This is a genomic window from Pseudoalteromonas sp. Z9A5, from assembly GCF_011378875.1.
Lineage (GTDB): Bacteria > Pseudomonadota > Gammaproteobacteria > Enterobacterales > Alteromonadaceae > Pseudoalteromonas.
Window position 1 is genome coordinate 1 of the sequence record NZ_WTLC01000042.1, and the last position, 41105, is coordinate 41105.

The 41105-nt window shown below is 37.4% G+C and carries 36 protein-coding genes; 18 read left to right on the plus strand and 18 right to left on the minus strand.

Going from position 1 to position 41105, the window contains the following annotated elements; genetic code table 11:
- Positions 1 to 132 precede the first annotated feature (132 nt).
- Together GQR56_RS17605 and GQR56_RS17610 are read left to right on the plus strand one after the other, a co-directional pair.
- A complete protein-coding gene (locus GQR56_RS17605) occupies positions 133 to 435 on the plus strand; it encodes a DUF1496 domain-containing protein (protein WP_024611776.1) in 303 nt (100 codons plus the stop codon).
- A 54-nt stretch (positions 436 to 489) separates the two neighbouring features.
- On the plus strand, positions 490 to 798 hold the full coding sequence (locus GQR56_RS17610) for a VF530 family protein (protein WP_166113915.1): 309 nt from the start codon (positions 490 to 492) through the stop codon (positions 796 to 798).
- A gap of 66 nt (positions 799 to 864) precedes the next feature.
- On the opposite strand, the gene GQR56_RS17615 is transcribed toward GQR56_RS17610, so the two are convergent.
- Positions 865 to 2484 carry a diacylglycerol kinase family protein gene (locus GQR56_RS17615; protein ID WP_166113918.1) on the minus strand — a complete coding sequence of 540 codons (1620 nt, stop codon included), beginning with the start codon at positions 2482 to 2484 and terminating at the stop codon, positions 865 to 867.
- A gap of 362 nt (positions 2485 to 2846) precedes the next feature.
- Between GQR56_RS17615 and GQR56_RS17620 the strand changes: the two genes are divergently transcribed.
- From GQR56_RS17620 to GQR56_RS17645, 6 genes are all read left to right on the plus strand, one after another.
- A complete protein-coding gene (locus GQR56_RS17620) occupies positions 2847 to 3371 on the plus strand; it encodes a sigma-70 family RNA polymerase sigma factor (protein WP_024611773.1) in 525 nt (174 codons plus the stop codon).
- Entirely contained in the window at positions 3368 to 4051 is a 684-nt protein-coding gene (locus GQR56_RS17625) for an anti-sigma factor (RefSeq protein ID WP_024611772.1), read from the plus strand. Before GQR56_RS17620 ends, GQR56_RS17625 begins: the two co-directional genes overlap by 4 nt.
- Positions 4052 to 4181: 130 nt before the next feature.
- A complete protein-coding gene (locus GQR56_RS17630; RefSeq protein WP_166113921.1) occupies positions 4182 to 5774 on the plus strand; it encodes a DUF4331 domain-containing protein in 1593 nt (530 codons plus the stop codon).
- Between the two features lie 11 nt (positions 5775 to 5785).
- Entirely contained in the window at positions 5786 to 6289 is a 504-nt protein-coding gene (locus GQR56_RS17635) for an Ig-like domain-containing protein (RefSeq protein WP_024611770.1), read from the plus strand.
- A 52-nt stretch (positions 6290 to 6341) separates the two neighbouring features.
- The gene (locus tag GQR56_RS17640; protein WP_166113924.1) at positions 6342 to 7376 is read left to right on the plus strand and encodes a tetratricopeptide repeat protein; all 1035 of its coding nucleotides are present in this window, start codon (positions 6342 to 6344) and stop codon (positions 7374 to 7376) included.
- Positions 7373 to 8473 (plus strand): HupE/UreJ family protein, encoded by a 1101-nt coding sequence (locus GQR56_RS17645; RefSeq protein WP_166113927.1) that lies wholly within the window; start codon positions 7373 to 7375, stop codon positions 8471 to 8473. Before GQR56_RS17640 ends, GQR56_RS17645 begins: the two co-directional genes overlap by 4 nt.
- Positions 8474 to 8535: 62 nt before the next feature.
- Here the strand turns inward: GQR56_RS17645 and GQR56_RS17650 are convergent, their stop codons facing one another.
- The 7 genes from GQR56_RS17650 to GQR56_RS17680 all read right to left on the minus strand — a co-directional run bounded on the left by GQR56_RS17650 (position 8536) and on the right by GQR56_RS17680 (position 18700).
- A complete protein-coding gene (locus tag GQR56_RS17650) occupies positions 8536 to 9150 on the minus strand; it encodes a TetR/AcrR family transcriptional regulator (RefSeq protein WP_024611767.1) in 615 nt (204 codons plus the stop codon).
- Between the two features lie 158 nt (positions 9151 to 9308).
- Positions 9309 to 10724, minus strand: coding sequence for an efflux transporter outer membrane subunit (locus GQR56_RS17655; RefSeq protein WP_166113930.1), 1416 nt, complete (start codon positions 10722 to 10724; stop codon positions 9309 to 9311).
- Complete coding sequence (locus GQR56_RS17660; protein WP_166113933.1) at positions 10721 to 13855, minus strand: efflux RND transporter permease subunit; 3135 nt, start codon at positions 13853 to 13855, stop codon at positions 10721 to 10723. The genes GQR56_RS17655 and GQR56_RS17660 overlap by 4 nt, the downstream gene beginning before the upstream one ends.
- Positions 13856 to 13867: 12 nt before the next feature.
- A complete protein-coding gene (locus GQR56_RS17665) occupies positions 13868 to 15037 on the minus strand; it encodes an efflux RND transporter periplasmic adaptor subunit (RefSeq protein ID WP_024611765.1) in 1170 nt (389 codons plus the stop codon).
- Positions 15038 to 15310: 273 nt separating this feature from the next.
- Positions 15311 to 16618, minus strand: coding sequence for a hemolysin family protein (locus GQR56_RS17670; protein WP_166113936.1), 1308 nt, complete (start codon positions 16616 to 16618; stop codon positions 15311 to 15313).
- A gap of 145 nt (positions 16619 to 16763) precedes the next feature.
- The gene (locus GQR56_RS17675) at positions 16764 to 17453 is read right to left on the minus strand and encodes a transporter substrate-binding domain-containing protein (protein ID WP_166113939.1); all 690 of its coding nucleotides are present in this window, start codon (positions 17451 to 17453) and stop codon (positions 16764 to 16766) included.
- Between the two features lie 137 nt (positions 17454 to 17590).
- Entirely contained in the window at positions 17591 to 18700 is a 1110-nt protein-coding gene (locus tag GQR56_RS17680) for an arginase family protein (protein ID WP_166113942.1), read from the minus strand.
- A 454-nt stretch (positions 18701 to 19154) separates the two neighbouring features.
- Between GQR56_RS17680 and udp the strand changes: the two genes are divergently transcribed.
- A complete protein-coding gene (udp, locus tag GQR56_RS17685; protein ID WP_007582384.1) occupies positions 19155 to 19910 on the plus strand; it encodes a uridine phosphorylase in 756 nt (251 codons plus the stop codon).
- Between the two features lie 186 nt (positions 19911 to 20096).
- Here the strand turns inward: udp and cdd are convergent, their stop codons facing one another.
- Together cdd and ppc are read right to left on the minus strand one after the other, a co-directional pair.
- Positions 20097 to 21023, minus strand: a complete 927-nt coding sequence (gene cdd / locus GQR56_RS17690; RefSeq protein WP_166113945.1) for a cytidine deaminase — start codon at positions 21021 to 21023, stop codon at positions 20097 to 20099.
- A 134-nt stretch (positions 21024 to 21157) separates the two neighbouring features.
- Positions 21158 to 23803 carry a phosphoenolpyruvate carboxylase gene (ppc, locus tag GQR56_RS17695; protein WP_166113948.1) on the minus strand — a complete coding sequence of 882 codons (2646 nt, stop codon included), beginning with the start codon at positions 23801 to 23803 and terminating at the stop codon, positions 21158 to 21160.
- Between the two features lie 120 nt (positions 23804 to 23923).
- On the opposite strand from ppc, the gene GQR56_RS17700 reads away from it, so the two are divergent.
- From GQR56_RS17700 to GQR56_RS17740, 9 genes are all read left to right on the plus strand, one after another.
- The gene (locus GQR56_RS17700; protein ID WP_024611539.1) at positions 23924 to 24322 is read left to right on the plus strand and encodes a DUF393 domain-containing protein; all 399 of its coding nucleotides are present in this window, start codon (positions 23924 to 23926) and stop codon (positions 24320 to 24322) included.
- Entirely contained in the window at positions 24319 to 25053 is a 735-nt protein-coding gene (locus GQR56_RS17705; RefSeq protein WP_024611540.1) for an SDR family oxidoreductase, read from the plus strand. Before GQR56_RS17700 ends, GQR56_RS17705 begins: the two co-directional genes overlap by 4 nt.
- Positions 25054 to 25062: 9 nt before the next feature.
- The gene (locus GQR56_RS17710; protein WP_166113951.1) at positions 25063 to 25671 is read left to right on the plus strand and encodes a flavin reductase; all 609 of its coding nucleotides are present in this window, start codon (positions 25063 to 25065) and stop codon (positions 25669 to 25671) included.
- Between the two features lie 103 nt (positions 25672 to 25774).
- Positions 25775 to 26995 carry a Xaa-Pro peptidase family protein gene (locus GQR56_RS17715; RefSeq protein ID WP_024611542.1) on the plus strand — a complete coding sequence of 407 codons (1221 nt, stop codon included), beginning with the start codon at positions 25775 to 25777 and terminating at the stop codon, positions 26993 to 26995.
- 285 nt (positions 26996 to 27280) lie between these two features.
- A complete protein-coding gene (locus GQR56_RS17720) occupies positions 27281 to 27940 on the plus strand; it encodes a DsbA family oxidoreductase (protein WP_024610360.1) in 660 nt (219 codons plus the stop codon).
- Between the two features lie 686 nt (positions 27941 to 28626).
- Entirely contained in the window at positions 28627 to 29277 is a 651-nt protein-coding gene (locus GQR56_RS17725) for a hypothetical protein (protein WP_166113954.1), read from the plus strand.
- Positions 29278 to 29619: 342 nt separating this feature from the next.
- Positions 29620 to 30264 (plus strand): DUF1629 domain-containing protein, encoded by a 645-nt coding sequence (locus GQR56_RS17730; protein WP_024610362.1) that lies wholly within the window; start codon positions 29620 to 29622, stop codon positions 30262 to 30264.
- Between the two features lie 35 nt (positions 30265 to 30299).
- On the plus strand, positions 30300 to 30944 hold the full coding sequence (locus tag GQR56_RS17735; protein WP_166113957.1) for a DUF1629 domain-containing protein: 645 nt from the start codon (positions 30300 to 30302) through the stop codon (positions 30942 to 30944).
- 34 nt (positions 30945 to 30978) lie between these two features.
- A complete protein-coding gene (locus tag GQR56_RS17740) occupies positions 30979 to 31623 on the plus strand; it encodes a DUF1629 domain-containing protein (RefSeq protein WP_166113960.1) in 645 nt (214 codons plus the stop codon).
- A 1377-nt stretch (positions 31624 to 33000) separates the two neighbouring features.
- On the opposite strand, the gene GQR56_RS17745 is transcribed toward GQR56_RS17740, so the two are convergent.
- The 8 genes from GQR56_RS17745 to GQR56_RS17780 all read right to left on the minus strand — a co-directional run bounded on the left by GQR56_RS17745 (position 33001) and on the right by GQR56_RS17780 (position 40887).
- Positions 33001 to 34098 carry a reverse transcriptase family protein gene (locus tag GQR56_RS17745; RefSeq protein ID WP_166113963.1) on the minus strand — a complete coding sequence of 366 codons (1098 nt, stop codon included), beginning with the start codon at positions 34096 to 34098 and terminating at the stop codon, positions 33001 to 33003.
- Between the two features lie 324 nt (positions 34099 to 34422).
- Positions 34423 to 36483: a retron Eco8 family effector endonuclease gene (locus GQR56_RS17750; protein ID WP_166113966.1), complete on the minus strand. Its 2061-nt coding sequence runs from the start codon at positions 36481 to 36483 to the stop codon at positions 34423 to 34425.
- A 200-nt stretch (positions 36484 to 36683) separates the two neighbouring features.
- The gene (locus tag GQR56_RS17755; RefSeq protein WP_008171402.1) at positions 36684 to 36962 is read right to left on the minus strand and encodes a peptidylprolyl isomerase; all 279 of its coding nucleotides are present in this window, start codon (positions 36960 to 36962) and stop codon (positions 36684 to 36686) included.
- Between the two features lie 102 nt (positions 36963 to 37064).
- On the minus strand, positions 37065 to 37487 hold the full coding sequence (locus GQR56_RS17760; protein WP_166113969.1) for a DCC1-like thiol-disulfide oxidoreductase family protein: 423 nt from the start codon (positions 37485 to 37487) through the stop codon (positions 37065 to 37067).
- A gap of 24 nt (positions 37488 to 37511) precedes the next feature.
- Positions 37512 to 38057 carry a response regulator gene (locus GQR56_RS17765; protein WP_166113972.1) on the minus strand — a complete coding sequence of 182 codons (546 nt, stop codon included), beginning with the start codon at positions 38055 to 38057 and terminating at the stop codon, positions 37512 to 37514.
- On the minus strand, positions 38054 to 39295 hold the full coding sequence (locus GQR56_RS17770) for a HAMP domain-containing histidine kinase (RefSeq protein ID WP_197112291.1): 1242 nt from the start codon (positions 39293 to 39295) through the stop codon (positions 38054 to 38056). The genes GQR56_RS17765 and GQR56_RS17770 overlap by 4 nt, the downstream gene beginning before the upstream one ends.
- Positions 39296 to 39356: 61 nt before the next feature.
- A complete protein-coding gene (locus GQR56_RS17775) occupies positions 39357 to 39761 on the minus strand; it encodes a DUF4440 domain-containing protein (protein WP_166113974.1) in 405 nt (134 codons plus the stop codon).
- Positions 39762 to 40035: 274 nt separating this feature from the next.
- Positions 40036 to 40887: an immunity 49 family protein gene (locus tag GQR56_RS17780; RefSeq protein ID WP_166113977.1), complete on the minus strand. Its 852-nt coding sequence runs from the start codon at positions 40885 to 40887 to the stop codon at positions 40036 to 40038.
- Between the last annotated feature and the right edge of the window lie 218 nt (positions 40888 to 41105).

The following is a 41105-nucleotide window of genomic DNA, read 5'->3' on the forward strand; positions in this document are numbered from 1 at the left end:
TTTGACTTAGCCCACTAGGTTACAAATCTCGCGCCGCGATTAAATAGCCCCTAGTTTGAACAAATTTTAATCCGCAAAGATCAACAGACCCTAGTGTATTATTTTTAAAATCGCGAAAATTTAAGGTGAGAAATGCGCAATTTATATATTCTATGTTTTTGTTTTAGTTGCTTAACATTCACAATGCTTAGCCATGCAGGTTCTAATAAAACGCTTTCGGTGGTGGATGCAGAGCAATTTATTAGTCTCGATTCTAGTTGCTGGTACGATAATAAACGCTACACCGAGGGAGCTTTAATACAAGTACACTCTTTTACATTACTTTGTGGTGCAAAAAACCCACAACAAAATAACAGTCAGTTAATCTGGCTTAAAATAGATAAACAAGGCAATGCTATTTACCCGTCGCAGCCTAAAAAAATCACAGTGAATTAGCCTCTATGCGTGAAATAAGCTACAATGCGCATAGTTTAAATAAGCAGTGCAGCTATGAATAATCAACCTAAAAACCCTTTACATGGGGTAACGTTAGAACAAATACTTGTTGAGTTAGAACAGCGACTTGGCTGGAGAACACTCGGTGAGCAAGTGAAAATAAAATGCTTTACTGATGCGCCAAGCATTAAGTCGAGTTTAAAATTTTTACGCAAAACACCATGGGCACGCGATAAAGTAGAAGCTCTCTACATTCATACTATAAATAACAAACCTATTCGCAGACCAAGAAGTGCGCCTAGAGAAACGTCAAATCAAGCACCTGATACAACAGGATTTGTTTGGCCTTCTATTAAAAAATAATTTATAAAGTGATGTATAACCGTGTTATACATCACTTTATACTTTAGCCCCCTCTTACATACCTTTTTATACCTCTTTGCAAATTACATTTAGTGATGCCGGCTCTATGGTAATAACTAACTTGTCAGCTGTTTTAACTTCCCCATCAACTACATACTTAATTGTATTTTCGCCCGTAATTTCGACTTTTTTAGCATTGGTATGATGAGAATTAATTGCTAAATGTGTTTGTGTAATACTGCTAAACATCAGCTCTGCAATACTTAATACCGTTGTAGAGTTTTCGTCATTAGGGGTTAGCCAGCTTATATCAAGTAAACCATCACTGTGGTCGGGTTGCCCACCGCCTTGTGCTAACAATGTAGTAAAAGGTGCGGCATTGGCTACAATAAAGCTATTTGTGCAGATTTCTCGTGGTTCATTATTATCGAGTTTAACGTTAAGTATTTGCGATTTTTGTTCGCTAAATGATTGTAAAAAACCATTGATATAAGCAAGCTGACCTAATTTATTTTTAGACTCTCGGTCTGCTTTTTCTATCATTGATTGCTCAAAACCAATACCCGTTAGTAACAACATAAGTTCATTATTACAGTAAGCGGTGTCTATAAGGCTGGTTTGCCCATCAATAATTAAATCACATGCTTGTTCCACAGGAATAAATTTAGAGCTAATTCCCATTAATACATGAGCAAGTGCATTAGCAGTCCCTAAGGGGATAATACCTAGCTTACAAGATGTATTAACTAATACACTAGCCACTTCTGCAACGGTGCCATCACCACCACAAGCAATAACAATGTCTGGGTTGTGCTTCATAGCTTGCTCAGCTAAAGCCGTACCATTAACTTGTGTTGATGTAGTTAAAACCGTTAAATCATAATAAGCTGATAAACGAGCAATAATTATGTGCTCTTTATCTTGCCATATTTTTGTACCCGATACTGGGTTGGCAATTAAAAATGCTTTGTTTTTAATTATTAACTCACCTTTTTTATGACGCTTAGCAAGGTGACGTAATTGGCGCTTATTCAAATTAGCTGTTTGGCGAGTTTCTTTTATTTGAGCGAGTACTTCATGTACATCTGCATTTTTATTTTGGCTTAGTAAGTAAGCAGCCATAACAAAAACAGAACGCCCTCGGCCTAAAGCACAGTGTATAACAACACGACGGTCTTTTTTAATATGATGGTGTATCCAGTTAATAGCCTGATTTAGCTGTGAGTGCGAAGGTATACTGTGATCAAGCACAGGGATATTTAAATACTTTATATTTTCTTGCGTAGAACTCCACTCTAACCCATCAAATTCGCAAGTTACATCTAAAATTGCCGTAATACCGTTACTTTTTAATGTATCTATATCTGAAGGAAATAACCGACAAGCTAAAAACAAGTGCTTATTAATTTGTTGAATGGGCGGCACTTTGTCATGTTTACGTGCCCACGCATTATATATTTGCACGCCAAACAAAAATGGTACGAATGCCCAACGTATATAAAAAGGAATTACACCGTTTTCACGCTTTCTAAATATTTTGGCTATATTAAAAATATAAGCAGCACTAACAAGCGTAAGTGATAGAGCGGTCCAGTAAAAAACAATCGAAAAATAAACTGAGTTTACTTCCCAGCCTGTCAATATAAGTAACAACGCTAGTATTAAATAACTAATTGCAGCCCACATACTGTCTCCTTTAATGGTGTATTACCGTTATTATTTTTGCTTATTTAAACGGTTGAATTTTTAACGTTGCAAATAACGCGCCATATAAAAGTTTAAGGCGCAACACGCTAAAAACATAAGCTATTAATTTAAAAGACTATTTCATAACTAAAAATTCACTTAATAACACTGAATTAAAGTTATGTGCTTTTTACATTGTAATAAGTCAAATATTCCCATTACTATATATTTACAAAAATGATCTTTATTTACTTGTTGTAACGTATAGTTTAGTTGATTCAAATATCTGCTTCACATTATTTTGCATCCAAACTTCACCTTTATACGTTTACTTAATGACAACAAGAAAAAACAGGAACCTTATGGATAATGATGAATTACTACCACTTTTGTGCGCAACAGCACAAGGAGACAAGCATGCTTTTTCAAATCTTTACCAACAAACGAACGGTAAATTGTTCGCTATAACATTAAATATGCTAACAAACAGAGCTCATGCAGAAGAAGTATTACAGGATGCTTTTATAAAAATTTGGCATAATGCCTCAGAATATAATTCATCTAAAGGTACGGTTATTAGTTGGATGATTAGTATTGTTAGATACAGAAGCCTTGATGCACTTCGCTACAATAAAGTACGAAAAGAGCAATCAATGGGTGATGACGATTATAACGAGCAAGCTATTGATGTAACTTACGATGAAGAAACTAAGCTCGTAGAATGTATCGAGCAATTAGATTCACAACAAAAACAAGCTATTCACTTAGCGTATTACAAAGGACTAAGTCATAGCGAATTAGTTGATCATATTGATACGCCCCTGGGCACAGTTAAAAGCTGGATCAGGCGCGGGCTTATGCAGCTACAAAGGTGCTTAACATTATGAATTATAACAAACCTGAACTATTAGATGCGCTTGCTGGCCAATATGTGCTTGGTACACTAAGAGGGCTAGCCCGAAAACGCTTTCAACGCTTGCTACTTACTTCTCATCAAGCGCGCGAAGCGATTTCGATGTGGGAACAAAATTTAAATAATTTAGCGAGCTCTATTACTGCGCAAACACCTAGCGATGATGTATGGCAACAAATTATACAGCGCATTGAAAACCAGCCGCAGCAAAGTAAAAAAGTAATACACACCAAACCATCACTTTGGAGAACATGGTCTTTTGTAGCAACGGCTGCGTGTATTGTTTTAGCCTTTTTAGTAATACAACCGGCTACTAAAATTGAAAATACGCAACAAATTGCGTTAGTTCAAAATCAAGATAAACAATCACTTTGGTTTATAGATGTAAATGAACAAGCACTTTCAATAAAAGCAAGCAGCCAGCTAGTTGCTCAAACAAATAAAGACTATGAGCTTTGGATGATACTTAAAGGTCAAGATACTCCTATTTCTCTTGGTTTATTGCCCAAACAAGGCGGTAAAATATTACTAAAAGATAAACGCTTTAATGCCAGTAATATTACTCTGCTAGCGGTAAGCTTAGAGCCTATTGGCGGCTCGCCTAATGGTTTACCTACCGAAGTGTTGTATACAACTGAGTTAATCCTTTTATAACTTTTTATTGGCTACTTTTAAAAGTAGCCAATTTTTAACAAAATATAAAATAATTTAACTTTTTTGCATCCAATTTAAAACCTGCCCCGTTATTACTCATGACTTCAATCAAAAACTAAAGGACAAAGTCATGAAAGCTTTAACTCCATCAATACTTGCAGTAGTAATATGCAGTACATTTGCTAGTGCACCAAGCGAGGCGTCAAGCCACAGAGAAGCACCAAATATTAGTCGCTTCCCGACTTTAGACTCTACAGATTTTTATATTTTTAATAGTTATGAACAAGGTCGTGACGATTTCGTTACATTAATTGCTAACTACATCCCATTACAAGATGCATACGGTGGTCCAAATTATTTTGCAATGGACCCAGACGCAACATACAACATTCACATTGATAACGACGGCGATGCAGTTGAAGACATTACATTTGCGTTTAACTTTGAAAGCATGCTGCCAAACGATAATCAAGGCGTACAATTAACAGTAGGTCCTGAGGGTAACCAACGTACGGTATCTGTTCCACTTAAAAATGTAGGCGGTGTGTCAGCAGGTAATGACAGTGCGGCTAACTTTAGTGAATCTTACACTGTAAGTATGATTAACGGTCCTCAAAAAACAGGAAACAGCGTTCAGCTTAACAATACAACAACAAGCTCTACCACGTTCAAAAAACCACTGGATTATATTGGTAACAAAACATTTACATCAATGGAAAATTACCAAACGTACGCTGATCAATTTATGTATCAAGTTTCAATTCCTAACTGTGACTCAATGGCAAGAGTATTTGTTGGACAACGTAAAGACCCATTCGTAGTAAATTTAGGCAAAACATTTGATTTGGTAAATTATGTACCAGTTGAAGGCGATAGTGCTCCAGGTGCTGGCGATGGCGGTGGCTTTCCAGGTGGTATTACACAATCTGCTGACAACGATGATTTAGCTGATAAAAACATAACCTCTATCGCTATCGAAATTCCTAAAAGTTGTGTTGTAGGTGAAGGAAATGGTGTAATTGGTTCGTGGACAACAGCGAGCTTACCACAAGCACGCATTTTAAATCCTAATGCTAAATTTGCTAACAACGCTGTTAACGGCGGCGCATTAACACAAGTTTCTCGTTTAGGTAATCCACTTGTAAACGAACTTGTAATTGGTATTAAAGACAAAGATACATTTTCTACAGCTCATCCAAAAGATGACGCACAATTTTTAGATTATGTTTCTCATCCTGCTTTACCTGAACTATTAAATATTTTATTTAAAGATGCTGTTAACACAACACTTGGCGCTAATTTAGAAACACTTGCACCAACAAACTTCCCACGCACAGATTTAATTACCGCATTTTTAACAGGCTTTGCAGGCGTTAACCAACAAGCTACGGTAACACCTTCAGAAATGTTGCGATTAAACACTGCTATTGCAGCCACAGCGCAAGCTGATCAATCAACATTTGGTGTAGCCGGAAACGACTTAGCTGGCTTTCCAAACGGTCGTCGCCCTGGTGATGACGTAGTTGATATTGCGCTACGCGTTGTAATGGGACGTTTATGTCATCCTATTCCTGTAGGTGGAGAAGATACTGATTTAGGTCTTTGTACACCAGAGGATGCTAATGTAGGGACTGTACCATTTACCGATGGTGCACCTGTAAATGCATCTATGATGGATGCTAGCTTCCCATATCTTGCAACACCACTTGCGGGTTCTAAATAAGGATCACGATAATGCGTAATTTAAAAGCTTCACATGCGTGTTTACTTGTTAGTTTTTTAGTAATAAGTGGATGTAGTGATGATGATAAAAAATCATCACCCGCTGTAAATTCAGCACCAACAACAAGTAATGTCGCACTTACAACGCAAACTGAGGTTGCTATTAATGACATGCTAGTAGCTGATGACGTAGATGGCGATGCACTAACCTATAGCTTAACGTCAAACTCTACGCTTGGCAGCACTGTTGTAAATGCAGACGGTAGTTATACTTATACGCCAAATAAAGAAGCAACTGGCGCTGATAGTTTTGTATTTAGCGTATCAGATGGCGTTAATGAACAAGTAAGCGCTAGCGTTAATATTACAATTGAAGCATTGCAAGTAGACTTTGCTCAATTTGCAACAGATGCATTTAATCAAGGTCCTAATGCAGAGCCTCTTTCAGTAAATGGTCGTGTTTTTACAAACGCAGATACTGATGTTGATGACTTGCTTTCTACAAATAATAACTAATCAGTAAATATTAAGCTGACAGGCCATGGATGGCTTTTTTAAGGATATTAAAATGCACCTACCCAGCATTAAATCAGTTAAATTAACAACCGCACTTATTGCGACTTTATTTTCATGTAATGCTTTTACAAAGCCTTATATTCCGAGTGACGATAGCGTTGTAGCATCTAGTAGCTCTGTAATTACAGCTAAACTCTCCCTTGATGAAATAAATTCGTTCGTGGTTAACAGCCAATATGTAGGACAAACGGAGCGCTTACAAGGCATGCTTAAAACACGTTTAGCTACATTGTATAAGCAAAACCCAACACCTCAAGTTGGCTATTTATATGCACGCGTATTACAAAAAGAACACCTATTTAACGAAGCTATAAACGTAGCCAATCAAGTATTAGCAATTGAGCCTAATCACAGCAATAGCCACTTACTACTTGCAAACATTTACATGACTAAAGGTCGGTTTATTGAAGCAAAACAACAATGCGTGGCATTAATCGGATTAGTAAGTATAACAACTACGAGTACATGTGTATTAGATGTACAAAGTCAGCACGATGACCTTTTACAAAGCTATCAATCTTTAAAAAAGATAACTCAAAATAAAGATATAAGCCTAGCAACTACACACGTGCTGAGTGAAATGAGCTACCGCTTAAATAACTATGATGATGCACAAGCATATCTTCAAAATATAGATTTAAGCAAAGCCCCTGTTAGCCTTATTGTTTTATGGGCAGATATTCAGCTTGAACTAAATAACACACAAAGCATTTTAAATACCTTAGGTGACTTACTCACCGATAATAATAATTTAGAAGATGCTATTTTACTGAGACTTGCCATTGCAGAAAAAAAACTAAATAATTCTGATAAAAAATGGCAAACTATGATGAAAAGCCGTGTTGATTTACGTGAGTTACGCCAAGATACTTTTCATGCCAGCGATTTAGCAAAATATTACATTGCAGTGCAGCCTAATGGTCAAAAAGCATTATATTGGGCAAATATTAATTGGCAACAAGCAAAAATGAGCGCAGACGAGCAATTAATTATTCAAGCTAAAGCGATGCAACGAGACACTCTATGAGAACTTTTTTCTTATTAATTATTACCTCAATACTTTTTTTTTACTCAGCAAGTAGTTTTTCTCATCAGTTAAGTACCAGTTATATAACGCTTAACAACGACACTAATAAAAATCAATACATCGGTGATTGGCAAGTTAACATTGCCGATTTAGAACAAATAGTCCCGCTCGATCTAGATCAAAACGGACAAATATCGTGGGCAGAAATTAAAGCAAAACGCAGCTCAATCAACCAATTTATTAGCGCTAGTTTAACGCTATCACAAACTGAGCAGGTATGTGCTTTATCGAGTGAAGCAACGTACCAATTAGATAATCACTTTAATCAGCCCTATTTAGTGATCCCACTTTTATTTAATTGCGATAGCAATAATTCAGTCACGCTTAATTACAGTGCTTTTTTTAAAACCGATGCAAATCACAAAGCAATTGTGAATATAAACAATGTATCGCGTGTATTTAATATTAACGATGCAAAGCAAACGTTTAGTGTTACTCAGTCAAGCTATTTAAGCACCTTTAGTCAGTATGTGTATCAAGGCGTTATACATATTTTAATTGGTGTTGATCATATTTTATTTTTAATTGCCCTGTTGCTGCCATGCGTACTTACTCGTACACAAAAGCAGTGGCAAGGTATTACATCAAAAAAACAAATAATTAAGCACACGGCTTGGATAGTTACCGCATTTACGCTTGCGCATTCTATTACGCTCACCGCGACGGCATTAAACCTTGTGTCACCAAATAGTCGCTGGGTAGAACTCGGTATTGCAATATCTGTACTTTTTGCCGCGCTAAATAATGTATGGCCCGTAGTACTTCGTCTGGGTTGGCTCACGTTCGCATTTGGTTTATTACATGGAATGGGATTTGCCAGTGTATTAGGCGAGCTTGGGTTATCTAGCGATTATCAATTACTAAGTATTCTTGCATTTAACTTAGGGGTTGAGTTTGGTCAGCTTAGTATTTTACTTGTTGCCTTGCCGCTATTGATTTGGGTAAGAAATTACGATTGGTATAAAAAATGGTTAATGCCAATAGGCTCAATTGCAATTGCACTTATTGCTTTGCAGTGGTCTATAGAGCGATTTTAAAACCTGTGCTCATTAAAGTAAAACTAGCCAAGTTTATTGGCTAGTTTTTAGATTTACTTTTATTAGCGCTCAAATGGCATAAGTAAGGTTTTCATTGCTGGGCGAAGCGCTATTAATACAGTTTCTTCTGTAAGCTCTGGGTAAAGTACCTTTCTAAGTAATAACCCTGCCATTACAGAAAAAATAACATTAATACGACTATCTAACTCCGCTTCATCAATGTCTTTAATAACACTGCTTTCACTAATAAGAAGCTGGCGCATTCTGTTACGTGCTTGCGTATCGGCATCTCGCAATAAAGACGCTACTTTAAAGTTTCTGCCTGCTTCAGCCATCATGTCTAAATCAACAACGCATGCACCTGTGTCCATGTGTCTTTTAACGCCAATATTTAAACCATCTAATAAAACCGTCAAAATATCGCCTGGTTGATCTTCAAACTCTTGAAATATAGAAAACATCTCTTCCATGTCTTTTTCTATAATACTTTCAATAATTGCTTCTTTGCTTTCGAAGTAATTATAAATATGCCCAGCGCTCATGCCTGCTGTTCTTGATATTTCAGCCATACCTGCACCATGGTAACCTTTACGGCGAAAGCAATCAGCTGCAGCGCAAAGAACTTGCTCTCTTCGCGCCTGTGCAAGTGCTGGGTCTGTGTGTCTTTTGGTTTTCATACGAAACTCCATTACCAAACCAATCGGTTCGACAAAAGGTGTTTTAATGGTAAGTCATATACAAATATAAGTGTATTCAACGCGCTAACTTACACCAGCTATTTAGACCTACTACTGTATTAAATGGCTATACATATAATTAAGTACAGCCATTTATATTACTTAGCTTGGCTAGTTTTAACGTTTTGATCCCAGCCACCACCAACTACTTTGTACAGGCTAATTTTACTAGCGAGTAAAGCTTGTTGACCAACAATGTTCTGTTGCTGGGCGCTGTACCACGTTCTTTGAGCATCAAGTACTTGTAGGTAACTATCGGCACCGTTATCGTATCGTGCTTGCGATAAATCAAATGTTGATTGTCGGCTTTTTAGTAGCATATCAAGTGCATCTAATTGCTCTTGATACCCTTGCCTATCAGCTAATGCATCAGATACTTCACGAAAAGCTTGCTGAATTTTTTGCTGATACGTAACCAATGCAATTTCTTGATCTGCTTGTGCTACATCTAAACGAGCTTGGTTTCGACCCATATTAAAAATAGGTAAACTCACCGATGGCACAAAGCTCCACGTACCAGAGCCTGCATCAAATAAATCACTTAAATCACTAGACGCTGTACCGGCATTAGCCGTTAGACTAATACTTGGATAAAAAGCAGCACGCGCAATACCAATATTGGCATTTGCAGCTAATAACAAGTGCTCAGCAGCTTTAATATCTGGTCGCTGAGTTAATAAGTCAGATGGCAAACCTACTGGTATAGCGGGTAAACTTAAAAGTGAATCCAATGATTTACTTGGCAATAAATCACTCGCCACTGGCTTACCTACTAACAAATCAAGCGCATTTTTGTCGCGCTGTAACAGGCGTTTATAGGTTGCAATATCAACTTTTGCAGTAGCCACTGTGCTTCTAAGTTGCTCAAGCGTAATTTTTGAAGCTGCACCTAAATCAAAACTTTTTTGAGTAAGCGACAGCGACTCTTGTTGAGACGTTAACGTATCTTGAGCTAATTTTAATAACTGCTGATCGGCAGCGTAATTTAGCCACGCATTAGCAAGTTCTGCTACTAGCGATACCTGCGTGCTGTATTGGCTAAGCTCAGTAGAGTATAAGTTTTGCAGAGCTTGCTTTGATTGGTTGCGTACTTTTCCCCAAATATCCAACTCGTACGACGTAATACCTACCGTAGCACTGTATTGAGAGCTAATAGCTGCATCGCCAGTACCCGACAAATCAGCCGGTAAACGCTGGCGCGTACCCGAACCATTAAAGTCTAATGACGGATACAATGCAGAGTCTTCAATTTGATATAAACCACGTACACGTTGCACATTAAGCACAGCAATTTGCATATCTTTATTGTACTCTAAGCTTTGCGTTATAAGTGATTGTAGTTTTTTATCACTAAAAAACTGCTGCCACTTTAAAGCCGCTTCTTGTGCTTGCCCAGCACCCGATGCATATGCATCAGGTACTGGTAAAGTGATATCTTTTTGCTCAGGTGCAAGTTGACAGCCACTTAATACAACAAGTGCTATAGCACTTAAAGTAAATGTTTTCACACTCATTCTGCACTCTCCTTAATAGGTTCTTTAGACTTACCAGGGAATACACGACGAACTAATACAAAAAACAACGGTACAAATACAACAACTAATATTGATGATGCGAGTGTGCCGCCAATAATAGAAATACCTAACGCATTTTGCGCACCAGAACCCGCACTTGAGGCTATAGCAAGTGGTATAACACCACAAATAAAGGCCATCGAAGTCATGAGTATTGGACGTAAACGTAAGCGAACTGCTTCAACTGCTGCATCTACTAATCCGAGCCCATCATCCATTTTATGAATCGCAAACTCTACAATCAGTATCGCATTTTTAGAGGCAAGACCAATGGTGGTTAATAAGCCTACTTGTAAGTAAATATCGTTAGATAATCCACCTGTTAACGCAGCCATAATTGCCCCAAATATACCCAGTGGCACAATCATCATTACCGCAAACGGTACCGACCAACTTTCATAAAGCGCGGCTAAACATAAAAATACAAACAACAGCGATAAGCCATATAGTAAAGGTGCTTGACCGCTACTTGAGCGCTCTTGGAATGAAATACCGGTCCACTCAGACGAAATACCATTAGGTAATTGTTTAACTAAACGCTCCATTTCATCCATTGCTTGACCTGTACTGTAACCCGGCGCTGCGCTACCTTGAATTTCCATTGCTGAAAAACCATTGTAACGCTCTAAACGTGGCGAACCATACGTCCAGTAGGCACTAGCAAACGCTGAAAACGGCACCATATCGCCATTATCATTGCGCACATACCACTTATTTAGATCCTCAGGCACCATGCGCGATTGTGCATCACCTTGCATATACACTTTTTTAACTCGACCACGGTCAATAAAGTCATTCACATAACTACTACCCCATGCTGTCGAAAGTGTACTGTTAATATCGTTTTGCGACACGCCAAGCGCTTCGGCTTTTGCCAAATCTGTATCAAGTTGTAGTTCTGGCATATCTTCTTGTCCATTTGGACGTACGCCCGCTAAAATTGGACTTTGGCTTGCTAAACCTAACAACTGATTTCGCGCAGCTAAAAGTGCATCATGCCCTAGGCCTACACGGTCTTGTAAAAAGATATTAAAACCATTAGCAGTACCCAGTTCAACAATTGCAGGTGGCGGAAAGGCAAAAACAAATGCTTCTTTTATAGTTGAGAAGTACCCCATTGCTTTACCTGCAACACCTTGTACCGATAAATCATCGCGTTGACGCTGATCCCAATGTTTAAGGTTAACAAAACCAATTGCAGAGTTTTGACCTGAACCTGCAAAACTAAATCCTGTTACAGTAAAGATACCGTTAACAGCCTCAGATTGCTCATTTAGGTAATGGTTCTCCATTTTTTTAACAACTTCTAGCGTTTGCTGTGTTGTAGAACCCGCTGGTAATGAAACTTGGTTAAATAAAATACCTTGGTCTTCGTCTGGTAAAAATGCCGTTGGTAAATGCGAAAATACATACACCATGCCACCCACTATCACCGCGTAAATAAGTAAATAACGCTTAGAGTGGTTGATCATTCGGCTAACAAAGCCTTGCGCACCGCTATTAGTTTTATCAAACCCACGGTTAAAACCAGTGAAAAACTTGCCAATAAATGACGTGTTATCATGAACATGGCTTGGTTTTAAAAGCGTTGCACACAATGCAGGTGTTAAAATAAGTGCCACCAATACCGACAAGCCCATTGCCGATACAAGCGTAATAGAAAACTGACGATAAATAATACCGGTAGAACCACTAAAAAATGCCATTGGGATAAATACCGCAGAAAGCACCATGGCAATACCTACCAGCGCGCCTTTAATTTCATCCATAGATTTTCGTGTTGCTTCAAGCGCCGAGAGCTTTTCCTCGGTCATTAAGCGCTCAACATTTTCTACAACAACGATTGCGTCATCTACTAATAAGCCTATGGCAAGCACCATCGCAAACATCGTTAGCGTATTTATTGAATAACCAAAGGTGTATAAAATACCAAACGTACCTAGTAAAACCACTGGCACTGCTATTGTCGGTATAAGCGTTGCCCTAAAGTTTTGTAGGAACAAATACATAACTACAAAAACAAGTACAACAGCTTCAATTAATGTATGAATAACTTTTTCGATAGATAACGATACAAACGGCGTTGTGTCGTAAGGTATAACAGCATCTAACCCCTCTGGAAAAAACGGTTTTAGCTCTTCAATTGCTTTTTTAACTCCAGCGGCAGTATCAAGTGCGTTAGCACCACTGGCTAATTTAATACCTAATCCTGATGCCGGTTGTCCATCGTAACGAGCAACAACGCGGTAGCTTTCACCGCCAAGCTCTACTCTAGCAACGTCCTCTAGACGTACAAAAGAGCCATCTGAATTGGTTTTAACTAATATTTGTTCAAATTGCTCTGGCGTTTGTAATCGACTTTGCGCAGTTACTGTTGCATTAAGTTGCTGACCATCAATGGCAGGCATACCGCCAAGTTGACCGGCAGATACTTGTGCATTTTGCGCACTAATTGATGCACTAATATCTGCAGGTGTAAGCTTATAATTTTGTAACTTTGCAGGGTCTAACCAAATACGCATCGCGTACTGAGAACCAAACAACTGCACTTCACCTACGCCTTCAACACGCGAGACAATATCTTGCACGTTTGATGAAACATAATCACCAATATCAATGTTATTCATGCTGCCATCTTTAGACACAAAAGCATAAACCATTAAAAAGTTACGTGCAGACTTTGCAACTACAACGCCTTGCCTTTGAACGGCTTCTGGTAATAGTGGAGTCGCTGTCGCTAGTTTATTTTGCACTTGAACTTGTGCAATATCAGGGTCAGTTTCAGCGCTAAACGAAAGTGTAAGCGTAGCAGAACCACTCGACTCAGAAGTAGATGACATATAAAGCAAGCCATCAAGTCCTTTCATTTTTTGCTCAATAACTTGCGTAACCGTATCCTCTAGTGTACGTGCAGATGCACCAGGGTACGTTGCAGTAATACTCACTGCAGGTGGTGCAATTGAAGGATACTGCGAAATAGGTAAACTCCTAATCGCCAAAATACCTGCAAGCATCACTACAATAGCGAGTACCCAAGCAAATATCGGTCTATCGATAAAAAATCGTGACATTAAAACTCTCCGTTATTGCGCTTGATCGGCTTTAGCAGACGATTGAATTTCAGATGGATTAACTGGTGCACCAGGGCGGATTTTTTGTAAACCTTCAACTATTAACTTATCGCCATCCATTAAGCCATCAGTAACAAGCCAATCAGAACCAATCGTTCTGTCTACTTTTAATACGCGGCTTTCTACTGTGTTGTCTTTGCTCACAACCATTGCTGTTGGTTCGCCTTTTGAATTACGGCTAACACCACGTTGCGGAGCTAAAATAGCACCCGCCTTAACACCTTCCACAATAGAAGCTCGGGCGTACATGCCTGGCAGTAATAATTTTTCTGGGTTTGAAAATTTAGCACGTAGTGTTACTGAGCCAGTACTTGGGTCAACAGTCACTTCAGAAAACTGCAATGTGCCTTTGTGAGGATAAATTGACCCATCTTCCATAGTGAGTTCAACATCAGTTTGACTCGCAGAATCAACCGTTAAATCGCCAGATGCAAGTGATTTTTTAAGCTTTGTAAGTTCGTTACTTGATTGTGTTAAATCGATATAAATTGGATCAAGCTGAGTAACGGTAGCAAGCGCTGTTGATTGGTTTGCGCTAACTAAAGCACCAACAGTTACGCTTGATTTACTAATTTGCCCACTGATTGGCGAAGACACATGGCTGTAATCAAGATTAATTTGCGCTGTTTGTAACTGCGCCTTAGCTGTTAACAATTCAGCTTTTGCTTGTTTGTATGCAGCATCAGCCTCGTCAAAATCTTGCTGACTTACCGCTTTTATTTTTAAAAGCTCGCTAAAACGAGATGCCTTGGCTTTACTACTTGAAATACTTGCCTGAGCCCGTGCAACACTTGCTTCACTTGCTGCTAAGTCTGCTTCAAATGTCGCAGGGTCTATTTGATACAGAGCCTGGCCTTGTTTAACCTCTTTACCTTCTACAAATAAACGAGATTGCACAATACCACTTACTTGTGGGCGAATTTCAGCAATTTGAAATGCACTGATACGACCAGGAAGTTCTTTTTTGAGAGTAAGCGCTTGGCTTTTTAATGTAATAACCCCTACTGGAACGGCTTTTGGTGCAGAAGCTTGCGACTGTTCAGCTGCCTGGTCGCAACCAGTTAAAGCAACAGAACCGACGAGGGCTGATAATACAAATAAAGCGATGCGGGAACGCTGCATGTCAAATACCTTTTAATTTAGAGTGAACGATCATTCTAAAGTAAAAGTGTTCAATAATGAATCTTAATACGACGAAATTTATAGAAACTTACACTCTAAAAAAACAATGTAAGTATTAGGTAGTGCACCATGTTAACCTGATGAAAATTAAATAATCTAGCTTATTAATAAAATAGCAGTAATGATTATTTACTAATTAAAAAACAAAAAGCCAAGCATAGCTTGGCCTTTAAATGTACCTATAGATAAATACTCTCACTTTAAAAGTGCAATTTACTCAGTTACAGGTGGTGACGTTATTGTAGGAGCTACTCGGGAAACAAGTAACTGCTCCACCCTAATTCCTTCTACATCAACAACCTCAAACTTAAACCCTGCATACGTAAAATGTTCGGCACGTTTAGGAATACGTTTCATGGTATAAATTAAAAAACCAGCAACCGTTTCGTAATGCATTTGCTGTGGAAACTCTTCTATATCTAATACTTTAGCTAAATCAGTAATAGGTGTTAAACCATCCACCAGCCAAGAGTCCATGTCGCGCTCAATTATTAGCTCATCACCTTGATGGGTAATTAAATCCCCCATAAAGCCTTTCATTAAATCTTTAACCGTAACAATACCGACCGATAAAGCATATTCATTAACCACAACGGCAAATGGTTTTGCTGCACTTTTAAATGCATTTAACGCCTCAGATAAGCTCAGTGTTTCTGGAAGGTAAAAAACATCCTTATCAATAAGCTCATCATTTATATTTGCTACATCACCTTTAAGCACTTGCCTTAAAATATCTTTAGATTCTACTGAGCCATGTAATTTATCTAAGTTTCCTGATACCACTAAAAAGTGATTATGAGGATGGTCAATAATTTTAGTCGCAATATCATGGCTGCTTTCGTTTAAATCAAAATACACAATTTGGTCGCGAGGCGTCATTACACTCGATAAAAATCGGGCTTCTAGGTCAAACACATTACCAATGAGTTCGTATTCTTGTTTTTGTAAGCTGCCATATGCAGCACCTGCGTCCATCATTGCTACAATATCTTCCGTTGTTACATTGTCTTCTCGCTCAGCCGGTACTTTAAATAAACGCAGTACAAAGTTTGTTACGCCGTTAAAAAACATAACCAGCGGCGTTAATGCAAAGGTAACCCAGCGCATTATTGTCACCACTCTAACTGCTACCGCTTCAGGCATGATCATCGCTAAGCGTTTTGGCATTAAATCGGCAAACAATATAAATAAAGAAGTAATAGTAAAAAACGAGAATAAAAAGCTAATTTTTTCTAAATGCGCGCCTTGATAAAAAAGTACTAATATACTTTCAACATAAGGAGATAGTGCCTGCTCGCCTACAATACCGCCCAGTATAGCAATTGCATTGAGTGCTATTTGAATCATGGCAAAAAAAGCACCCGGATTCTCTTGCAGTTTTAATACCGCAGCCGCTTTTATATTGCCTTCATCTGCCATTACTCGCAGCTTTATTTTTCGTGACGCTGCAATTGCTATTTCCGACATAGCAAACAACGCACTGATCAAGATCAATAAGCTAATCCCGATTAAATCACCCATTTAACGCTCCAAAAAAGTTAGTGCTTTTGAAACAAAAGCAGCTGATTATAATCGCTTTTTTAAACGCAGCAATTTAAATTTACAATATATATTTTAACCACTAAATTTCAATTAGTTAAGCTTGTAAAACTATAAATTTCACTCTTTAAATTTTACTAAAGGCGGCTTTTAATTGAGTTACTAAGGAAGGATCCATATTAATATTGCACGCAAAGTACAAAGGAGATTGTGCGGTGTTTAAGCTCAGTACGGGTTCAAGTAACTTTAACTTTGGTTCAGTTTTAGCTCTATGAGCAAATTGCTTTTTACTTAATACTATAAAATCTAAAATATCGTGCCTTGTACTCACTAATTTATCTATTTTATCTAAGTTGTCGATTAGTAATAAATGCTGGGACTCACTAAACCCTCGCTCAACTAAATAGTGATGGCTAAAGTTTTCTCTAAGTACGGCTGTTTTATAGCGTTTAGCATCGTTTAAAGTATTTAGTTTTATACTGCGAGATTTTAGGGCATAAATAGCAGAGTCAAAAGGTTCGAGTTCAGCTATCCAGGTAAACTTTTTTTCTCTGTTTGGCAGTCTAACCATAGAAAAAATACAGGTGTACTTGTCACGTAGTACAGCATTATAAGACACGGTCCAATTATGAACTAAAATAGTGTAATCAATACCTGAGCCATCAAGTGCTTTATTTACTTTGTCGATTGAGCTACCGACTAGTTGATTATCTTTATTTATATACTGTAAATCAGGGAAAACTTCAGTCACCAATGTTATTTCTGTTGCACTAACACTAATATTTAAGATGCATAAAAAAAATAATAAAACCTTCATTCAACGAAACCTTTAAATGCTTATACTAGGTATACGCTAAATATAGCTTAGAGCAGGTTAACTGCCAGTTCTTGCAATATAAATCTAGCCATATACGTAGATAGGACTAGATTACTTAATTAGCTAAATTAAGATTATTACTTGTTCATTGCATTAATCAAAAAGGCTGAAATTTTTGCCCCTTCTCTAAGTGTTGTTTCAGAGCTTGACTGACCAACTAAAGAGCTGTCGGTAAATGGCGCTATTTCCATCATATCCGCACCCGTAATCGGGAACTCATCTGCAATGGCTGATAAAATATCAAGCGCATGCTGTGGTGTTAAACCGTTATGCTCTGGCGTACCGGTGGCAGATGCAAACTCTGCATCAAGCGCATCAATATCAAAGCTTACGTATACTTCATCTACGTTATCAGCCTTTAATTGCGCAATAGCATCGGCAGCAACCGCTGCTGCGCCACGCTCAATAATATCAGCAGCCCAATGTTGCTTAACGCCAAAGGTACTTTCCCAGTGCGCTTTAGGCTTACCACTTGAGCGTATACCAAATTGAATTAAATGATGTGGTGCCGGTAAAAATTCTAAAATATGTGTACACCAAGAGCCAAAACATAAATCAATGCCCAAGCGCTCAACAAGTAAATCGGTATGGGCATCAAAGTGAATAATAGCGGTGCGTTTGCCCTGCTCACGTTTTGCTTTTAAGTACGCTTTAGTAAGTGGGTAACTTATTGAGTGATCGCCACCAATGCCAAATATCCCTTTATCTTTAAATGTTGCGTAAAAACTGTCGCATACATCCTCAGTGATTGATAACGGACTTACGTAATAGTCGTTATCTTCGCTCCCGTATAGGGCTTTTTGGCAATTAGAAATGGTTGCATCATTTAGGTATTTATCATGAAGTAAATGCGGAATTACACGTACATCACCTAAATCAAACGAATGGCACTGCGGTTGCTGATCAATTAATGCTGAGCGCACAAACAATGGCCCCCAATTTGCGCCGCGTAAAATACCACCGCCACAATCAGAGCTAATACCTAGCATTACCGCTTTATGTGGCGAATTTGGTAATTCATTTAAAGACTCTCGCCATAAGTTATCAACGTTTTCAGTTTGCCCATAAAGTTTATTACGCAGTGCGGCTTTGCGCTCTTTTGCAGTGTTTACTGTGTATACGCCATCACCTGGTGCGCACAAACAGTGCTCAACTTTGTTTTTAAATGCTTCAAATTGTGTGCTCATAATAAACCCTTTCGTTTTTTATTCTGTACGTAGCTAATTAATTTTGATTAGTTATGCAAAATTACTAAAAATGCCTAAACTTCAAATAAAATTTACTTTGCTAAATAAATCAGTGCCTAAAGTAAATAAACACTTTAGCTCTGAAGCAACCAAGTTCGATGTAAGTGGTTGAATTTAATTGAAATTAATAGCATTAGGCAATCAACTATTTAATTGTAGTTACGCGCTTGAGTGATACTTATTATGTCTACTTGAACAAGTCAACAGTGCGTTTGTGCTGGGTATATAAGTACTTGGTTGAATATTCATAGTTGATGAATAAATCAAATTGGCACATAACATTATTAAGTCTTAATTGGAGGAGTTAAGGTAAAACGGACAATCGTCCTGTACTTAGTAAACGTTTCTAGCAATGATGCTAGATTGACACAATTTATTATAATAAGGCTTAGCTATGGAAAAGGTATTTCACTTAGGACTATGTATTGACGATCTTAAAGGTGCAAAACTTGCGATTGTACCAGGTGACCCAGATCGTGCTGCACGCATTTCACAATTCCTAGACAATCCAACCTGCCTTGCTCAAACTCGTGAGTTTCATGTTTACTTAGGTCAACTAAACGGCCATTCTGTGGTTGTTTGTTCTACGGGTATTGGTGGTCCATCTACGTCGATTGCAGTAGAAGAATTAGCACAACTTGGCGTGCGTAAATTTTTACGTATTGGTACAACAGGTGCAATTCAGCCACATATCAACGAAGGCGAAATTTTAATTAGCCAAGCGTCTGTACGTTTAGACGGTGCTAGCCAACATTTTGCACCGCTTAGCTACCCTGCTGTGTCTGACTTTTATGCAACACAAGCTATGGTACAAGCATGTAAAAACTTAAATATCGATTTCCATATTGGTATTACTGCATCAAGCGACACATTCTACCCAGGGCAAGAGCGTTACGATACGCATTCTGGTTACGTTCCTAAATCACTACAAGGTAGCTGCGAAGAGTGGCAAAAACTGGGCGTGATGAACTACGAAATGGAATCAGCAACATTATTTACTATGTGTGCAGCCCTTGGTTTACAAGCTGCATGTGTAGCAGGCGTACTTGTTAACCGTACTCGCCAAGAAATACCAAATGTTGACCACGGTGAAATTGAACGTAAATCTGTAGCAGTCGTATTAGAAGCAGCTAAAGTATTACTTGATTAATATAGGTTATATTAATTAGTAGGCTATTATAACGATAAGAAAATGGCTCAGTAACAAGGCAAAAATTATGAAGTATAGTTGTCTTATATGAATAATTTTTAACGCAGTTAGTGAGTTATTTAATGCGATAAAATGGCACGTTTTAATAAAGCACAGCTCTGGCTGTGCTTTATTGTATGCGAGCCACTATTTAAGTGGTGCGCTAATTACTTTAAGTGCTGGTAAATGCGTAAAACTGGCAAGCACAGCTTTTGCTACTTGCGACTGATTTTCTCGACCTGCAGTTTCTAACAATGTTATTCCCTTCACCGTGCTTTCGTTAAAGCTAAGCCCAGCTAAAAAGAACTGACTTAGTGCACTTTGTAACGGCGATAAACTTGGGCTGTAAGCTGCATTTTCGGCGTAACTTCCGTAAAAATCACCATCACCAAATGTACTTATTTTTACGGCGCTAAAGTTTTGGCTGTAAGGCGCATAAGCATTAAGAGCAAAACGCGCAAGTGCTTCATCAACATCATCAACACTAAATTTAGCTTGCTGTGGTTTTGGGTTAAATAAGCTAAATTCGTTACCTAAATCGGTAGGACCAAATGAATGCGGCAGTAGCTCAGCGAGTTTAAATTGCTGACCAGGAAGTAAAATATCAAACTCTTTTGCATCGGCTAGTTCGTTCATAAACTGGCGGCAATACCCACACGGTGCATCGCTAATCGCTATTTTAACTATTTTTTTAGCGCCGTTTAACCATGCGTTATTTATTGCCGATTGCTCTGCATGAACGACTAAACTCAACGCTTGCTGGTTAAATTCTACATTTGCACCAAAGTAAAAGTTTACCTCGCCTTTTTCATCAAGCGCTTTAACAATTGCACCCACATGAAAATGCGATACCGGTGCAACAGCAAACTCAGAAGCTAAAGGCACTAAACCTTGTAATAATGCATCATCAGATACATTAAGCTGCGTGCATAACTGTTTAATATTATTAGAATTTAATATGCCACATTGTGATTTTAATTGACTACGTAATGACGCTGTTTGCGCTACGTTTAATGTGATGTGCGAATTTGTAAGTGCTGTATCTTGCTGTACAGTAAAAGTTGCTGAAGCCATAACATTTTTTCATTATTCAATGGCTAAGTAGTTTAAAAGGTTAAGCCGCTAATTGCTAGGTTATTAAACGCAAAAAAGGGAGCACATCGCGTGCTCCCTTTAATTTTAACTGGTATACCTAATAAAATAACATGTTAGCCGGTATTACGCATGCCTGCTGCAATACCTGTCATTGTGATCATTAATGCATTATCAATGTCACCTTCGTTGCGTTTTTCCTCTGAGCGAGCACGGCGTAAAAGCTCAACTTGTAATAAATTAAGTGGATCGGTGTACGGGTTACGTAAACTAATCGACTCTTTAATCCAAGGCTGTTCGGCTAAGAGGCTTTTTTGCGGGCTAAGTGATTGCACTAAGCTAATGGCTTCTTGAAGCTCTTTACGAAGTGTTACACCCAGTGGTTTGTACATATCTTCCACTAGCGCATTGTCGTAATGCTCACTCAACCAGCAATCGGCTTTACTAAATACCATTTCTAGCATTTCTAAGCGCGATCTAAAGAACGGCCATTGTAAGCTCATTTCGTTTAGGGTTTCTGCACCGTACTTATTAAGCGCAGCTTTTAAGCCTGTTAACGCACCTAACCATGCTGGAAGCATTAAACGGTTTTGGCTCCAAGCAAAAATCCATGGAATAGCACGTAAACTTTCAACGCCACCATTAGGATTACGTTTTGCAGGGCGAGAGCCAAGCGGCAACTTAGACAGTTCAAGCTCAGGTGTTGCCATTCTAAAGTAAGGTACAAAGTTTTCATCATGGCGAACTACATTACGGTAATGCTCACACGACTCCTCACTTATTAGCTTCATTACTTCGCGCCATTCTGGTTTTGGCTCCGGCGGCGGTAATAAGTTACTTTGCAGTACTGCGCCTGCATAAATATTTAAGCTTTGCAGTGCTACATCGGGTAAACCAAATTTAAAGCGAATCATCTCGCCTTGCTCGGTTACACGCAAACCACCTTTTAATGAGCCTGGTGGTTGTGAATGCAGCGCTTGTGCAGCGGGTGCACCGCCACGCCCTACTGTACCACCACGTCCGTGGAATAAAACAAGCTCAATACCGCGTGCATCAGCAAGCTGTACTAGTTTATCCATTGCTTCGTACTGCGCCCAACCTGCTGCCATCATGCCGGCATCTTTAGCTGAATCCGAGTAACCAATCATTACGTTTTGGGTATTTTTAATGTGCCCGCGATACCAAACATTATCAAGCAGCGTGGTAATTACATCACTCCCTGCGTTTAAATCGTCAAGCGTTTCAAACAACGGCGCTACGGGTAAATCAAAACTACAGCCGCTTTCTTTTAGCAATAGTTGTACTGCTAAGATGTCTGAAGCTGTTCGCGCCATCGAAATAATATACAAACCAAATGTTGCTTCGTCTTGCTTGGCAATTACATCAAAGGTATCAAGTACTTCTTGTACATCTGGGCTTGGTTGCCAATGTTTTGGAATAAGCGGTCTGCGCGAGTTAAGCTCTGCAAGTAAAAATGCTTGTTTGTCTTGCTCTTGCCATTGGTTGTAGTCGCCTAAACCTAAGTAACGAGTCAGTTCTGAAAACACATCGCCGTGGCGAGACGAATCCTGGCGCACATCAAGTTTAGCTAAACGCAAACCAAAGCTATTAATACGGTGCAGTAAATCAAGTAATAAGCCATCTGCAACTACTTTCATATTACACTTTAATAACGAGCGGTAGCACACCTCAACCGGATGTTTAAGCTGATTAATATTAGTAATTAAGTCCTGTGAATCGCTGCGCTTATTTTTAATTTTAGCGCCAAGATGAGCCACTGTTTCAGCAACCTGATTTTTAAGCTTTTTGATTACTGCTCTGTATGGTTCAAACTCTTGCCCTGCAAGCTCAATAAGCTCATCACTGGCATCTGACATAGATAATTCAGCGCACAACGTTTTTAAGTCTTGAATGTATAAATTAAGTGCCATCCAACGACCATGATCAAGCACCTCTGTTGTAACCTGCGATGTTACAAACGGATTACCATCACGGTCCCCACCCATCCAAGATGTAAACTCAATCGGGCTGTAATCTATTGGTAACTCTAAGCTTAACTGGTCTTTAACATTGGCTGAAAATTCACGTAAAAAACGCGGTACCGCATGCCACAGGCTGTTTTCAATTACTGCGTAACCCCATTTAGCTTCATCAACTGGCGTTGGGCGAGAGCGACGAATATCATCGGTATGCCAAGCCTGACTAATAAGCTGTTCAATACGATTTAAAATAGTATCCCGCTCTAACGGCAAGTTATCTTTTCGCTCTAATGAGGCTAAGCAATCACTTAGTTCAACGTGTTTATTAATAATAGTACGGCGCGTCACCTCGGTTGGGTGAGCGGTTAATACTAAATTTATGTGGAGTTTTGAGAGTGTTTCGGCCAAATGATTACTGTCTAACTGGCCTTGTTCTGCTTTTGAAGCTAACGTTTTTAATGTTTGAGTGAGAGGATTTTGTTGACCAAGGCCAACGTCATTAAAACGCGAAACGGTATGAAATTGCTCTGCTACATTAGCAAGGTTTAAAAAATGATTAAATGAACGGGCAACCGGTAAAAGCTCTTCATCACTAAGCGCATGTAATACTTCTATTAGCGCTTGTCTGTCGTCTTCGTTACCACTGCGAGATGATTTTGATAAAGCACGAATTTCTTCCACTTTATCTAAAATCGCTTGACCTTGGGCATCTTTAATTGTTTGTCCTAGTAGTTGCCCTAGTAAATTTACATTACCTCGCAAGGCGGCGTATTGTTCACTCATTTATCAATCTCCATTTTTTCGTAGGACACTATTAATATCATTATGAGAACAAATTTAATAGATCGATTTGCAAACCTTGTCCGTAAAAAAGCATATATAAAATAATCACAAAGCAATTATATGATCATTTTTTACGATGGCAATTGCCCACTATGCAGTACCGAAATGAACCAACTAAAACACGCTGATACCAAAAACTTAATTACGCTTGAAGATCTTAACGCTAGCGATTTTAGTGAGCGATATTCGTATATTGATAAAGACCAAGCGATGACTTACCTGCAAGCTCAAAAGCAATCAGGTGAAATGATTTACGGGCTAGATGTAACTTACGAAGCATGGAAAGTAGTAGGTAAACACGGCTGGTTGAAAATTTTTCGCTTGCCAATAATTAGCTTTTTCGCTGACTGCGGATACTTGCTATTTGCTAAATATAGACACTCTTTTAGCAAAATTTTAATGCCGAACACAACGTGTTCTAATGGGCAATGCAGTTTAAAAACTAAGGGTAGAAAATGAAAACCATTGTTTTATTTGGCGCTAGTAGCACTATTGCAAAAGCCTATGTTAAACATTTGAATAATCATGCAGCCAATTTTAAAATTATCTGTGTTAGCTCAAAAACAGATGAACCTGCAATAAATAACACACCTAACACTGAGCACTTTAACACCGACTACTCAGCAAATAGCTTGGCTCAGCTCACATCTAGTCTTAAGCAACAGCAAGCTGATTTACATCAAGTTATTATGTTTAACGGTAAATTGCATAATACTCAGCACATGCCCGAAAAGAAGTTAGAAGATTTAAACGCTGATTATTTTAACGAGTTACTAAATGCTAATACACTCACGCCATTATTGTGTTTACAGAGCGTATTGCCGCTATTAACCCACAAAACGCAGTGTACTATTACAGCATTAAGTGCGCGCGTAGGCAGCATAAACGACAACAAATTAGGTGGTTGGTATACTTACCGCGCATCTAAAGCGGCGCTTAACATGCTATTTAAAACGGCGGCTATAGAGCTTGCTCGTCGTGCTAAAAATACCAAACTCATTTTGTTTCATCCTGGCACTACCGATACAGCACTTTCAAAGCCCTTTCAAAAAAATGTACCTGAAGGTAAATTATTTACACCTGAATTTGTAGCTGGTCAACTTTTTGAATTAACAAACAATAACCCTGATTTAAAACTAAACGGTGAACCTGCTTACTTAGATTGGCAAGGCTCAACCATACCGTGGTAAGGATTTTTAATGCATTTTACTAAAGCGCGTATAGACGCACTTGAAAAACATACCCGTACACACTTAATCAACTCGCTTTCGGGTTTTAAAAGCGCTAATTTAATTGGCACGCAAGATTTACTCGGCAATACCAACTTATCGATTGTAAGCTCTGTTATTCATCTTGGGGCTAACCCACCGTTAGTTGCAATGATAATACGCCCTCATAGGGTGCCGCGTCATACGTTTGAAAATATTTTACAAACGGGCACCTACACTATTAACCAAGTTAATAAGTCGATTTACAAGCAAGCTCATCAAACCTCAGCTCGTTACGATAAAGAAGAGTCTGAGTTTGATGCTACAGGCTTAACACCTGAATACTTAAACGACTTTGCAGCGCCTTTTGTAAAAGAAAGCCGCTTAAAGTACTCGGTTAAATTTGTAGAAAACCAGCATTTAGCCATCAATGGGACTGAGCTCGTTATTGGCGAAATTATGGATGTTTTTGTTGATAAAGAAGCACTGCAAAGCGATGGTTTCCTAGATTTACAAGCAATAGAAACAGTCGCAGTAACCGGGCTTGATAGCTATCACACAAGTAACAAACTAACTCGCTTACCTTATGCTAAAAAGTGAATGTTATGTGTTTAAAGCTGCAAGTAATTGCATCCTTTTATCGCATAACATTGAATTTTACCTTGGTATTAATCACACTAGCTAAAAATCCAAGGAGAAAAACATGACCACTATAGGTATAGGTACACAATCAAGCGAACAAGCGTTGGCAAGCTTAAGTAATATGACGCTAACGCTGACCCCTATTGCTGCTGACGAACATTTAGAGCGCATAGCAAAGGCGCAAGCTTATATGTTAGCAAACAATATTGATGCAATTTATTTAAACGCTGGCACCAACCTAACCTACTTTACAGGTATGAAATGGTACGCGAGCGAGCGCATGGTTGGCGCAATATTACCCGCCCTTGGTGAAGTACAATACATTGCGCCTTATTTCGAAATTGGCTCTTTAAACGGGTTTAAAGTTATAGATGGTCCTATTCACGGGTGGCAAGAGCACGAAAACCCTTATGCACTTTTTGTTGAAGTACTAAAAAAACTAAACATTAATGAAAACGCAACTATTGGCATTGATGAAAGCGCGCAATTTTTTATATTCGACGGCATTAATAAAGCGCAAACGGGTTTAACACTCATCAATGCACAGCCTGTAACGGCGCATTGCCGCATGCATAAATCTGTTCACGAGCTTAGCTTAATGCAGCGCGCAATGGATATGACCTTAGCCGTACATCAAGCCACAGCAAGCATGCTTTACGAGGGAATAACGACCACCGAAGTAGAAGCCTTTATTAAACAAGCACACCAAAAGGTAGGCGCACCAGGTAACTATTTTTGTATTGTATTGTTTGGTGTTGCAACGTCTTTTCCGCACGGTGTTAAAGACGCCCAAGTACTTAAAAAAGGCGATATGGTATTAATAGATACCGGCTGTAAAGTACACGATTACCTATCAGACATAACCCGTACCTATGTATTTGGCGAACCAACCATACGCCAACGAATGTTTTGGGATCATGAAAAAGCAGCGCAAATGGCGGCATTTAACGTAGCTAAAATCGGTGCCACCTGCGAAGACGTAGATGCTGGCGCACGTAACTATTTAGCGGCGCAAGGGCTAGGACCGCAGTACCAAACGCCAGGTTGCCCGCATCGAACTGGTCACGGCATTGGGCTAGACATTCATGAATGGCCATACCTAGTTGGCGGTGATAAAACCCCACTTGCCACAGGCATGTGCTTTAGTAACGAGCCAATGTTAGTTATACCCGATGAATTTGGCGTGCGCCTAGAGGATCATTTTTACATGACCGACACCGGCCCTCATTGGTTTACAGAGCCAAGTTACAGTATTGACGACCCATTTGGGCTTAACGCTTAAACTGAATACCTTCAAAAGAGCAGCTGTATAGCTGCTCTTTTTAGTTTATACCAACGTGCTTAACTAAGTGATCTATTTTGAGGAAGGAAAACCTTGTCGATAGTAAGGCAAAAATTTCGTTATTTAGTTGTTCCAAATGAGAGATTTTTAACGCAGCTAGCATCTGGTTTGGCCACTCAAAATGATAAAGTGTTACTGCACGTTGGTATTTAGGATTGATAAAGCTAAATTAATCCCAATATCCTTTTTTATACTTAGTTATAAGCAATCCTCAAAAGGATAAATATGAAAAACTTTAAAATTGATATCGTTTCAGATGTAATGTGCCCTTGGTGTGTAGTGGGTTATAAAAACCTAGAAACTGCACTAGACCAACTTAAAGACGAGATGAGCGCAGATATTACGTGGCATCCTTTTGAACTAAACCCAGATATGCCAATTGAAGGTCAAGACTTAAACGAACACTTAATGCAAAAGTACAACCTAAGTGAAGAACAAGGCGACGAAAATCGTAAAAACATGTTCGAAGCAGGTCAACGTGCAGGGTTTACCTTTAATTTTGATGGCAAACGTATCATGATCAACAGCTTTGATTTGCATCGTTTATTAATGTGGGCACGTGAAGAAGGTAAGCAAACGCAGCTTAAACTTGCTTTTTTTGAAGCGCACTTCACTGATTTAAAATACTTAAATCAAGAAGAAGCACTACTCGACGTTGTTGAAAAAGTGGGTCTTGATAAAGAAACTGCGCGCGGTATCCTGCATTCAGACAAATACGTACAAGACGTACGCCAAGAGCAAGACAACTTTAAACAAATGGGTATTACGTCAGTACCTACGTTTATCATAAACGATAAATATGCGCTCACTGGCGGACAACCAAGCGACTCATTCATTCAAGCACTTAAACAAATTAGTGAAGAAGAAGCCAAGCAAGAGGCTTAACGAGTAAAATTGTTATTCAACACTTAAAAAAGGCTGCAATGTGCAGCCTTTTTTACTACGTATAAGTAAGCGAACAAGAATTATCTTACTATAAACTTATTAGATATTTTATCGTCAACATACAGCACTAAATGCGTGTGGTTATTCGTAACATCACAAGCGATTTATCTCTAACACAGCCTCTAGAATTCTCGTAAGATGCGCTTAACCGTATAAAATTAGGATAGATATCGGCGTTATTTCGGCTAATAGGCAGAACGCTCAGGCAACGCTATTCTCGCCTACGTAATATTTAAGTTAAACACGTAGGTTGGGTAGAGCGTAGCGAAACCCAACGAATATTCAATATTAGACAACTAGCTTAGCAGAGAAGGTAACCACCACCCTTCAAATATATTTGAAAACATAGGTCGGATAAGCAGAACCCCATCCGACACAGTAACTTATTTGAGTTTCGACGAACATAAACAAGTAATTTATATAGTAAAATAAAGCAAGACAGATACCTTAATTGAACAAGCAAAGCTATCCCAATTAAGATGGGTGTCACGTTAATTTATCCCAATTAGATGGGTGTCACGTTAATTTGTTGAATGGAAAACTGCCCTGATGGTTTTGTCATACCAACATATTAAATCCATATTGCAATATTTTATCAATAACAACACACAAACCAAGGCAGCTAAATGAGTAAATACGATCAAGAATATTATCTACCCTTTGCGGCAATGGATGATAGTAAATTATTTGTTGGCATGGATAAAAAAACGGTAATGCGACGTGGACATAGAAAGCTTAACCTTTCTGAAGGTCCTATGTTTTACATGAATTCTTACAAAGTAGAAGATAAAAAAGAAGGCGTTAAATTACCTATTCCAGACATTATGATAGTAGCGGGTCAAATGGTGATACCTAATGAAATGATGAAATTTCTACGTGTATTTGATCTTCCTGGTATCCAGGTTTTTCCTGCAGTCTATATTGATGACGATGATAAATGGCATGAAAATTTATCGGTGATTCATTGTTATAAAAGAGTAGACTGTTTGGACTTTGAAAAGAGTCGAATAAAAAACAACCCTAAAACATGGGAAGAAGGCGATGATCATAAAGTTAAGCAGCCATCTCTTTGTGAAGCGGCTTTAAATGCAATACCAGAAGAAAATCGGTTAATACTAAAAATAAATAAAGTAAGTTTACCTCATCTCTACTGTCATCAACGTGTTGTTGATTTCATCCGGAAAATGAAATACACAGGCGTTCAGTTTATTAAAGTCGCTGACTTTGAAGAAGGCATGCAGAACCATGAAGGCTTTGATGGCGTTACAACTTATTAAATTTAAAGTCGATATAAAATGGTGTGACTAGGGCGTGTTGACCTTTAGTGGTTGAATTTGCAGCAGTATGTTTGGTTTTTAGGCAAGGCAGAGCCTATGAAGTGTGGTTGTTCCCCATACATAGGCGATAACGCAGCATAAAGACCAAACATGCGCTGCCCTTTGGGTTCTTCCTAGGGACGATTGACTCTTTGTTGCTCGGTTTTTACTTAGCCCACTAGGTTACAAACCTCGCGCCGCGATTAAATCGTCCCTAGATTGAACAAATTTCAATCCACAAAGATCAACACGCCCTCGTTTTCCGTGATGTAAATAGTAATGATATAAATAGAAGGAAAAAGCATGAGTGAACTACAACAAGAATATTACATCCCTTTCAGGGCTAATACTAAAGATAAGTTATTTATTGGAAGGGATGAGAAATCAAAACGGCGCTATTATTTCCATACAAAGTTTAACCTTGCTGATGGGCCAATGGTTTATCTTAATAAATACAAAGAAGAAAACTTAAAACTAGGAAGTAAAACGCCGCTGCCTGATATCTTTCATGACTTTGGAGCAATGATCATACCTAAAGAGTTTATGGTATTTCTTCGAAACTTTGATATTTACGGACTACAACTTTTTCCGACTGTTTATATTGACGATGACGACCAATGGCATGAGAATTTATGGCTGGTTAATTTTTTTGAAGGTATAAATTGTATTGATAAAGAAAAAAGTAAAATTAACTATAACCCAAAACTGTGGGAGGAAGGTGATCCATTAGTTGTTAAAAAAACTGTTTTTGATGATTCGATTTTACGTGCTATCCCTGAAGATCAACGACTCATTTTTACGATGGACAATGTTGATATGGTATATTTATATTGCCACCAGCGAGTGGTGGATTATATTCGTGAGCAGAACTATACCGGTATCATTTTTGTAAAAGCATCTGATTACAAAAGAGGAATGGAAAATCAGCCTGGTTGGACTGGCGAATAAAAATCAATACAAAATTATTTATTAAAGGCAAGTCTATGAGTCAACTTCAGCAAGAATATTACATCCCCTTCAGGGCTAATACTAAAGATAAGTTATTTATTGGAAGGGATGAAAAGTCAAAACGGCGCTACTATCATTACAGAAAATTTAATCTTGCTGATGGCCCCATGGTTTATCTTAACAATTACAAAGAAGAAAACTTAAAACTGGGGATTAAAACAGTGCTGCCCGATATCTTTCTTGATTTTGGCGCTATGATCATCCCTAAGGCGTTTATGGTATTTCTTCGTCAATTTGATATATACGGTTTACAACTTTTTCCGACTATTTATATTGATGACGATGAAAAATGGCATGAAAATTTATGGCTGGTTAATTTTTTTGAAGGTATCGATTGTATCGATAAACAAAAAAGTGAAATCGATTATGATCCACGAGGCTGGGATGAAGGTGATCCATTAATTGTTGATAAAACTGTTTTTGACGATTCGGTTTTACGTGCCATACCTGAAGATCAACGACTCATCTTTAAGATGGCCAATGTTGACAGGCCACATTTATATTGCCATCAACGAGTGGTGGATTATGTTCGTCAACAAAAGTATACCGGTATTATTTTTGTAAAAGCGTCAGATTACATAGATGGAATGGAAAATCAGCCTGGTTGGACTGGCGAATAAAAATTAATACAAAATTATTTATAAAGGCTAGACTATGAGCGAATTACAACAAGAATATTACATCCCTTTCAGGGCTAATACTAAAGATAAGTTATTTATTAATACTGATGAAAAATCAAGTCGTCGTTATTATCATTACAGAAAATTTAACCTTGCTGATGGTCCCATGGTTTATCTTAACAATTACAAAGAAGAAAACTTAAAACTGGGGATTAAAACAGTGCTGCCTGATATCTTTCTTGATTTTGGCGCTATGATCATCCCTAAGGCGTTTATAGTATTTCTTCGTCAATTTGATATTTACGGACTACAACTTTTTCCGACTATTTATATTGATGACGATGAAAAATGGCATGAAAATTTATGGCTGGTTAATTTTTTTGAAGGTATCGATTGTATCGATAAACAAAAAAGTGAAATAGATTATGATCCAGATCTGTGGGATGAAGGTGACCGATTAATTGTTGATAACACTATTTTTGATGATTCAGTTTTACGCGCTATCCCTGAAGAACAACGACTTATTTTTAAAATGGCCAATGTTAATATGCCACATTTATATTGCCATCAACGAGTGGTGGATTATGTTCGTCAACAAAAGTATACCGGTATTATTTTTGTAAAAGCGTCAGATTACATAGATGGAATGGAAAATCAGCCTGATTGGACTGGCGAATAATAAACGTTACAAAATTTTTTTAACTATAACCAGAGTTATGCATCGCTCGTTAAATAAGCCACCACCACTGTTAAACCTTAATTACACGTATTGGAATAACTGCATGATGCAGTTTTAATTTTTTACTGATTACTTTTAACTTTATGCGAGCAGCTTTTTCAGTTACTGATAATTGCTCGCCGTTCTCGGTCTGAACTTTCACAGTAACTTTTTTAATTTAGATTAAGTGCCTTCGCAATTAAAACTTAGGGGGTATGTCTTCGTAATTACATTTTAAATCGATATATAGTTGAATTTTTTAGTATAATTTCGGGTCTGACTAAAAGTAAATGTTGAGCTTTGGGGAATAAGTAAAAGAATGGATATAAAAAGATTACTAATATTTTTTATGATTGTTTGCGTGAATGGATGTTTAAATTTTGCTGTTTTTTTTATTGTATATAAAAAGCTAGTATTTCCTTTTATAAACGAAGCACAAAGAGTTGAAAATGCGCCATCTATATTCATATTTGTACTACCAAGCTTTATGCTTATCTCTGTTGTTTCATTTTTAACATACAAAGCGATTGCTAAAAGGCAAAGCTAGTAAGTTAATATAAATCATTTAAAACAGTGGACTACCTCGCTTCGCAAGTATTTAAACCCACACACTAAATGAGTTATTAGTGCTGTTAAACCTTAATTACACGCATTGGAATGACTGTATGATGCAGTTTTAATTTTTTACTGATTACTTTTACCTTTATGCGAGCAGATTTTTGCAGTTACTGATAATTGCTCGCCGTTCTCGGTCTGAATTTTCATAGTAACTTTCTTGAATTTAGATTGGGCGCCTTCGTAATTTCATTGATTTAGTTACGTAACTAAATAACTGTTTGTAAACTTGTTCAGGCTCTTTCCAACGCTTACTAATAGCTAATACAAAGCCTTTACTCTCTTTACCTATATCATTACATACATAAACGACAATTTATTGCCCTTGAGTTATAAGAGCTATTTCATCACCTTAAAGGTACTGAATAGTCATTAGCTTACTGATTTATCCCACACTGATTCAAATTCTGATTGGCTCGAAATTTCTAATAAAGAAGGAATAGGAATAACGCCTAATTGCGTGCCATTACTTTGAGTTTTTTAGAGGCAAAGCCATGTTTGTCGCCATGAAAGACTTCAATTTTTCGTGTTTCATCAAATTAAGATGACTAAAGAAATTAAGATGACAGCCATCCTAATTCTTAGTTCGTTAAAGTGTAAAGTTTAGGATTATAAATCAAGCAATACAGGCACCTTAATTGAACAAATAAAGCTATCCCAATTAAGATGTCTGTCACGTTAATTTTATAGGGGGCACTATGTTATTGCACTCACCTTAAAATATTACTTTATATATTTATTAATTTTATTAATTAGTTCAATTACAGATTCGAGGCAATCGACATCTACATGACCTACCCTTTTATCATACTGTATAAGTGAAATTAGATAAGAGCGATAACCCTTCAGTTTATTTTGTAACTGGTCTTCTACATATTTATTAAAAAACATTAAATTATTAAAGTGTTTTCCTCTAAATTTATCAAAATTCATGCCAAATAAATCTTCCATAATTGTGACCGATGGGATGTTTTTTCCAATCGCTGCAATCAATTTCTTAATTATTTTCAGCTTTTTATTTGAAAGTCGTATAGTACCTACCGGATCATCTTTACGAACACTGAAAAAAGTCATTTCTTTAGGTTTGGTATTTTGTATTACATAACCATTCAAAGATATAGTATTTTCGCAAGCTTTTCGTTTCTTATTATTTAGTTTCAACCCTAAGGTTGAAACTAAAATAGAAATTTCTTTTTCAAACTGTTCGCTATGAACAAATTTGCTATTCAGTGTTGAAAACAATAAATCGTCAGCATATCTGGTATATTTTATTTTCTTATTTTCACAATATTTCTGTATTAATATATCTATTTTTCTAAATAGAATATTAGAGATTACTGGTGAAGATGAAAAACCAATTGGAAGTAAATCCTTATTTATTAATTCCTTATTGCTAGAATTTTTAGATACTCTATGGGTTAAAGCCATAAAGGCTATTTCATAAGGAGAATATTTAAACGTACCTTTATCCTTAGTAAAGTTATCTTCTAACAATTTTTTAACTTCACTAATTGGTATAGAATGAAAGAACTGTTTTATATCTAAGCGAAGATAATAATAGCTATAAACATGAGGACTTAGAAAGTCATAATAAGACTTACCACTAACAAAGCCACATGCAGATGTATTAATTGGGATTTTAGAGAAAACAATTTTTGTAATTCTTTCATTTATAGATTTGTGGGCTGTATCGCTTCGGATTGTAAAGAAAGTATTATTAGCTACATTTTGTTCGACAACAGAAGGAGAAAAGTCATCTAAGATTGCACTATTACCTTTTAAAATAGCGCTTTGGAAAAACTCATTACTAATTTTTTTCATGTTTGCTTCAATCCGATACAAAAGAACATTATTACACCGTAGGTGTGAACTATTCAGACACTAATTCAACATGCATAGGATAGTGACTATTGGAGCTGTGCTTTCTTTCAAAAGCTGGAGGAACAAGCCCTCTGATATGTGCACTAGACTCATACCTCTCCTCTACTATCGGATTGAAGCTTTCGAATAATATCATACAATTCAGGAAAGTAGGATTTAAAAATAACACCAAATGTCTTTTTTTTCTCTATGCTTTCTTCATTAATATGATCAACTGCAGCGTTCAAAAACTTGGTTGTCCATCCATCAGTTTTCTCTAGTCTGCTATTTCTTACAGTGTTTTTTTTCAAGAATATGCATAGCCATTTTTGCAGACTTACTTGTTTTTAATAATTTATTATCTAGTTTGCTTTTGCTATTGATTATTTTTATATAATTTTCTAAATTAAAAGGTTTTAACTCAGATACCATCTTAGTCTTGTCACTAAATAATTTTTCTATATCACTATTTAGTTCATTTAATTTTATTTTATTTTCAATTATTTTATTATATTCACTTAAATTAAATGACTTAATATCTGTTAGTATTTTAGTTTTACCATTGAATAAAACCCTCACATAATCAATCAACATACTTTCAGTTAAAACCGGACTAGATATTACTTTGTTTAATATTAACTCCATATCAATACTATACTCTGAGCTAATCCATTTATAGAATATTGGAGCAGAACTTTCTTGTATTAAGCAACCTTCAAAAGTTGTTCTGTTGATGTAGCAGTTTTTTAATAATAGATATTCTTGTAGCGAACTAAAAATTTCGTTAAATTCAGCTTCGTTCTTGAATTTCTGTCTACTCAGGTCTACATCTAACTCTTTTCCTATACTGCTAATTAGTAGTGCAATATGACTTTTAATAACTCTATGCTTTTTATTAAATCCAAGCTTATATTTATTATAATCATTTTCAAGATCTTCTTTTCTAAGACTGAAATAATTACCATTTTTTTTCAATTTTAGAGTGAATTTCCTTGGATTACCTTCTAGAGTCCATGCTTTATCAGCATCAAATAAAAACATGTAGGGGATTGTAGAGTTAGAGTATGATGGGTTAATTCTCTCTCCTATAACATTGCTACTACTTTTATATATATCTATGTTTCTTAAATGAGGAAAGTGATCAGATAATTTCAGATTACCGAAAATTTCAAGCTCAGTTTCCCCTTCTACAAATAGGATAAAGCTACTGAAGAATAATCGAGCTTCATTATCACTAAATACGTTTATAAAGCTTTCACTATCATATGTTGAATTTAACTTATGAATACTTGTAGATGAGATGTTATCTTTTTGAAAGCAAAGAACCAATTGTTTATCTCTAAATTTTTTGATTATCTCTTTAACTATATTTGGGGAATGGGTTGTTATAAAAAGCTTCGGTCTTGTAACTTTATCAACTTTACCTTCCCTGTAACCATAGTAACTATAAATATTATTAATTAAAACTTCGTTCATTTTGGGATGCAACCCAATCTCAGGTTCATCAATAAATACAAATGGTGTTATATATTCTTTTCTTGATACCGTTATTAATACTTTTAAAAATATTTTAATAAAATGGAATGAATTCGTTCCATCAGACTGCGAATTTAACTCTTTTTCATTAATTTCAAACTTATAACCATTTAAGCCAGCTTTTATATAGCTAAGTACTTTTTCTTTCTGGGTGCTTTTCTTTGTTGAAAGTGTTGCATTTAAATCTTCAATATAATTGCTGTATGAATTTTCACCTTTAGCATTTATTACTTCATCAAAAAAATTTATTACTAAATCATTATCAATCTTAGAAAGATTAAATGACTTTAACCTTGCGATCAAATCCCATAAGCTATCCCACTCATGAAGATCCATATGGCGTGGTTCAATATGGAAAAATGGATACAAATACAAGATTAAATTTCTTGTTTGCCTGTCTTCGGTTGACCACTTTACTGAACCATCATTATAAACTTTTAGTGATAATGTAAATGTAGTGCGATCATCATCATATTTATGAAAGAGAAAAAGTCCTCTTTTATGTAAAGGAATCAATTTTCTTATAATGAATGAAAAATAACTATTTTTCGGGTTTCTTCTACTGATTCGAAATATTCGAGTAGTATCAAAGGTTATGGAAATACATCCTTTATAAGAATAATTAGAATAAAGTTTTGGTGGGAGCTGTTCTTTTTCTTCAAGTTTATTATAAAAAAACTGAATAACTTTTAATAAATTAGATTTACCGACATTATTTCGCCCTACAATACAGTTAATATCTTTCATATCTTTAATTTCAAGACTCTCAAACGAGAGTAGATTATCAATTTTTATAGAGTGAATTGTCATAGCAAATTATTCATTATAATAAGTAAGCAACTTGAAGTAGACAGCCAAATTAATTGAACTAACAAAGCTGTGCTACTAAATTTACTTTTTTGGGCTAAAAGTTTATCTTTTGTTATCTCATGTTTCGCTAAGAGAGCTAGGATGGGTGATGAAATGGAAGATCCCCAATACGGCATCAATTCGCCAAACCACTCAAATAACTAAGTTCTATAAAGTACTTTAATTACATGCCAGCCAAATTTTGTTTTAACTAGGTGTGGCTCTAAAATTGCCCCTTTAAATGCAATTTTGTCAAACTGTGGGACCATTTGCCCGCGTCCAAATTCGCCTAAGTCGCCGCCTTTTTTTCCCGATGGGCATGACGAATACTTTTTAGCTAAGGTTTGAAACTTTGCACCTTTACCTAATTGCTTAATAATGTCTTCTGCAATTTCTTTGTGCTTAACCAAAATGTGAAGTGCATGTGCTGTGTTTGCCATGAAAAAAACCTTTTATACCGTTAGCTAAAATTAAACGCGGCGATTTTAACACAACCCCATAAACCTAGCATCTACTTATACTGCAGTGTATTAACCACTAATTTATAAGTAATGTTTGGCATCATCTGGATTGGGAATTCTACAATACTGATATTTACCAAATAACGAATACCTATTTAAAGCAACCCTATCGTATAACCAATTATTAAGTCTATTTGGCAAAACACTCAATACGTTTGCTAGTTTATATGGGTAACCTAGCTGCTTAACAACATTAAAAAAAGCATGACTTTGTGTATACGCTTTGCCGTTTTCTAGGTAAACCATTGAGGCATATTCATTCGTCGAAAAACCAAAGTGTGTTAGCAACAGCTCCCCTTTTGGGGATTGCACACTGCATAATTTAAAAAGAGTCTGTGTATCGTGAGTAATAATAAAATTACACCACGCGCTGCAAAGCTTACATTGGGCGTCGAATAATATAACTTTTTGATTAAGCATTAATTTAGCTGCATCATCACTCATAACACCTTCCTTAAATTAAGTACTTTACTGCTGCACCGGTTTTTTTTGTAACTTGCGCTGCAAAGTACGTCTATGCATATTAAGTTGCCGCGCTGTAACCGACACATTACCATTATTACTGTGTAACACTTGTTGAATATGCTCCCACTCTAAGCGCTCTGGCGACATAACCGCATCATCAATAGCACTCGATACCGATACCGATACCGATACCGATGCCACAGGCTCGGCGTTAAGCGCTTTTAATAATGTAGCCATATCAACCGGTTTAGTAAGGTAGTCGTTTGCACCTAAACGCATTGCCTCTACTGCGGTTGCAATACTGGCAAACCCAGTTAGTAAAACAATATGTGCTTGTGCAAGTAAACTACGCAATGGGTTTATGAGTGCCAGCCCATTATCGTCACCGAGTTTCATGTCTAGTAATATAAAGTTAGGTAGCAGTTTACGTGCAGCAAGTAAGGCATCACTTTGGTTATGCGCCACTTCGCAAGTAAAGCCCTGCTTAGTTAAGCGCCTTGCAAGTGTATTAGCTAAATTAATGTCGTCTTCAATAATAAGTAACTTCATGAGGCGTTATTCTCAGTGTTTGCAATCGCGAGCTTAACTTTGGCGACAGCGCCGCCATCGGTATGGTTAAACAAGGTAAGTGAGCCATTTAAACGCTCAAAAGTAACGTTTGATAAAAGCACAGCAAGCCCCATTCCTTGATCGCTTGGCATAAGTTGCCCACCCAGCTCTGCTAATTGCGATGATGAAAAACCAGAGCCAAAATCACGAATCAATAAGTAAACGCATTCGCTATGTAAGTTGTCTTGTTGCCAACTCAGTTCTAACTGGGTTTGGCTTTGCTTTTGATTGGCGAGCGCTGCGTTTTGCAATAAATTTAAAATAGCGGGTAATAACATAGCATCGCTCATCAACGTTGCTGCAATAGGTGGCGTAATCCACTTAATGTGCTGATCAGGGTATTGCAGTAAAAGTGCGTCTGTAATTTGTGTTTGCAGTTGCTTTACCGTCACATGTTCTTGTGAATTTTTAAGGCGTAACTGCTCCGAGAGTTTTCTAAAGTCGTTAAGTTGTGTACTGCACTGAGTAAGCGGTGCTTGCATGTGTTTAACAATGGGATTATTTGGTTGATCTTCTAATAACTCTTCAAACAATAGCTGTAAATTTGCTATAGGGGTCGCTAATTGATGGGTTATTTGTGCAGCAGCGCCATCAAGGGTAACAAGCTGCTCATTACGTAATTGTTTTTCACGCACGTTTGCAATAATTCGCTCTCGCTCTTTAAGTGCCCTGCTCATAGCGCCAATAACAAGTGCAATTACACTAGCACTTAAAACAAAATTGACCCACATGCCAATAAAGTGACCACTCATATTCATTTGATACATACTGTGATCGGGCATCTTTATCAGTAAAAAGCTATATGCAGCAATGGCTAAAACCGCGATGTATGCCAATCCTTTTTCACGCAAAGTAACAGCGGCTATCATAATAGGCAGCAATAACAGTGATACAAATGCATTAGTTGCACCACCGCTTAGCGAGAGTAAAACCGTTAAAAATAATACATCAGCGGTTAATTGCATCAACATACCTAAAGGTTTAGCGCGGCTCACATTACGATAAGCAAATAGACTAATAAGCTGAAAAACAGCCTCTAACGCAATAACAATCAGTAAAGGCAGTAACGCAATTTGATATTCTAGTAAAAAATATACGCTAAGCACAGCGATTAATTGCACGGCAATTGCGCCACTTCGCAGCATTAATAGTCGACTAATAGTGGGGTCGGTTCGCATTAACAAGAGGTAATTGCCCAATAAAATGTTTAATAAGGTTATTTTAACGGTTATGTGATTTTTAATCATCATCCATCGAAATTGTAAACGGTGCACAAGGCGTTCCTTGATGAAACACCATTTGCCATTGCTCACCTTGCTTACGCCAAAGCGACATTCGCAATGAGTAATTAAACTCCGCCCGAGCAGAGCGCCTATAAGCAGCTTGATAACTTAGTTGCACTACATCATCGCTCAGCATTCGCCCCTTAAAATGCTGATTATAAAACTGTGGGACAACTTCGGTAGGTAAACGGGTAAGTACTTGGTATTTATTAAACGTAGTGCCATTGGCAGCAATTTCGATAAATTCATCATCGAGTAGCGCATCTAATGCGCGCTCAGATTGACGAACTTCTGGATCGAGTAACTGGCGCTCAGCGTCAATCAAATGATTAAATAACGACACTTTTATTTTGCTGCTCATAACCTTCCCTATAGTATACAGACTTGAGTGTACAGACTTGCCCCGCTTTTATATCAAACTATACGTTTTTAAACGCGTCGATATTTTAAGCAATAAGTCATTTACATTGATAATATCTACTTGTTTACAAACACTCAAGTCGCTAATTTACCCACTTTACTTAAGCGCTTTCTTTAGCCGTTTAGCTTTATTTAAGGTGACTATTTAATACTCAGCTTGATTTGTCCCACATTATTGAATGCTAAGCACGATATACAAAATGTCATTTATCGTTTTACAGATAATCTCCATCAATATAAAACTGCGGAATAAAGTCTGATTGCACGTTTAATTCGTTACCTAAGTCTTTTGCCATGCATGCTAAACCGAGCAAATTAATTGGCATGTAAAAAGTAGGTTGTTCATATCCCTCTAAATCACGGTGGCGCTCACAATACTTCCAGCTATCAGTTAATGCATTTGCTAATGCCGTACTTGGGGTGACTTCTCCATCCATCATAAAGGCGAGAACAAAATTTGTTTTTCCACTGGTGCAATAGTTAACCCACGGGTCTGTGGTATCTAATTTAACCTCTTCTAACGCCTTGCCTAGTAAAGCTAAACCCTCATCATTTGATACTCGGCGGTGTATACCTTGGATTAATTCAACAAGTACATACTCGGCTTCACTGTTTGTGGTAGAGCTCTGACGCATTACAGACACTGGAAACTTCACTAAACTATCCATCGCTGCTTGGTCACGGACAATTGCCGCACAAAAAAAGGCTTCTTGCCAACTAACGGCATCCAAAAACCCACCTTCCCATAACAAACCTTTACCGTTGTAACTGGCATCTAATAGTTCGTCAATCACGACTCGATGATCTTTTTCAGGCTCTCGCCCTAGCCTAAAAATAGCCTCACCTGCTTTTGCAGCGAGCTTTAATGCTTTTATAGATTTTTGCTTGTTTTCATCGGTTAAGTCAAACGACCACCATTGGCAGATTTTGATTGCATTGCCAAAAAAACTTATTAAATTATCTCTATTATTAGGTAAAGCTTTAGTCGAGTAATTATAATCATCTTCAAAACGTTCAATATTATCTTCAAGTTCTACAGACTCGTAATCACGTATTATGGTTATCATGTTTATTCCTTTAAATTGTGTCGGTTTATGGGGCGGTTTGGGTGAAATTACAGGTAGTCGCCATCAATATAAAACTGCGGAATAAAATCTGATCGCACGTTGAGTTCGTTACCGTAATCTTTCGCCATACACGCTAAGCCTAATAATGGTATGGGCATATAAAAACGAGGTTGTTGATATCCTTTGTCACAATGACGTTCATGATAGTTCCAGTATTC

Bases quoted from the DNA above. Each gene is read 5' to 3' on its own strand.
- GQR56_RS17635 (WP_024611770.1), top strand. From the start codon at position 5,786: ATGCGTAATTTAAAAGCTTCACATGCGTGTTTACTTGTTAGTTTTTTA.
- GQR56_RS17620 (WP_024611773.1), top strand. From the start codon at position 2,847: ATGGATAATGATGAATTACTACCACTTTTGTGCGCAACAGCACAAGGA.
- GQR56_RS17750 (WP_166113966.1), bottom strand. From the start codon at position 36,483: ATGACAATTCACTCTATAAAAATTGATAATCTACTCTCGTTTGAGAGT.
- GQR56_RS17630 (WP_166113921.1), top strand. From the start codon at position 4,182: ATGAAAGCTTTAACTCCATCAATACTTGCAGTAGTAATATGCAGTACA.
- GQR56_RS17705 (WP_024611540.1), top strand. From the start codon at position 24,319: ATGAAAACCATTGTTTTATTTGGCGCTAGTAGCACTATTGCAAAAGCC.
- GQR56_RS17760 (WP_166113969.1), bottom strand. From the start codon at position 37,487: ATGAGTGATGATGCAGCTAAATTAATGCTTAATCAAAAAGTTATATTA.
- GQR56_RS17730 (WP_024610362.1), top strand. From the start codon at position 29,620: ATGAGTGAACTACAACAAGAATATTACATCCCTTTCAGGGCTAATACT.
- GQR56_RS17660 (WP_166113933.1), bottom strand. From the start codon at position 13,855: ATGTCACGATTTTTTATCGATAGACCGATATTTGCTTGGGTACTCGCT.
- GQR56_RS17655 (WP_166113930.1), bottom strand. From the start codon at position 10,724: ATGAGTGTGAAAACATTTACTTTAAGTGCTATAGCACTTGTTGTATTA.
- GQR56_RS17755 (WP_008171402.1), bottom strand. From the start codon at position 36,962: ATGGCAAACACAGCACATGCACTTCACATTTTGGTTAAGCACAAAGAA.
- GQR56_RS17725 (WP_166113954.1), top strand. From the start codon at position 28,627: ATGAGTAAATACGATCAAGAATATTATCTACCCTTTGCGGCAATGGAT.
- GQR56_RS17680 (WP_166113942.1), bottom strand. From the start codon at position 18,700: ATGAGCACACAATTTGAAGCATTTAAAAACAAAGTTGAGCACTGTTTG.
- GQR56_RS17650 (WP_024611767.1), bottom strand. From the start codon at position 9,150: ATGAAAACCAAAAGACACACAGACCCAGCACTTGCACAGGCGCGAAGA.
- GQR56_RS17700 (WP_024611539.1), top strand. From the start codon at position 23,924: ATGATCATTTTTTACGATGGCAATTGCCCACTATGCAGTACCGAAATG.
- GQR56_RS17765 (WP_166113972.1), bottom strand. From the start codon at position 38,057: ATGAAGTTACTTATTATTGAAGACGACATTAATTTAGCTAATACACTT.
- GQR56_RS17645 (WP_166113927.1), top strand. From the start codon at position 7,373: ATGAGAACTTTTTTCTTATTAATTATTACCTCAATACTTTTTTTTTAC.
- GQR56_RS17720 (WP_024610360.1), top strand. From the start codon at position 27,281: ATGAAAAACTTTAAAATTGATATCGTTTCAGATGTAATGTGCCCTTGG.
- GQR56_RS17670 (WP_166113936.1), bottom strand. From the start codon at position 16,618: ATGGGTGATTTAATCGGGATTAGCTTATTGATCTTGATCAGTGCGTTG.
- GQR56_RS17745 (WP_166113963.1), bottom strand. From the start codon at position 34,098: ATGAAAAAAATTAGTAATGAGTTTTTCCAAAGCGCTATTTTAAAAGGT.
- ppc (WP_166113948.1), bottom strand. From the start codon at position 23,803: ATGAGTGAACAATACGCCGCCTTGCGAGGTAATGTAAATTTACTAGGG.
- GQR56_RS17615 (WP_166113918.1), bottom strand. From the start codon at position 2,484: ATGTGGGCTGCAATTAGTTATTTAATACTAGCGTTGTTACTTATATTG.
- cdd (WP_166113945.1), bottom strand. From the start codon at position 21,023: ATGGCTTCAGCAACTTTTACTGTACAGCAAGATACAGCACTTACAAAT.
- GQR56_RS17710 (WP_166113951.1), top strand. From the start codon at position 25,063: ATGCATTTTACTAAAGCGCGTATAGACGCACTTGAAAAACATACCCGT.
- GQR56_RS17735 (WP_166113957.1), top strand. From the start codon at position 30,300: ATGAGTCAACTTCAGCAAGAATATTACATCCCCTTCAGGGCTAATACT.
- GQR56_RS17605 (WP_024611776.1), top strand. From the start codon at position 133: ATGCGCAATTTATATATTCTATGTTTTTGTTTTAGTTGCTTAACATTC.
- udp (WP_007582384.1), top strand. From the start codon at position 19,155: ATGGAAAAGGTATTTCACTTAGGACTATGTATTGACGATCTTAAAGGT.
- GQR56_RS17610 (WP_166113915.1), top strand. From the start codon at position 490: ATGAATAATCAACCTAAAAACCCTTTACATGGGGTAACGTTAGAACAA.
- GQR56_RS17665 (WP_024611765.1), bottom strand. From the start codon at position 15,037: ATGCAGCGTTCCCGCATCGCTTTATTTGTATTATCAGCCCTCGTCGGT.
- GQR56_RS17715 (WP_024611542.1), top strand. From the start codon at position 25,775: ATGACCACTATAGGTATAGGTACACAATCAAGCGAACAAGCGTTGGCA.
- GQR56_RS17625 (WP_024611772.1), top strand. From the start codon at position 3,368: ATGAATTATAACAAACCTGAACTATTAGATGCGCTTGCTGGCCAATAT.
- GQR56_RS17640 (WP_166113924.1), top strand. From the start codon at position 6,342: ATGCACCTACCCAGCATTAAATCAGTTAAATTAACAACCGCACTTATT.
- GQR56_RS17675 (WP_166113939.1), bottom strand. From the start codon at position 17,453: ATGAAGGTTTTATTATTTTTTTTATGCATCTTAAATATTAGTGTTAGT.
- GQR56_RS17740 (WP_166113960.1), top strand. From the start codon at position 30,979: ATGAGCGAATTACAACAAGAATATTACATCCCTTTCAGGGCTAATACT.
- GQR56_RS17780 (WP_166113977.1), bottom strand. From the start codon at position 40,887: ATGATAACCATAATACGTGATTACGAGTCTGTAGAACTTGAAGATAAT.
- GQR56_RS17770 (WP_197112291.1), bottom strand. From the start codon at position 39,295: ATGCGAACCGACCCCACTATTAGTCGACTATTAATGCTGCGAAGTGGC.
- GQR56_RS17775 (WP_166113974.1), bottom strand. From the start codon at position 39,761: ATGAGCAGCAAAATAAAAGTGTCGTTATTTAATCATTTGATTGACGCT.